The sequence below is a fragment of the Rhodococcus sp. 5A-K4 genome (genome assembly GCF_046097995.1).
GTDB lineage: Bacteria > Actinomycetota > Actinomycetes > Mycobacteriales > Mycobacteriaceae > Rhodococcus_F > Rhodococcus_F erythropolis.
The window spans coordinates 57,672-115,342 of the sequence record NZ_JBJURM010000010.1; the positions used below are offsets into that span (position 1 = coordinate 57,672).

Sequence of the window (57,671 nt, forward strand, 5' to 3'; positions counted from 1 at the left end):
CGAATCACACGCAACGCCGATTTCGAGGTCGAAGAGGATCGGGACGAGGATCTGCTGCAGGCACTCGAACGTGAATTGGCGCGTCGTCGTTTCGGTTCGCCCGTTCGCCTCGAAGTTGCCGACGACATGACCGAGCACATGCTCGAACTGCTTCTGCGTGAACTCGACGTCGATCCGGCCGACGTGATCGAGGTTTCCGGGCTCCTCGACTTGTCCTGCCTCTGGCAGGTTTACGCCGTCGACCGCCCAGCACTCAAGGACGCGCCGTTCGTCCCGGCGACGCATCCGGCGTTCGGCGAGCGTGAGACACCGAAGAGTGTGTTCTCGACCCTGCGCGAGGGCGACGTGCTCGTCCACCACCCTTACGACTCGTTTTCCACCAGCGTTCAACGCTTCATCGAACAGGCCGCGGCCGACCCGCAGGTGCTCGCGATCAAGCAGACCCTGTACCGAACTTCGGGCGACTCCCCCATCGTCAACGCACTGATCGACGCCGCCGAGGCCGGCAAGCAAGTTGTTGCCCTCGTCGAGATCAAGGCGCGCTTCGACGAGCAGGCCAACATCAAGTGGGCACGCAAACTCGAGCAGGCCGGCGTTCACGTCGTCTACGGTCTCGTCGGTCTCAAGACTCACTGCAAGACGTGCCTCGTCGTCAGGCGCGAAGGTTCGACAATTCGTCGCTACTGCCACATCGGCACCGGCAACTACAACCCGAAGACCGCGCGCATGTACGAGGACGTCGGATTGCTCACGGCAGCACCGGAGATCGGTGCCGACCTCACCGACCTCTTCAACTCGTTGACCGGATACTCCCGCAAGACGAGCTACCGCAACCTTCTCGTCGCGCCGTACGGGGTTCGCCGCGGGATCATCGAGCGGATCGACAACGAGATCGCTCACAAGCTTGCAGGCCGCGATGCCGGTATCCGCTTGAAAGCCAACGCATTGGTCGACGAGCAGGTCATCGACGCGTTGTACCGCGCGTCCAAGGCCGGTATCCCCGTCGAGATCGTGGTCCGCGGAATCTGCGCGCTCAAGCCGGGTGTTCCGGGCCTCAGCGAAAACATCGAAGTACGTTCCATTCTCGGGCGGTTCCTCGAACACTCGCGAATGTTCCATTTCCGCTCGGCCGACGAATTCTGGATCGGCAGCGCAGACATGATGCACCGCAACCTCGATCGCCGCGTCGAGGTCATGGTGCAGGTCAAGGATCCGAAACTGTCGAAGCAACTGGGTGACATCTTCGATTCCGCGCTCGATCCGCGAACTCGCTGCTGGGTACTGCATCCGGACGGCAGTTGGGTCGCTGCACCCGAACGCGGTGAGGACGTACGTGAGCATCAACAGTCGTTGATGCGCAGCCGCACCGCCAGCGGGTCTTGACGGGCTCGGATCACACCATGAGCGACAAGCCGGTCAAAGCCAACATCTTTGCCGCAGGCGCGGTTCTGTGGCGGAAGGCTCCCCAGGATCCTTCCGCCATCGAGATCGCCGTCGTACATCGACCGAAGTACGACGACTGGTCATTCCCCAAAGGAAAGCTCGATCCAGGCGAGACCTTCTTGACCGCAGCAGTTCGCGAGGTCCGCGAAGAGACCTCGATCACCGGACGTTTCGGAAGGCACCTCGGTGGCGTGACGTACCCGATCCCGGGACATCGCAAACTCAAACGAGTCGAATACTGGTCGGCCGAAGCAGTAGACGGAGATTTCGGGCCGAATAACGAAGTAGATGTTCTCTATTGGCTTCCGGTCGCCGAGGTCGCCGATCATCTTTCCTACCCGATGGATCGAATGATTCTTCGCCGCTTCGTTTCCATTCGGCCTGACACGAAAACGGTATTACTCGTCCGCCACGCAAAGGCTGGAAGCCGTAAGCGGTACAAGGGCGACGACAATTTGCGTCCACTCGACGCCAAGGGCAAAGAACAATCCGCCGCCTTGGTCGAACAGCTGAAAATCTTCGGAGCCGATACGGTTTTCGCGGCTGACCGTACGCGCTGCATCGACACCGTAATGCCGTTGGCGGAGGCATTGGGTGTCGAGATTTCGACGGAACCTCTTCTGACCGAAGAAGGTTACGAGGCCGATCCCGACGCCGCTCGGGCACGTGCGCTGCAGATAGCCGCACTGGAGGGCACTCCAGTGATCTGCAGCCAAGGAGGCGTCATCCCCGATTTGATGCGCTGGTGGGCTGATACGGCCGGTGTAACACTGCCCTCTGCACGCAACCGTAAGGCGAGCACTTGGGTGCTCTCGTTCCTCGACGGCCGTCTCGTCGCCGCCGATCACCTCGACAGCCCGCTCCCCAAAGTCGCCAACTCCTGAGGGATTTGGACCAACCGGCCCCAGCTCGATTCGGTAGTTTTGCAAAGCACTGAAACACAGGAGAATTCACACTTCTCCCAGACAGCAAAAAGAGGTGCAGCCGCGGATCAGATCCGCGGCTGCACCTCTTTGTCTTACGGCATCGGGTTTTTCACCCGAACGCGACTACTTTCCGCGCTTGGCCGGAGCCTTCTTGGCCGGAGCCTTCTTGGCTGCGGTCTTGGCCGGAGCCTTCTTGGCCGGAGCCTTCTTGGCCGGAGCCTTGGCTGCGGTCTTGGCCGGAGCCTTCTTGGCGGGAGCCTTGGTGGCAACCGTCTTCTTGGCTGCGGTCTTGGCCGGAGCCTTCTTGGCGGGAGCCTTGGTGGCAACCGTCTTCTTGGCTGCGGTCTTGGCCGGAGCCTTCTTGGCCGGAGCCTTCGCGGCAACCGTCTTCTTGGCTGCGGTCTTGGCCGGAGCCTTCTTTGCCGGAGCCTTCTTGGCTGCGGTCTTCTTGGCAGCAGCCTTCTTGGCTGCAGCCTTGGTGGCCGGTGCTGCTACGCCACGCTTGACTGCCGGGCCGGTGGCCGGAAGCTTCTGTCCACCAGCGATAACAGCCTTGAACTGCGCACCCGGACGGAAAGCCGGAACCGACGTCGGCTTGACCTTGACGGTCTCGCCCGTACGCGGGTTGCGTGCAACACGTGCTGCACGACGACGCTGCTCGAAGACTCCGAAGCCGGTGATGGTCACGCTCTCGCCACGGTGGACGGCGCGGACGATGGTGTCCACGACGTGCTCCACTGCGTCGGTCGCTGTGCGCCTGTCCGAACCCAGCTTTTCAGTCAGAACATCGATGAGCTCTGCCTTGTTCATTGAAATTCCTCCGCTAATTGTGGTCCACCGTCGGACCGACTGAGAACCACGGTAAACCTGATAACGGCAAGAGTCTATGTGCCACGCCAATTCTCATTCAACGTGACTGCGAAATGGTGACCTATTTCTCTTCCCGCGCGGAGTTGCGGATTTCGGTTCAGCCCTGCGAAATTCGGGCTGGAAGGGTAGTCGGTTTCCATGAAGGCCTTGACTTTTCGAACTCGGAAATCGCTTCTACCTGCCGCAATGTCAGTCCGATGTCGTCGAGCCCCTCCAGCAGACGCCACCGTGTGTAGTCGTCAATATTGAACGGCACCACCGTAGTTCCGGCGCTCACGGTCCGATTCTCGAGATCTACTGTCAATTCCAGTCCGGGCTGCTCTTCGAGCAACTTCCAGAGCAATTCGACGTCGCTCTGCTCGACCTGTGCCGCTACGAGACCGGCTTTTCCGGCGTTCCCGCGGAAGATGTCGGCGAACCGGGAAGCGATGACGACCCGAAATCCGAAGTCGGAGAGAGCCCACACGGCATGCTCACGCGAAGAGCCCGTGCCGAAATCGGGACCGGCTACGAGGACACTTCCCTTGTCGTACGGAGCCAGATTGAGAATGAAGTTGGGGTCGGTGCGCCAGCCTGCAAACAGCCCGTCCTCGAATCCCGTGCGCGTCACCCGTTTCAGGTACACGGCAGGGATGATCTGATCGGTATCGACATTCGAGCGTCGCAGCGGGACGCCGATACCCTTGTGCGTGGTAAAGGATTCCATCGAAATTCTCCTCGAGATGGTAAGTGGGTCAGACCAGATCGGCCGGTGCCGAGAGCGTTCCGCGGACCGCAGTGGCAGCCGCGACGAGCGGGGAAACCAGATGGGTCCGACCGCCTTTACCCTGTCGGCCTTCGAAATTCCGGTTGGACGTCGATGCCGAACGCTCGCCGGGAGCAAGCTGGTCAGGGTTCATTCCCAAGCACATCGAGCAACCGGCCTGGCGCCATTCGGCCCCTGCCGCCGTGAAGATTTCACCGAGACCTTCACTTTCGGCTTGAGCACGCACCCGCATCGAGCCGGGAACGATGAGCATCCGAACGCCCTCTGCCACATGGCGACCCTCGAGCACCTCGGCCACCGCGCGCAGATCTTCGATGCGTCCGTTGGTGCACGAACCGACGAAGACGGTGTCGACAGCAACATCCCGAAGCGCCATGCCGGCGTCGAGACCCATGTAGGTGAGCGCCTTCTCGGCAGCCTGACGCTCGCTCTCGTCGACGATCAGTTCCGGATCGGGAACACGGTCACCGAGCGGTGCACCCTGTCCCGGATTGGTTCCCCACGTGACAAAAGGCGTCAATGCGCTTGCGTCGATGTGGACCTCGTTGTCGAATTCGGCGCCCTCGTCGGTCTTGAGCAACTCCCACGCGGCGACGGCTTCGTCCCACTCTGCGCCCGACGGTGCATGCGGACGGCCCTTTATGAACTCGTAAGTGGTCTCGTCCGGTGCGATCATGCCCGCACGGGCTCCGGCCTCGATCGACATGTTGCAGATGGTCATACGAGCTTCCATCGACAGTTTGCGAATGGCCTCGCCGCGGTACTCCAGGACGTAGCCCTGGCCGCCGCCGGTGCCGATCTTGGCGATGACTGCCAGGATCAAGTCCTTGCTCGTGACGCCAGGAGGCAGCTCGCCGTCGACCGTGATCGCCATGGTCTTGAAGGGGCGCAACGACAATGTCTGCGTCGCCATCACGTGCTCGACCTCGCTGGTGCCGATTCCCATTGCGAGCGCACCGAATGCGCCGTGCGTCGACGTATGACTGTCGCCGCACACCACGGTGGTTCCCGGCTGAGTCAGGCCGAGCTGCGGTCCGACCACATGCACGATGCCCTGATCGAGATCGCCCATGCGGTGCAAGCGAACTCCGAATTCTTCGCAATTTCGGCGCAAGGTGTCGACCTGAGTCTTGGACACGGGATCGGCGATCGGCTTGTCGATGTCGATCGTCGGAACGTTGTGGTCCTCGGTGGCGATCGTCAGGTCGGGACGGCGCAACGGGCGTCCGGCCAAACGAAGTCCGTCGAAGGCCTGCGGGCTCGTCACTTCGTGAACGAGGTGGAGATCGATGTAGATGAGGTCGGGATCCTGCCCCTCCCCTTTCACGACAACGTGGTCGTCCCACACCTTCTCGGCGAGAGTGCGTGCTTTCTGTGCCATGTCTTCCACCTCTGTACGTAGCCTCGCGTCGGCGGACTACGGGCTGGCCCGCCGCGCGTGAAGTAGGTCCCCAGCCCTCGCAGCAGATGCAGACTGCCCCTGGGAAATGCACTAGCCCTTCAGCAAATGCGCTAGTCCACCAGGAAATGCGCTATCATCCCACTATGCGAGAAACTGGTATCGACCTATGAGACAGCATAGCGGCATCGGCGTCCTGGACAAAGCAATGGGCGTTCTTCATGCAGTAGCTGAGGAACCGTGCAGCCTCACCGAACTCTGTGCACGAACCGGTTTGCCGCGCGCGACCGCCCATAGACTCGCCGTCGGTCTCGAAGTCCATCGACTCCTCACACGCGACTCGGATGGTCAGTGGTGCCCAGGACCCGGACTCGCCGAACTCGCTGCCACCGCTAATGATCCACTCATTGCTGCGGCCGGACTCATCCTCCCCCGCCTTCGCGAAATCACCGGCGAAAGCGTCCAGCTGTACCGCCGGGAAGGCACCCAACGCATCTGCGTCGCGTCGATGGAACCGCCCACGGGCCTTCGCGACACAGTTCTCGTCGGGGCCAGGCTGCCGATGAATGCCGGTTCCGGCGCCAAGGTCCTTCTCGCATGGGCAGATCCACAAACCCAACGGACCGTTCTCGCCGATGCGTCGTTCGGCGAACGAGTGCTCCTCGAGGTTCGCCGGCGCGGCTGGGCACAGAGTGCAGCCGAACGTGAGCCGGGTGTCGCCAGCGTCGCGGCTCCCGTCCGAGACTCGGCAGGCGCTGTCATTGCCGCGATTTCGGTCTCCGGCCCCATCGATCGGATGGGTAGACGACCGGGAGCCCGCTGGGCGGCGGACCTTCTCGCAGCTGCCGAAGCGCTCCACAAGCGTCTGTAATTCGTGACACAGTAAGGCCTTCAGATCCTCGAGCACGTAGGAGTACGACGCGACCATGGCAGGAAAACAGCGTAGTCAGATCACGATGACCGAGACCGAAATTTCGAGCTTCGTCGAAAAGAGCCGTACGGCAACGATGGCGACGTTGAGCGCCGACGGAATGCCTCACCTGATCGCGATGTGGTTCGCGATAGTCGACGGCGAAATCTGGTTCGAAACCAAAGCCAAGTCGCAGAAGGCGGTCAATCTTCGCCGGGACACCCGTATGTCCGTCCTGATCGAAGACGGTCTGACGTACGACACGCTGCGAGGAGTCTCGATGGAGGGCACCGGAGTGATCGTCGAGGATCCGGAAGCTCTCTTTGCCGTGGGAATCAGTGTCTGGGAGCGATACACGGGCCCGTACACAGAGGATCTCCGCCCGGCCGTCGACGCGATGCTCCACAAGCGCGTCGCGGTACGGTTCGTTCCCGATCGAACTCGTTCGTGGGATCACCGCAAGCTCGGGATGCCTGCGATGCCTCTTTCCGGTTCTACTGCACCATCGCCGTAGACCCCGAGATTCGTGAAGCGAAATTCACGAGCTTTCGAATTCGGGCCGGCGTAGTTTCACCAACAGGCCCAACAACAAGGAGTGAGCATATGAGCGATCTCGACAGCAACACCCCGTCGGAACCCGAATCCCAATCGGAGGAAACCAAACGAAAGTTCCGTGAAGCCCTCGAACGGAAGAATCATCAGAACGCCAAATCGACCGACCATCGCGACGGACAGTCCAAGGTCCACAACACGCATGGCCCGGCCGATCACAAGCGAGAGTTCCGCCGTAAGAGCGGATAGCCGATCGCGGACAACAGAGTGAGATGACGATCACCCCCAGTCGAATTCGACTGGGGGTGATCGTTTTTCGCATCGCCGGAAACATTTCCCATACATACGAAAAGACCCTCCGATCAATGATCGGAGGGTCTTTCCTTTGTAGCCCCGACGGGATTCGAACCCGCGCTACCGCCTTGAGAGGGCGGCGTCCTAGGCCGCTAGACGACGGGGCCAGGACACGCTTTTAAACGTGGTATTCAGTCTTGCTCTTGGATGCTCAGCAAGCTTAGCTTGTCTGAGTCCGGCCACAAAATCGACCGGATTTCCGCTGGGGTACCAGGACTCGAACCTAGAATGGCGGTACCAGAAACCGCTGTGTTGCCAATTACACCATACCCCAAGGTCTTGCTCACCAGCCTTGCCCGATCCGCTTCGCTGTTGTGCTCGGCGGCTCGTCTCCGGCCGAAAAGAAGATTACCAGTACCCCTGCCCCAAATACCAAATCGTATGGTCACGGGAGGTTTTTGCTTCATTTTCGGCCGGAAGACCGTCCGATCTAGGCGGTTACCGCTGCCCTACCGGCGCGCAACCGAGCAATCGAGACCTCACGACCGAGCAATTCCATCGACTCGTACAGCGGAGGGCTGATGTGAGAGCCGGTGATCGCGACCCGAACCGGAGCGAAGGCCTTACGCGGTTTGAGCTCCAGATCCTCGATGAGGGCCTTCTTGAGCGCTTCCTCGATACTGGCCGCAGTCCACTCCGAGGTGGCCTCGAGCGCCGCAAGAGACGCGTCCAGAACCGGACCAGCGTCTTCCTTCAGGTTCTTTGCCGCCGCGGCCGGATCGAGAGCAAACGACGCCTCGTCGACGAACATGAACTTCAGCAGATCCCACGCGTCGGACAGGACGACGATGCGCGTCTGCACGAGGTCCGCCGCAACAGTGAACGTGGCTTCATCGACGTCGGCGCTGATGTGGCCGTGCTCCACCAGGAACGACTTCAGGCGGGCCGCGAAGTCGGCCGGCTGGAGCAAGCGAATGTGCTCGGCATTGATCGCGTCGGCCTTTTTCTGGTCGAAGCGGGCAGGGTTGGAGTTGACCTTCGAAACGTCGAAGGCCGCAACCATCTCGTCGAGTGAGAAGACATCGTGATCGTCGGCAATGCTCCACCCGAGCAGAGCCAAGTAGTTCAGCAGTCCCTCGGGAATGAAGCCCCGATCGCGGTGAATGAAGAGGTTGGACTCGGGATCGCGCTTGGAAAGCTTCTTGTTGCCCTGACCCATCACGAACGGCAGGTGCCCGAACGACGGTGTGAAATCGGCGACACCGATGCGGATCAAAGCCTCGTACAACGCGAGCTGACGCGGGGTCGAGGAAAGCAGGTCCTCACCGCGCAGTACGTGAGTGATCTTCATCAACGCGTCGTCGACGGGGTTGACCAGCGTGTACAGCGGAATACCGTTCCCGCGAGTCAACGCGAAGTCCGGAACGGTGCCTGCCTTGAACGTGGTCTCGCCGCGAACCAGGTCGTTCCACGTCAGGTCGTGATCGGGCATCCGGAGGCGGACGACCGGCTTGCGACCCTCGGCGACGTAGGCAGCGCGCTGCTCGTCGCTGAGGTCGCGATCGAAGTTGTCGTATCCGAGCTTCGGGTCGCGTCCGGCCGCCTTGTGTCGCGCTTCGACCTCTTCATTGGTCGAGTAGGACTCGTAGGCCTCGCCCGCGGCCAGCAACTTGGCAACGACGTCGAGATGCAGGTCGCGACGCTCGGACTGGCGATACGGTGCGTGCGGCCCACCGACCTCCGGGCCCTCGTCCCAATTGAGCCCCAACCAGCGGAGGGCGTCGAGGATGGCCTGGTAGGACTCTTCACTGTCGCGCTGCGCATCGGTGTCTTCGATACGGAACACGAACGTGCCGCCGTGGTGTCGTGCGAATGCCCAGTTGAACAAGGCGGTGCGCACCAAACCTACGTGCGGGGTTCCGGTGGGTGACGGACAGAAACGGACGCGTACTTCGCTGTTGGTCATGGCTCACTTGGCTCGGCGATGATGGATGGTCGTACTACAGGTTAGTCCCGCAGCGCTTCCTCCATCCCGCCGATCACTTACCCGGCAAGACGTTGATACGTGTCATGTCACCGTCGTAGTAGGCGAGTAGTCGCTTGTCCATGACCTTTCGCCACAGCGGCGGCACCCACGCGCACACGATCATGACCGCGTAACCCGCTGGAAGTTGCGGCGCTTCGGCCGCACTGCGCAGGCTCTGGTACCGCAGACGCGGATTCGCGTGATGGTCACTGTGACGCTGAAGTTGATAGAGGAACAGATTGCTGACGACGTGGTCGCTGTTCCAGCTGTCCTCGGGCGAGCAGCGAACGTACGAGCCGTCAGGCCGCTTCGCACGTAGCAAGCCGTAGTGCTCGAGATAGTTGGCGGTCTCGAGGAACGTGAATCCGGCAATCGCCTGAACGGCCAGCCACGGCGCGATTTCCCACCCGAACACCGCGATCAGGCTGCCGAACAGGACAACACTCATCGCCCACGCGTTCAGGATGTTGTTCCGATAGCTCCACGTCCGTCTGCCTTGACGCTGCAGGCGAGCGCTTTCGATCCGCCATCCCGAGCGCAAGCCGCCGATGACACTGCGCGGCAAGAAGAACCAGAAGTTTTCCTTGTATCGCGAACTGGCCGGATCCTCCGGCGTCGCGACACGGACGTGGTGACCATGGTTGTGCTCGACGTAGAAATGGCCGTAGAAGGACTGCGCCAGCGCTACTTTCGCGAGCCACTTCTCGAGCTTCTCGCTCTTGTGCCCTAATTCATGCGCCGCGTTGATCCCCACACCGGCAACCACGCCGGCAGTCATCGCGAGCGCGAACTTCTCCCCCGCCGCCATCGGCGCATTCACCCAGCACCAGGCGACGAACACGAGACCGACGTATTGGAGGGGCAGGAACAGATACGTGCACCAGCGGTAGAAACGATCCTCTTGCAATTCAGGGATCGCTTCGTCCGGTGGGCTGTTACCGTCCTCGCCCGCCAGTAGATCGATCAGGGGAATGACGATCACGATGAGCCAGGCCCCGATGGCCCAGAAGAGCCCGAGACTGAATTTGTCGACCAGGAACCACGCAGCGAACGGACTGAGGGGCACCAGCAAACCCAGTGGCCACAGGTAGCGCTTCTTGTCTCGCCACACCGGCCGCTGCCCGTTCCGCGCATGCTCTGCCGCTGTCCGGGATGCTTCCGCGAAGGTCGTCATGTATCACCACGTTTCTGCGCAATCCACTCGATTGCCCCATCGGCTTCTATCCAGTTATCGGCCACCCTACTGCTCAGCGTTACATTTCAGGGAATTTGGTCTGTTACGAGCCGCGGCAGCAAACCGCGGGGCGAACCCTCCCAACCTCACCAAATCAGACATAACGCCAGGAGGATCATGGGTGAAGCTTCGCCTGGCTCATGAAACCCGCAGGTCAGTCCCAGGGCCCGATTATCTCGAACCGGAAGGCAATCCCAATCGGGCATCCGGCGTTAGTTACCATCTTGCAACTTTTCTTTGACAGACACCTCTCGACTCACACCACGACAGAGGCCCCATCCGGTGGGGATGGGGCCTCCGTAGTCACATGACGGACGAACCGGGTCAGATCAGTTCTTGGCGGTCACCGGGTTCGTGAGCGTGCCGATCCCCGAGACCGTGACCGACACGGAATCGCCGTCGACGATCGGGCCGACTCCGGCGGGGGTTCCGGTGAGGATGACGTCGCCGGGAAGGAGGGTCATCACCGCCGAGATCCACTCGATGATCTTCGGAATGTCGTGAAGCAGGAAGGCCGTGCTGCTGTCCTGCTTGACCTGACCGTTCACCTCGGTCTTGATGTCGACGTCGGACGCATCGAGGCTGGTTTCGATCCACGGACCGAGCGGGCAGAAGGTGTCGTGGCCCTTCGCGCGCGTCCATTGCCCGTCGTGACGCTGATGATCTCGCGCCGATACGTCGTTGGCGATCGTGTAGCCCAGGACCACGCTCAACGCCTTCGCCGCGGGTACGTCTTTGCAAGGCTGACCGATGACCACCGCGAGTTCACCCTCGAAATGCACCTCGTTGGACGTCGGAGGCAAGACGATCGGGGCGCCCGGGCCGACGATGGACGTATTGGGCTTGAGGAAGATCACCGGATCAGCCGGCGCCTCGCCGCCCATCTCCGCGATGTGATCTGCATAATTCTTGCCGATACAGATCACCTTGCTGGCGAGAATCGGAGCCAGCAGACGAACATCGGCGAGCGGCCAACTTCGGCCGGTAAAGGTGGGGTTCCCGAACGGGTGCTCCGCAATTTCCTTGGCGACGAGGGCATCCTCTTCACCTTCGATACTGACGAACGCAACACCATCGGGACTGGCAATTCGACCAAGACGCATACTGGCCAGTCTATCGGGGTGCCGGAAACGACTGACGCGCGCAAGCCGAAAGGCTTACGCGCGTCAGTCTCGTGAAAGAAATCCTTACAGCGCTGCAGTGATCCGGTCGCCGATCTCCGTCGTGGAGATGGGGCCTTCACCGCGGGTAGCCAGGTCGGCAGCGACCACAGCCTCGACGCGAGCGGCGTCGTCCTCGCGTCCGAGATGGCGAAGAAGCAGTGCGGCCGAGAGGATCGCGGCGGTGGGATCTGCGATTCCCTTGCCGGCGATGTCCGGAGCACTGCCGTGCACGGGCTCGAACATCGACGGGTTGGTACCGGACGCGTCGATATTTCCGCTTGCGGCCAAACCGATTCCACCGGTCACGGCACCGGCCAGGTCGGTGATGATGTCACCGAAGAGGTTGTCCGTCACTATGACGTCGAACCGCGACGGGTCGGTCACCATGTAGATGGTGGCAGCGTCGATGTGGCAGTACGCGGTCTCGACGTCCGGGTACTCGGCCCCGACTGTCTCGATCGCACGCGTCCAGATTGCGCCCGCGTTGGAGAGCACGTTGGTCTTGTGAATCAAGGTGAGGTGCTTGGAACGTGTCTGCGCCAACGCAAATGCATAACGAACAACACGCTCGGCGCCGAACCAGGTGTTGATCGACACCTCGGTCGCGATCTCGTGATCGGTGCCGACGCGGATTGCTCCACCGTTACCGGTGTACGGGCCCTCGGTGCCTTCACGAACCACGACGAAGTCGATCTCCGGCTGGGCCGCCAACGGCGACAGCGCACCCGGGTACAGCTGTGCGGGGCGAAGATTCACGTGATGATCGAGCTGGAAACGCATGTTCAGCAGCAGACCACGCTCGAGGATGCCGGGTGCGACGATCCGCGGATCACCGATGGCGCCCAACAGGATTGCGTCGTGCTGACGGATCTGGTCCAGCTCTTCCGCCGGGAGCAACTCGCCGGTGGCGTTGTAGCGACGGGCACCGAGATCGTATTCGGTGGTTTCCAGATCCGGAACCAACTTACCCAGCACCTTGAGTGCTTCGGCTGTGACCTCGACACCGATTCCGTCGCCCGGAATGACCGCAAGCTTCATGGAGTCCTCATCTCAGTAGAACTGTGCGCCTTTATTAACCGCGGGCGGTTAATAAAGGCGCACAGCAAAAACAATCAGGAAAGGTCGACCTGGGCGACGCGAGCGTCGAGCTGCGAGACGATTGCCTCGACCTCGGCGTCTCCGACGACGCGATCGACGCGCAAGATGACCGTTGCGCCTTCGCCTTCGGCATCCTGGCTCAGTGCTGCGGCGAGGATGTCCACGCCCGCGTTACCGAGCACGGTGCCGAGGACACCGAGAACGCCCGGGCGATCGCTGTAGTGAACGACGATGTTGTGACCCTCGGCGCGCAGGTCGAAGCTGCGTCCGTTGATGTTGACGATCTTCTCGACCTGCTGCAGACCGGTGAGTGCGCCCGTGACCGACGTGACCGTGCCGTCCGCGGCAACTGCGCGAACCTCGACCGCGCTGCGGTGAGCAAGAGCCTCGGAGTGCTTCTCGACCGATACGGTCACGCCGCGCTGCTCGGCCAGTGCCGGAGCGTTGACGAACGTGACGGCCTCGTCGCTGCTGGCGGAGAACACGCCGCGCAGTGCGGCCAGGCCGAGGATGTCGACGGTTTCGGCAGACAGCTCGCCGGTGGCGACAACCTGCACGGTCTGCACAGCTTCGGGCGACAACGTCGCAGCGAGGAGACCGAGCTTGCGGACCAGCTCGAGCCACGGAGCAACTTCTTCTCCGACGGGGCCGCCGGAGACGTTGACAGCCTCGGGAACGAATTCGCCCGCCAGAGCGAGGAGAACACTCTTCGCCACGTCGATGCCTGCGCGGTCCTGAGCCTCGGACGTCGATGCTCCGAGGTGCGGGGTGACAACGACGTTGTCGAGCTCGAAGAGCTTGGAATCGGTGCACGGCTCGGTGCTGAACACGTCGAGACCGGCGCCGCGGACCTTGCCGGAGACCAGTGCGTCGTAGAGCGCGTCTTCGTCGATCAGACCACCGCGGGCGGCGTTGACGATGATGACGCCGTCCTTGGCCTTGGCGAGACGCTCGGCGTTGATCAGGCCGGCCGTTTCCTTGGTCTTGGGCAGGTGCACGGAGATGAAGTCGGCGCGCTCGACGAGCTCGTCGATGGTGACCAGTTCGATGCCGAGCTGCGCGGCGCGAGCTGCGGGCAAGTAGGGGTCGTACGCGATGATGGTGGTTTCGAACGCGGCGAGACGCTGCGCGAACAGCTGGCCGATGCGGCCGAGTCCGACAACGCCGACGGTCTTGCCGAGGATCTCGACGCCGTTGAACTTGCTTCGCTTCCAGGTGTTCTCACGCAGGGTCTTGTCTGCTGCGGGAATCTGGCGAGCGGTCGACATGAGCAGAGCAACTGCGTGCTCGGCTGCCGAGTGGATGTTGGAGGTCGGTGCATTGACGACCATCACGCCGCGCTCGGTGGCTGCGGGGATCTCGACGTTGTCCAGGCCGACACCGGCGCGGCCGATGATCTTCAGCTTGGTGCCTGCGGCCAGAACCTCGGCGTCGACGGTGGTGGCGGAACGGACGAGAATCGCGTCGGCCTCGGGTACCGCGGCGAGCAGCGCCGGGCGGTCGGGTCCGTCGACCCAACGCACCTCCACACCGTCACCGAGCGCCTCGACTGTGGACGGCGCGAGCTTGTCGGCGATCAGAACAACGGGACGGCCAGGCTGGCTCACGTGCAAACTCCCTGATTAGGTGGGCGTGAAGGTGGTTTAACCACCGATAGTTTAGTGCGCGCTCACTTCGAATCCACAACGCGGTAGGCGATACCACATAGTGGACACTTTCGAGGGCGAATTCTCGACAGGATGTGGGCTATGGCTTTTGCTCGGTCCATCCTCGTATCGACAACGGTTTCGCGGACGAGCGAACAACCGAAACTGCGATTCCCCGGCCAGCCGTACGTCGAATCGCAAACGGCTACAGCGGAATCGGGACCAGAGTGGGTGTCATCTCACTGTGCGCTTTCCATGAACTATCAGTTGCGGCCGTCAGTGACTCGTCCTCGAGTTTGCCGTCGAACAACGCCGAGGCGAGTACGTGGGCAGCCAACCGGGGTGGTATCGCATTCCCAATCTGCTGAGCAATGTCTCGACCGGACCACGGGTAATCAGGCGGGAATGTCTGCAACCGACCTGCCTCCGAATGGCTGAACCGGCGCGTTTCGACGCCTTGCGGTGATGTGACTCGATTCCGTGAGACTTTCCCGGTAACCGTGAACGCTGGTTGCTCGGAGGTGCGCCGCCCACGAGCAGTCGAAACGCCCCCACTGCCGTAATTGGATATCACTACGAACTGCCCACGCTCGCCGAGTGCATCGCCCATCGTCTGCCACTCCAATAAACCTGGCGTTCCTTCGCTGCGCTCAGCACCTCGTTTGTATCGGCGATGCGTCGCTTCAGGAAGCTTCGGCTTGCCGATCTTGCGCGCCACGAGAACCGCTCGTCGCCTGGTCTGTGGAACTCCGAACTCCTCCGTATGCAGCACCTCACATTTGGACGAATACCCGAATCCCTCAAGCGCCTCACCCATCGCCTCCCAAACAGGCAATACCGCTGGCACCTGTTCGAGCACAATCACCTCATAGGGTCGACCAAGTTCATTCGCCTTCAAAGCCCACCGCAGGGGCTCCAGAACCAAGCCTGTCCTCTCATCATCTAATTCACCAACGTCGTCCGAAACATCCTCGTCGGACGCCATGCGCTTGATGAAGCCGACTACCCGATCGAGAGCCTTCCGACCAGCTCCCGAACCCGCAACCGTGAAGGTCTGGCATGGCGGCCCACCCGCAAGATACCGAGCTCCGGGAAATAACTCCGGCCCAAAATCGCGAACATCACCGGGCTGAGTCAGTAAGCCAGCGTTTGCTCGTGTCTCGCAAGCGTTCGGATCCCACTCGATCCCGACGACCGGTACGCCCAGCCATCGCGCTGCGACATCCAACCCGCCAGGGCCTGCGAATAGATCCACCATCTGTGCTGTCTGGAACGGCGGCGGGGCTGCACTCGGTGACATGTGAGCAGATACTAGTGGCCCCAAGCGACACAATTTGAATCGCTAACTTGGCTGCTTGACCGCTTACGTGGCTGCCTCGGGCCGCCAACCCACCTGGCACGCCCGAAGCCGCCCCCATCCGGCCTCACTCAGCCCGGTACAACGTCGATGATCGGTCGACGACTTGACGAGTCGAGCGTGGTGAACCGTAGTGGTTCGGCACCTCGACGGGCTGTCAACGGTGGAACGAAGGAGAAAGCCATAACAACCTTGCCGGGATCTAGGTTATTAACTGAACCACGCTCCGGCCTATTCAACTGTTCCAGGATTGGGTAGATCACCACCACGCCAGTTCGAGACGTGTCACCTTCTGCCCACTTCACCTTGTTGTGCGCAATCTTTACCGGACCTGGACGATGCTTCGGGTCGCTGATGGCCCCAAACAAGGGGTCTCGTCGTCGGTCTCGTGAGAAATACGAATATGAATGTTTGGTACCCCAGTCCGCAACCTGCGCTGACCCGTTGCCTGATTTCACAGCATTATGTTGGGGAGCCAGGACGAGCCAATCATCTACAAGCCCACTATCCGTAATTCCACGTAGGTATGCGAGATGCGGCAAGAACTGGGAGGGTGCCCACCACCGCAAACTGTGGAAAACCTCAAGAATCTGCTCACTGCCAATCCGGCCCGCCAAGGCCGAAAACCCTAGAGCGACCGTTTCTTCACCGGACGGGACATTCGACGTCTCGATCTTGATCGGCGAGGACAAAGACGACAACGATTCCAGAATGGGTGTCCACAAAGCCGTGTTGACACGGAGGTCCGTCACTTTCTTGGGATATGCAGTCAACTCCCGCCACTCCCCCGGACTCGCCATTTCAACCAACTGCGCGTTGTACATCTTGTTTACACTGGTCGGCTTTAACGAAGGAAGATGCTGCGAGACCAGCGGCGGCACCTGCGCAGGTGTTATCAGCGCTCGGCCGTCCTCCATCTGCGAGTACCGCGCTAACTCCGAGCGGAAACTCTCTTCGTCGAGGCAGATAGCTTCGAAAGACTCATAAAGATCAACGCTCTTCTTGCCTACTGTTTCCTCACGACCGAGGTAAAGTCGAACGAGATCTTGGTAGCCTTCACGGAACCCGAACCAACGTCCCATCTGCATCAATGCGGACACCGAGGTGGCATTACGACGAAAATACGTCACCGTCAAACCCTCGACAGTGAACCCACGTGACAGCTTCTGTCCACCGATGAGAATTTTCCAGATCGAGCGCTTGTCAAAGTCCGCATCGCCAGTATCAAGATACTTATCACCGTTAACAACAATGATTGGCTTAAGGTCACCACCAATACGGAAGGCGGCCGGACCGACATACTTCAGTAACTCGTCATACGACTTCGGAATTGCGTGCGCCCCTGATCGAGCGACGGATACCGGAGCCATGTCGGTGTCGAAAAGTTCACGAAGCCTAGCATGTCCGTCAGCACTCGTGTAGCCGGAATTCCACCACAACTTAGACACCCGACCCAATAACTCCCGATGATCGTCCGTAAGCCTGGATTCATGAATGAGCATTGTGTGATGCGGGAAATGTCCATCACCTAAACCACCCTCTGCCTCACGATACAGCTTAACTGCGGCGGACAATACAAACATATCCATCGCTTTTTGCAGGCAGTCGTCATCTTCGTCATCGAGCGTGACAATGTCCCGAACATGAGCCTTCTCATTCGAGTTGAAGATTGTGCGATCTCGGGCAGGAATTGCCGAGTCTAAATCGTGAAAGTCCCGTGCGCCCATATAACCGATCGGCCGAGGCAACGAAAGAATGAAGTCCTTCGGAAAAATATCCTCTGCATCGCTTGGATCAATGAAAACATTGGCGAATGGAGTTGCGGTGTAGCCAACATACTGCGCGCGTGGTAACATTTTTAGCAACTCGCCGATTTTAACATTTATGGCGGTGCGCTCAGCGTTAGGTTTCGCCAAGTTTGAAGTATTAACCGACGCTTCGTCAGATTCGTCGTCTATAATCAGCACGGGAATTTCAGACAAAGGTGTAGTTAGCCGTCTGAGGTCCTTGACGAGCTTCGTCAGAACATCTTTATTCTTCTTGACAACCATCAACCGAACCGAAGAGGAGTGAAGGTTCTTGGGATCATACAGCGGTAGCGAGCGGTCCTTCTTCTCAACCTCCAATGCTTCGATGCCCTGCAGCAGTGCCTCGTAGTCCTTTTCCCGCGTCGTCATTCGAATGATATCGAACGCCCCGAGCACCGAAGGCCTCTCACCAAACTTTAGGAACTTATCCTGGCTCCAGGCTGGATCATCGGCGTAGTCGGATTCATATTCATTAGTTCCGCGCAAGATATTTTCCCGACCGACTAGTTCCATGTCGAGGCGGCGTTGAGTCTGCCGGCGCAACACGTTCAGTGTGCCACCTAGAACAATTACCAACCTATAGCCCGCATCCACCGCTTTCGATATAACACCGGTAAAGTTAGCCGTCTTGCCGGACTGAACATAGCCAACGACCAAACCCTTGGACTGGTAGGTGTCAACATTGGTTGGATTCGCCAGCCGCTCCACCACTTGATTCGAAGCCTCATCGAGGCTAGCGACCGCCTCGTTGGACCAGCCTTTGTCAAGCAGGAGCTTCCGGTACGCTGTCCAGTACCACCCGTCACTGTGTGTGGTATCCGGCAGGTACCAGGGCTCGAACTCCTCGCTAACAACCACAGGTCGGTCAATTGTTGCGATCGGAATTAACTGGCTGAGCAAGGTCCGGGTGTCCTCACTCAATCCCAGATAGTCATAGATTTCCTTGCGCCGAGAATCAGTGCGAGACTCGGACTTCGACCAGATTGGATTGTTAATAAAATCCCATCGAGTTAGCTGTCGGCGCCATTTCTCGATAATCGGATCAACTGACTGCGCTGACTTCAGTGTTATACAAAAATCCTCTTCAGATACAAGATTCTCGGCAGTCGGGGAGAGTTCCTCCGCTTGGTACGCCAAGGCGCGCAAAAGTTTCTTCGGCCGACTGGCATCCATGTCAGCCAGCGCCGCGGTGTGAAGATCAATTCGAATCTGATCGATATCGTTCATTTACAAGTCCTCGTCAGTCAGGGTAGGTGGAGGTCTTTAAGATCGACAGGTGGATCGGTCTGTTGCTCAATACCAGTCACGTCAATGTCGTAGCGCATTGCGAGAATTCGGTCCCGAAATTTATCAGGCACTCCCGCAAAATCGACGCAAGGAACATCTTTCGAATCAAGAACCAATGGTTCGTCCCTTAAGATCCAGCGCTCGTCCGCTGATGAACCGTCCGTCCAACCACTTTCACTTAGAGCACGCGCAAATTTAGCCTGTACCTCGACGCCCTCGGACGCCAGTGCTGTTTGAACAGCTGTGATCGACTGTGCAAGCGACCGACCCACCGCTCCGCCGCGCGTCATTCGTATCGAGATCAGCGATAGCGGACGCCCTGGAGACGAATCGAGCTGCCCAATTCCGTGGATGGTGTGAACACGTCGCTCCGACGTTGTGGTTTTGACCTCGAGATCGAAGTCAGGCAACACAAAGTCATGCTCCTCGCTCTTCGGACCGGTCCACGATTCAACGGCCAAACGCCACCCGAAACGCTCGCCAACTGCCATCAAAACCGCGATTTCTCCATGCAGTCCAATCCGGCGCTTCGCAGTTGCCGCCTGGCCGGGATCCAAGAGGGCACTCCATGACCGAATCGTCTCGTTGAACGCTCGGTCCAGTGAATACCCTTCGATGACAATGCGATTCGAGATCGATAATGCCAGGTCATGAAAGTCGCGCGTCAGTTCCGATTGAGTCGTACGGATCCGTGCCATACGAAGGCCACGATGCAAGATGCGATCGACGTGAATCGCCGGAAGCCGTGTGCTTGGCGCTTGCTGCGAACGCTCAAGCTCCACGCAAAGGGCGACTTCCTGCCCATCGTCGCCTATTTCATATGTCACGATCGGATGCGACGCTACTTGCGACAGCCGATAGCTCGCAGCCAGTCGTTCAGCGAGGTAATGCTCCACTGTCGACCACTCCAAAACGCCGGGAGTAGCTTTGTCAGTCATTCTCGGTCATCCGGTCCAACTCCGCCCGCGCCGCTGAAACCAGCACTGCCTGCCACAATTGCAGGTTGTCCTTCTCTCGCGGTCCGCTGTATTCCTTCTCGAACAACTGATGGAGCATGAGATACATGAGTGACTTCACAAGCGGAGCATCATTCAGCGTGCCACGACGACCACCCAAGAGTGCGGCCCGATAGAACTGGTTGAGCAAGATCGCCCGATTTTCTCGGTCAATCTCGAAGAAGACGCTGTTCTCAAGGGACTGCCATCGAACTGAGATCGGTTCTTCACCGACAAGCAACGGCAACTCATCCTCTATCGTCTCTCGGACACTCGCGTCGATCCCCTTGCCTGGCCCGATTACGGCCTTTCGGGTCTGCCCCGAACGTTTCCGTGCCTCACGGTATACCGTCTCTGCATCGGCGACGTACTGAGTGAACACCGTGCCGTCGGCACTGGTGGCGGTCTCGAGAGCTGCAACAACTTCCGGAGACATCTCGACACCCTCCTTCTTCACACTTAGCCGGAAAGCGTCGCCTGACCCCGGAGGCAAGTCAATCACGACTCGCGCGAGGGCAAGATGCTGATCGGGTTGACGGAAATTATTCCAACCGCCACCCTGCACGAGCCGGTTGTGCCGATAGAAATAGAATCCCTGCCGTTCCATCACCGACCCCACAGCTTTGTACTCGTCGCGCGTTGATTTCGGTACCCATATGTGAGCTTCGAACTCAATTTCGCCGCTGGAGGGAACCTGCGCGGTGAACGAACGCGGATAATCCGGATTACCAGAAACCGGATATCCGAATGGGTCAAGCGCAACCACGCCGAAGTTCATGTACTCGGTACCCGTCACCACGTCCTCAACAGCGATGGTGATGTTAAATCCATCCTTTGCCAGAAAACGATGGAAATAGAGACCCAGATGAAGGGCGAGTTTGTTGATCGTACGGTGAAGATATCGATCCGTCTGACCACCGCCGCCCGAGCTTGGGAAGTTCTTGACCCCATCCCACCGGATCACTGTTCCGTTCCACACGATCGGGCATCCGTTGTATCGGTCGATCAAACTCTGCGCGTAGTCCAGTTCGACAATGTCACACTCGAAGCCGGCAACTGCGCGCGACATCATCCATCGTCGTCCAACTGGCCGCGTAGTGCGAGTCTTGCTTACGACTGTCACGGACGACGCATGACTCAGCGACGCTGATTTTAATCCCGTCCCAAACATGCCGAGAGCTTGGTCTTGATAATCACGACGCCCACCAACGGTCATTGCGACATCCAATTGCTCTTCGGTCATGCCGTCACCGTCGTCGATAACCAACAAGCTGACTAATCGATCACCTTCGCGGACGAAGTGTATGACGACGTCCTTCGCGCCCGCGTCGATCGAATTATCGACCAAGTCGGCGATCGCAACATCGAAGCCGTAACCCTGGCTACTCAACGCCTCCATATACCGCGCGTCTGGAGGGAGAACCTTGCTTCCCGTTGTCGGAACTTCGAATTTCCAGTCGCTCGCCATATCCATCCTGATTCAAGAAGAATTCACTATCTTGGGAGGACAATATAGGAGAACTAGCCAAAGAATTTGGCGACATGACGATGGGGTCGGAGGGATTTTCACACAGACTACCGATCCCACCAAACGACGCTGGCCCGGTACCGCAATGCGGTACCGGGCCAGTGGAGACGTGGAGCGTGAAACTGCGAATTACGCGGTTTCGGTGATCGGGCGATCGACCCAGCTCATCAGGTCGCGCAGCTTCTTGCCGGTGACCTCGATGGGGTGCTCGGCGTTGGCCTTGCGCAGGCCTTCGAGCTCGGTGTTGCCGTTCTCGACGTTGGCAACCAGGCGACGGGTGAACTCGCCGGACTGGATGTCGGCCAGGATCGCCTTCATGCGCTCCTTGGTGTCGGCGTCGATGACGCGCGGACCGGAGAGGTATCCACCGAACTCAGCGGTGTCGGACACCGAGTAGTTCATGCGGGCGATGCCACCCTCGTACATGAGGTCGACGATGAGCTTGAGCTCGTGCAGAACCTCGAAGTACGCCATCTCGGGTGCGTAGCCGGCCTCGACCATGACCTCGAAACCGGTCTTGACCAGTTCCTCGGTGCCGCCGCACAGCACAGCCTGCTCGCCGAAGAGGTCCGTCTCGGTCTCTTCCTTGAACGTGGTCTTGATGACGCCTGCGCGGGTTCCGCCGATGCCCTTGGCGTAGGACAGAGCGAGAGCCTGGCCTTCACCCTTGGGATCCTGGTCGATGGCGATGAGCGCGGGAACGCCCTTGCCGTCGACGAACTGACGACGCACCAGGTGGCCCGGCCCCTTGGGGGCAACCATGCCGACGGTGACGAACTCCGGAGCCTTGATCAGGTCGAAGTGAATGTTCAGGCCGTGACCGAAGAACAGCGCGTCGCCGTCCTTGAGGTTCGGCTCGATGTCGTTGGTGAAAATGCTGGCCTGAGCGGTGTCAGGTGCGAGCACCATGATGACGTCGGCCCACTCGGAAACCTCGGCCGGCGTACCGACTGTCAGGCCCTGCTCCTGCGCCTTTTCGCGGGACTTGGAGCCCTCCTTGAGGCCGATGCGCACATCGACGCCCGAGTCACGCAGGCTCAGCGAATGGGCGTGGCCCTGGCTTCCGTAGCCGATCACAGCAACCTTGCGGCCCTGAATGATCGACAGATCGGCATCGTCGTCGTAGAACATCTCGACTGCCACAGTTCTCAACCTCTCCTTGGATTTTTACGTGTCTAAAAGTACTAGCGGGTGGCCGTGATCGACTTCGGCCCTCGACCGACTGCCACGACCCCGGACTGAACGATCTCCCGGATACCGTACGGATCAAGCATCCGCAGCAGTGCATCCAGCTTGGACCGAGTACCGGTCGCCTCGATGGTGACGGACTCCGGGGAGACGTCGATCACCTTGGCGCGGAACAGGTTCACCGTTTCGATGACCTGCGTGCGCACGCTTGCATCTGCGCGCACCTTGATGAGCACGAGCTCGCGAGCGACGGATGCTTCACCGTCCTGCTCGACGATCTTGATGACGTTGATCAGCTTGTTGAGCTGCTTCGTCACCTGCTCGAGAGGGAACTCGTCGACCGTGACGACGATGGTCATACGTGAGATCTCGGGGATCTCGGTTCCGCCCACCGCAAGGGATTCGATGTTGAATCCGCGGCGGGAGAAAAGTGCGGAGACGCGGGCCAGCACGCCTGGCTTGTCCTCGACGAGAACACTGAGGGTGTGACTGGTGCTCACTTCTGATCCTCCCCTGTGCCCGCGGCGGGTCCGGCTTGCTCGCGTGACATGGCTTCGTGGATGACGGCGGGCTCGGCAACTGCCTCGTCGTCGTCGAACAGCGGCCGGATGCCCCGGGCCGCCATGATTTCGTCGTTGCTCGTTCCGGCAGCGACCATCGGCCACACCTGTGCGTCCGCGGTGACGATGAAGTCGATCACGACAGGCTTGTCGTTGATGGACTGCGCCTCACGGATCGCAGCTTCGACATCTTCTTCGCGCTCGACACGAATTCCGTGGCAGCCCAATGCTTCTGCGAGCTTGACGAAGTCCGGGATGCGGATGGCGCCGTGCGTTCCGAGGTTGGTGTTGGAGTAGCGCTCTTCGTAGAAGAGTGTCTGCCACTGACGCACCATGCCGAGGTTGCCGTTGTTGATGAGGGCAACCTTGATCGGGATACCTTCGAGTGCGCAGGTTGCGAGTTCCTGATTGGTCATCTGGAAGCAGCCGTCGCCGTCGATCGCCCACACCTCGGTGTCGGGCATGCCCATCTTGGCACCCATGGCTGCGGGAACCGCGTACCCCATGGTGCCGAGCCCGCCCGAGTTGAGCCACGTGCGCGGCTTCTCGTAACCGACGAACTGCGCGGCCCACATCTGGTGCTGGCCGACGCCGGCACAGTAGATGGCATCCGGTCCGGCGAGCTTGCCGACGGTCTGGATGACGTACTCCGGGCTCAGCTGACCGTCGGTGGGACGGTCGTAGCTCAGCGGGTAGGTACGACGGATGTCGTTCAGGTACGCCCACCATTCCGAGAGTTCGAACGTGGTGCCCGTGGCCATGTCGGCACGGATAGCCTCGATGAGTTCGGTGATGACCTCTTTGCAGTCGCCCACGATCGGGACGTCGGCGTAGCGGTTCTTGCCGATCTCGGCCGGATCGATGTCGGCGTGGATGACCTTCGCATCGGGCGCGAAGGAATTCAGCTGGCCGGTAACGCGGTCGTCGAAACGCGCGCCGAGGGTGATCAGCAGATCGCTGCGCTGCAGAGCGGCGACTGCGGCAACGGTGCCGTGCATTCCCGGCATACCGCAGTTGAGGTCGTGACTGTCCGGGAACGCGCCGCGGGCCATCAGCGTGGTGACGACGGGGATACCGGTCAGCTCTGCCAATTCGAGCAGCTCCGGCGAGGAGTCCGACTTGATGACGCCGCCACCGACGTACAGAACCGGCGACTTGGCGTCGGCGATCAGACGTGCAGCTTCACGAACCTGCTTGCCGTGCGGCTTGGTGACCGGGCGGTAGCCCGGCAGACGCATCTCCGGCGGCCACGAGAACGTGGTCTGCGACTGAAGGATGTCCTTGGGGATATCGACCAGGACGGCGCCGGGGCGCCCGCTGGCCGCGAGGTAGAAGGCCTCGGCCATGATGCGCGGGATGTCGATCGCGTCGGTGATCAGGAAGTTGTGCTTGGTGACCGGCATCGTGATGCCGGAGATGTCGGCTTCCTGGAAGCCGTCGGTACCGATCAGCGAGCGCGCCACCTGTCCGGTGATCGCGACGATCGGAACGGAGTCCATCTGCGCGTCGGCCAGTGGCGTGACCAGGTTGGTCGCACCGGGACCCGAGGTAGCCATGCAGACGCCGACCTTGCCGGTCGCCTGGGCGTAACCGGTGGCAGCGTGGCCTGCACCCTGCTCGTGGCGTACGAGCACGTGGCGGACCTTGACCGAATCGAAGAGTGGATCGTAAACCGGGAGCACGGCACCGCCGGGAATGCCGAATACCGTGTCGACCTCGAGCTCTTCGAGGGCTCGAACCACAGACTGCGCGCCGGTTACCCGCTCAGGCGGGAGCTGGCGACGGTTGGCCGTCTGGGTTGCGGCAGCCGCGGTTGTCGGGCTCGGTGTCCCTGACTTGCGCGGCGTGGGTTGAGGCCGTGCTGTTGGTGCGCTCACTGGGAAATCCTCTGATTCTGGCTCCGGGCAACAAAAAACCCCCGTCAGCATCTGCTGAGCGAGGGTGGCGCGTCGTTATCTGGTGAGTTGAAAAATCGACTCAGGCGACGACGCGCCGGCCGATTACGAGCAACTCATTCTGTTTCACGCACTCGACAGTAGAGGCGCTAGTCGCGAACGGCAAACTTGGTGAGTCGACCGTCCCAGAATCTGAGATACATCGGCTGCAATGCGAAGATGTAGAGGTGTCAACTTCGCAGCAGCCCGTGCCACCGGCTCAATCATCCCACACGCCGAAACCACTTCGGCACGTCATCCGCATTTCGCAGCTCGCTTACATGGCGTGCGCGTTCCTCCTGTTCGCGGTCAGCTTCCCGATCTTCGGGTGGCCCGTCGCCTTCAGCTGGTTGCTGATCCTTCCGATCATCGCCGTCTATCTCGTCGCGCGACTGCGCACCACCGTCAGCACTGACGGCCTCGAGGTCCGCTCGACGTTCTCCAAGCGCACCCTCGCCTGGGACGACGTCAAGGGTTTCCGCTTCCCGAAGCGCAGCTGGGCGCGCGCGGAACTCACCGACGGAACCGAGGTGACCCTGCCTGCGGTCAGCTTCGTCAGGCTTCCCGAGATCGCGATCGCCAGCGGCGGCCGCATCACAGATCCCTATGCATCGGCGGCAGAAGCCTTCGCCGCCAAGGAAGCCGAAGAGGAAGAAGCAGCTGCAGAAGCAGAAGCAGAATCCGAGGTCGCCGAGAACTCACAGGACCAGCCCGAAGAGAAGCGCCCGTAGCACGCGAGTAGCGTTGAAAGGCCCTCGCTTCTATTTGAGTGGACCAGCAACGATCACATAAGGAACACGCCCATGCCCCCGTTGAGGTCACGCACCACCACCATCGGACGTAATGCTGCCGGAGCCCGATCCCTGTGGCGCGCCACAGGAATGACGGATTCCGACTTCGGAAAGCCGATCGTCGCCGTAGCGAACTCGTACACCCAGTTCGTACCCGGCCACGTGCATCTCAAGAACGTGGGCGAGATCGTTGCCGAGGCCATCAGTGCGGCCGGCGGCGTCGCTCGTGAGTTCCACACCATCGCAGTCGACGACGGCATCGCAATGGGCCACGGCGGCATGCTCTACTCGCTCCCGAGCCGCGAGATCATCGCCGATTCGGTCGAGTACATGGCAAACGCCCACACGGCCGACGCACTGGTGTGTATCTCCAACTGCGACAAGATCACTCCCGGCATGCTCAACGCCGCGATGCGTCTGAACATCCCGACCGTGTTCGTCTCCGGCGGTCCGATGGAAGCAGGCAAGGCAGTGGTCGTCGGCGGCGTGGCCCAAGCCCCCACCGATCTCATCACCGCGATCTCGGCCTCTGCCAACGATGCCGTGTCCGACGAAGGCCTCGACGAGGTCGAGCGCAGCGCGTGCCCGACATGCGGCTCGTGCTCGGGCATGTTCACCGCCAACTCCATGAACTGCCTGACCGAAGCCCTCGGCCTCGCATTGCCGGGCAATGGCTCCACGCTGGCAACTCACAAGGCTCGTCACGCACTCTTCTCTCGTGCGGGCACCACCGTGGTCGAGGCTGCCCTCAAGTACTACCGCGACGGCGACGAGTCGGTGCTGCCGCGAAACATCGCGACCCCGGCAGCGTTCCGCAACGCAATGGCTCTCGACGTCGCCATGGGCGGTTCCACCAACACCGTCCTGCACACGCTGGCTGCGGCGCAGGAAGGCGAGGTCGACTTCGACCTCGACACCATCGACGCGATCAGCCGCAAGGTGCCGTGCCTGTCCAAGGTCTCCCCCAACTCGGACTACCACATGGAGGACGTCCACCGCGCCGGCGGAATCCCCGCGCTGCTCGGTGAGCTTCGCCGCGGCGGACTCCTCGAAACCGACGTGTCCACCGTGCACACCAAGAGCTTCGACCAGTGGCTCGACGACTGGGACATCCGCTCCGGCAAGGCAACCGACGAGGCAATCGAGCTTTTCCACGCGGCTCCCGGCGGCGTGCGCACCATCGAACCGTTCTCCACGGACAACCGTTGGTCTGCTCTCGACACCGATGCGGCCGGCGGCTGCATCCGCGACGTCGAGAACGCCTACACCGTCGAAGGCGGCTTGGTTGTCCTGCGCGGCAACATCGCACTCGACGGCGCAATCCTCAAGACGGCCGGCATCGACGAGGAACTGTTCTCCTTCCAGGGCCCGGCGCTCGTCGTCGAATCTCAGGAAGAAGCCGTCTCGGTCATCTTGCAGAAGAAGATCAAGGCCGGCGACGTTCTCGTCGTGCGTTACGAAGGCCCCAAGGGTGGCCCCGGCATGCAGGAAATGCTGCACCCCACCGCCTTCCTCAAGGGCGCAGGCCTCGGCAAGGAATGCGCACTGATCACCGACGGTCGTTTCTCGGGCGGAACCTCCGGACTGTCCATCGGTCACATCTCCCCCGAGGCTGCCGCAGGCGGAGTCATCGGACTCGTCCAGAACGGCGATCAGGTCCGCATCGACGTCGCCTCGCGCACGCTCGAGATCCTGGTCGACGACGACGTCCTCGCCGAGCGACGCGCGAAGATGGAGGCCTCCGAGCGCCCGTGGCAGCCGGTCGATCGTCAGCGCACCGTGACGACAGCCCTGCGCGCCTACGCCGCTCTGGCAACGTCCGCCGACAAGGGCGCGGTTCGCTACGTTCCGTAAGTTCTGCCACGAACGGACAAAAGATCCCCGGCCGCTTTTCGGCCGGGGATCTTTTCTGTCAGCGTGCGAGATGAATCGGGATCAGATCCACGCCAGTTCCTCCGGAAAATCTTCATCCGGTGTTGTACGAGCATGCACCACAACCCAATCCGATCATCCCGTCGGTTTGGTACGCATCGTCGGCAGCACCTTCGACAACCACGCCGACACGTAGGACATGCGCATGGCGACCTGAGCCGGCGCAGCGTCCAGGGACTTCTTTCACACGAGAACGGATGAAAGGTCAGCGCCCATACGGAATTCCGCGATGTCGCACATCCGGTCGAGTCCGGAAGCGTCGAGAGACGTCGGAGTACCACCACCGAACGCCACTGCGTCGTAGTTCAGTGGCCTGTAAGCCGTCTTGCGCGGATACACATATACATCATTCTGGTACGGACGTACCGCAACTGTGAGACTCATTGACCACAAGACCGACCGACAGGTACCGAATAGTCGGCCGACACGCGGAGCACGAACGGAACGATATGAGCTATCAGACATTTCAGACTGAATCGCGCGTCCGGCTCGTGAGCGAATTCACTTGGACGTAGGGTTCCAGACACCAGCTGATCAATTCAGATACATGAGGGGGGATGACTTTCAGTCAGGTGATCATTTCGGTCAGTTCGAGCGAGCTGACTTGCACACGGCGCTCACCAGTGGTTCCCTCATCAGGTCGCTGAGACGCACATCACAACGACGACAGTCAGCCACCGCCCGCCACCCACAAGGTCGACGGGAAACAACCAAGGAGCAATACATGCCCGGAGTCGGCATATGGCGCACCAAATCCGTCGAGCAATCGATCGCGGACACCGACGAGCCTGAGACAAAGCTCAAGAAGGAACTGACCGCGAAGGATCTCACGGTATTCGGAGTCGCCGTCGTCATCGGCGCAGGCATCTTCACGCTGACTGCTCGAACCGCAGGCAATGTCGCAGGACCCTCGATTTCACTGGCATTCGTTCTCGCTGCGATCGCCTGTGGCCTTGCCGCGCTGTGTTACGCGGAGTTCGCCTCCACCGTTCCAGTCGCAGGCAGCGCATACACGTTCTCCTACGCGACGTTCGGTGAGTTCGCAGCCTGGATCATCGGCTGGGACCTCATCCTCGAGTTTGCTCTCGCCTCCGCCGTCGTCGGCAAGGGTTGGTCGCTGTACCTCGGCAACGTCATCGGGGCGAGCGGCAGCACCACCGCCCACATCGGGTCGATCAGCTTCGACTGGGGCGCCCTGCTCATCATCGGCGCGATCACCCTGATTCTCGCGATCGGCACCAAGGTTTCCTCGCGAGTCTCCGCGATCATTACCGCGATCAAGATCGCAGTAGTCCTGCTCGTCATCGTCGTGGGCGCGTTCTACATCAAGAAGGAGAACTACTCTCCCTTCATCCCGCCGTCCGAAGGATCCGAGAGCTCTGCAAGCGGAATCCATCAGACCTTGTTCTCCTGGCTGACCGGTGCAGGCGGAAGTAGCTACGGCGCCTACGGATTGCTCGCCGCAGCCAGCCTCGTGTTCTTTGCCTTCATCGGCTTCGATGTCGTCGCCACCACGGCCGAGGAAACCAAGAACCCGCAGAAGTCGTTGCCACGCGGAATCTTCGGCTCGCTCGCCATCGTCACCGTTCTCTACGTTGCCGTCACACTCGTCCTGACCGGCATGGTCAAGTACACCGAACTCAAGGACGGCAGTCCGCTGGTCGGCGATTCCAGCGCCACCCTCGCAACCGCATTCGAGGCCAACGGAATCGGTTGGGCACAAACCGCCATCAACTTCGGTGGCCTGGCCGGCCTCACGACAGTCGTCATGGTCATGATGCTCGGCCAGACCCGCGTCCTCTTCGCAATGTCCCGTGACGGCCTCATGCCGCGCAGCCTGGCCAAGACCAACGCCAAGGGCATCCCGATGCGCATCACGTTGATCGTCGGTGGCATCGTCGCCGTCCTGGCAGCCTTCTTCCCGATGGGCACGCTCGAAGAGATGGTCAACATCGGAACGCTGTTCGCATTCGTCCTGGTTTGTGTCGGTGTCATCGTCCTACGCCGCACCCGCCCCGACCTGCCGCGCGGATTCCGCGTCCCACTGGTGCCCTTCGTGCCGATCGTCGCCGTGCTCGCCTGCGGTTGGCTGATGCTCAACCTCTCGGTCGAGACCTGGATCCGGTTCCTCGTCTGGATGGCCATCGGTGTGCTCGTGTACTTCGCCTACGGTCACCGCAAGTCGGTCCTCGGTCGCAAGCTCAAGGACGGAACAGCCATCCCGTCCGCGAACGCCGACCCGGTACTCGTCAAGGACTGATCCTTCACAGACGAACCGCCGCTCTCCGATTCGGAGAGCGGCGGTTCGTTTGTTCGACGGCGCGAGTTTCAGATGAGCGGATTGGCACCGTTCAGGAAGATCCAAGTGCAGACGCCCGCAGCGATGCCGAGGATCAAGACCACGAGCGATCCGACGAACGGGCGGGTTGCCCAGCCACGACGACCGTCGAGCGAAATACGGCCGGGACCCGTCAAAATGATGACGCCCGCACAGATTCCGAGCAGCATCTCGTACTCGGTACCGGCCGGGGCGAAGTACTCCAGTCCAGGTGCGCTCGCCTGACGCAGCGCCCACGCATTGATCATCACGGCCAGAACCGATGCTGCCGCAACGGGAGTCAGCAACCCCAGGATCAGGAGGGCGCCACCTGCGACCTCACCGACGGCGCCGAGGATCGCCATCCACTTCGCCTGCTGGAACCCGGCATCCGCCAGCATCGTCTCGAAACCGCCCAGACCCGGCCCGTTCCAGATACCGGTCAACTTCTGCAGACCGTGCACCAGTGCTGTTCCGCCGACGGCCAAACGCAGTGCAAGCAAACCGAGGTCGAGAGTGCCTCGGCCCCGCGGAGTCTCGGTGGTCCCTGCCACGGCTTCGGCGGTGGGGACGGCGGTGATCGGAGCGTCGTACGCCGTTTCTCGCTCGAGAGCCACTGTCGGCTGATCCGCGCCCGGCGCTCGGTATGTCGGTATCTGTTCGGTCAGCGAGTTGGCGTTCGTGGAACCGAAATCGAGATCGTCGTCGGTCCGCGGCAACGGATTCTTGGCGCTCACCGTCGGAAATTGTTCGGTGGGCGAGTCATACGGACTGGACACGTTGCCCGTCGGCTTGTCCGCATCCGACAACTCGCTGGGATCTTTTCGCTCGTCAGTCACGTAGGTGAGCCTATGGCCGATTCACGAACTCGACGGGGAACCTTGGTCCGGCGTGGCGGCATCTGCCGTGGGTTACGTAACGTCTTGGGCATGACTACGGGTAGGCATGCAGCGCTGGGCGCACTGGCTCTGGTGCTCGGGACATCGTTGCTCGCAGGTTGCGCGAACTTCGACGAATCGACTGCCTCGCCGTTCACACCCGAACCGACCAACCAGGCAAGCGCCGAAGTGCAGCCGGAGAACCCGCCGCCGTCGACCACGCCGCCGGCGCCGCGGACCGGCCCCCTCGGGCCGTGTCAGGACGCCGACACCGCCGTGATCGCAACCTGTCTCGACACCACCGGCGGCCTCGTCACACTCCCGGACGGGAACTCCGGGCTGGTGGCCGAACGGCGAACCGGCCGAATCATACAGGTAGCCCCCAACACGACACCGGTCGAGGTTGCCAAGATCGATGTCGACGGCAGCGGCGACGGCGGACTGCTCGACATCGCCCTCTCCCCCACATTTGTCGAAGACAACCTGATCTATGCCTACGTCACCACCGGAACCGACAACCGGGTGGTCCGCATTGCTCCCGGTGACACCGCCAAGGAGGTCCTCGGCGGAATCCCGCGCGGTGCAAGCGGCAACGGCGGATCACTCGAGTTCGCGGCCCCGGACCAGCTCATGGTCCTGACCGGCGATACCGGCAACCCTGCGGTTGCTCAGGATCCTGGCTCGTTGGCGGGGAAGCTGTTGCGAGTCCGATCGCTGACGCCCAACGCTGCGCCGCCTCGCCCAGAAGTTGTTCTGTCCGGAATCGGAAACGGCGGCGGCGTATGTGTCGATCCAGGCATCGCGACGTGGGTCACCGACCGAACCACTCTCGAAGATCGCCTCCAACGCGTCGGCGCCGACGGCACGGTGACATCCCCCGCGTGGACGTGGCCCGACCGACCCGGAGTCGGCGGGTGCATCGCAGCGCAGGGAGTGGTAGCTGTCGCGCTGGGGGCCGGCAAAGCGATCTCGGCGCTGGCCGCCGATCCGGGAACAGGAGCAGTCACGACCGCACCGTCGGCAGTGGCGAAAGACACGTACGGCCAACTGGGCGGTTTGGCGCTCGGATCCGACGGTTTGATGTGGGCGAGCACGATCAACAAGACCGCGGGCGAGCCGGGGCCGAACGACGACAAGGTGGTCAAGATCCCGATGCCGAGTGGCAGCGGCGGGATCGACTGACCTGAGATCGCCGAGCAGCATGTCTGTTCGGTCACGGATCGCGTGACCGAACATGCACAGATGCGTACTCTTTTGTTAGCGGGGCTAATCACTCCGCATGTGCCAGGAGCGGTTGGCCAACCACGACAAAGGAGTCGGAATGAAGGCAATCCAGTACACGAGAATCGGCGCGGAACCCGAACTCACGGAAATTCCCAAACCCGAGCCCGGTCCAGGTGAAGTGCTCCTGGAAGTCACCGCTGCCGGCGTCTGCCACTCGGACGACTTCATCATGAGCCTGCCCGAAGAGCAGTACACCTACGGCCTTCCGCTCACGCTCGGCCACGAAGGCGCAGGCAAGGTCGCCGCCGTCGGCGAGGGTGTCGAAGGTCTCGACATCGGAACCAATGTCGTCGTCTACGGGCCTTGGGGTTGCGGCAACTGTTGGCACTGCTCACAAGGACTCGAGAACTATTGCTCTCGCGCCCAAGAACTCGGCATCAATCCTCCCGGTCTCGGTGCACCCGGCGCGTTGGCCGAGTTCATGATCGTCGATTCTCCTCGCCACCTTGTCCCGATCGGTGACCTCGACCCGGTCAAGACGGTGCCGCTGACCGACGCCGGTCTGACGCCGTACCACGCGATCAAGCGTTCTCTGCCGAAACTTCGCGGAGGCTCGTACGCGGTTGTCATTGGCACTGGCGGGCTCGGCCACGTCGCCATTCAGCTCCTCCGTCACCTCTCGGCGGCAACGGTCATCGCTTTGGACGTGAGCGCGGACAAGCTCGAACTGGCAACCAAGGTAGGCGCTCACGAAGTGGTTCTGTCCGACAAGGACGCGGCCGAGAACGTCCGCAAGATCACTGGAAGTCAAGGCGCCGCACTGGTTCTCGACTTCGTCGGCTACCAGCCCACCATCGACACCGCGATGGCTGTCGCCGGCGTCGGATCAGACGTCACGATCGTCGGGATCGGGGACGGCCAGGCCCACGCCAAAGTCGGGTTCTTCCAAAGTCCTTACGAGGCTTCGGTGACAGTTCCGTATTGGGGTGCCCGCAACGAGTTGATCGAATTGATCGACCTCGCCCACGCCGGCATCTTCGACATCGCGGTGGAGACCTTCAGTCTCGACAACGGTGCCGAAGCGTATCGACGACTGGCTGCCGGAACGCTCAGCGGCCGTGCGGTTGTGATCCCTGGTCTGTAGACCGACAGCGGCAAAACGACAGCGGTAAATACTGATGCCCGGCCGAATTCGATTCGGCCGGGCATCAGTGTCAGAAATTCAGTGTGCGCTAGCTGCACGCCTCGATGACAAGTTCCTTCACACGAGCCGCGTCTGCCTGTCCTCGGGTGGCCTTCATGACGTCGCCGACGATCTTTCCGGCGGCCTGGACCTTGCCGCTGCGGATCTTGTCCGCGATGTCGGGGTTGGCTGCGAGTGCCTCGTCGACGGCTGCCTTGAGCTTGGTTTCGTCACGTTCGACGACCAACTCCGGGTGGGCCGCGACAACCTGCTCCGGGTCACCCTCGCCGTCGAGGACGTGATCGACGACCTGGCGAGCGACCTTGTTGTTGAGCTTGCCGCTGTCGATGAGAGCTACGACCTGCGCAACCTGCGCCGGGGTGATCGGCAGAGCGCCGAGTTCGACGCCGCGGGTGTTGGCCTGCTGCGACAGGTAGGACAGCCACCAGGAGCGCGCTGCCTCGGGCGAAGCACCGGCTTCGGTGGTCGCAATCACCAGATCGATGGCGCCGGCGTTGACGAGGTCACGCATGACCTCGTCGGAGATTCCCCAGTCCTTCTGGATCCGCGCGCGGCGAATCCAGGGAAGCTCCGGCAAGGTGCCGCGCAGTTCTTCGACCCACTCGGCGCTCGGAGCAACAGGCTCGAGATCCGGTTCCGGGAAGTAGCGGTAGTCCTCGGCCGTTTCCTTGCGGCGTCCGGCGGCGGTGGTGCCGTCGGCTTCCTGGAAGTGGCGGGTCTCCTGGATGACCTCGCCGCCGGCGTCGAGAACTGCTGCCTGACGGCGCATTTCGTAGCGAACTGCGACCTCGACGCTCTTGAGGGAGTTGACGTTCTTGGTCTCGGTACGCGTTCCGAGTTCCTTGGCGCCGATCGGCATCAGCGAGATGTTGGCGTCGCAGCGCATCGATCCCTGATCCATCCGCACGTCCGAGACGTCGAGTGATTTGAGCAGATCACGAAGCGCCGTCACGTAGGCGCGGGCAACCTCGGGAGCGCGCTCACCGGCACCGTGGATGGTCTTGGTGACGATCTCCACCAGCGGCACACCCGCACGGTTGTAGTCGAGCAGTGAGTGGCTCGCACCGTGGATACGGCCCGTAGCGCCACCGACGTGGAGGGACTTACCGGTGTCCTCCTCCATGTGTGCGCGCTCGATGTCGACACGCCACGTCGTCCCGTCGTCGAGGATCACGTCGAGGTATCCCTCGGTTGCGATCGGCTCGTCGTACTGGGAAATCTGGTAGTTCTTCGGCTGATCCGGGTAGAAGTAGTTCTTGCGTGCGAATCGGCCCCAAGGCGTGATGGAGCAGTTGAGAGCAAGGCCGATCCGGATCGCGGACTCGACAGCGGCTGCGTTCACCACCGGCAACGAACCGGGCATGCCCAGACAGACCGGGCACACCTGGGTATTGGGTTCGGCACCGAACTCGGTGGGGCACGGGCAGAACATCTTGGTCGCGGTGCCGAGTTCTACGTGCACCTCCATACCCATCACAGGCTCGTACTTGGTCAGTACTTCGTCGTAATCGAGGATGTCGGGCGCATCGACAGCAGTCATGGTGATCAGTTTATGCGTCTGCGGCTCAGCCGAAGAATGCGGCTGCCTCCTCGTAGCGCTCCTTGGGCACCGTCTTGAGTTTGCGGGTCGCCTCGGCGAGCGGAACGAGGTCGATGGACGTTCCGTGCAACGCGACCATCTGACCGAAATCTCCGCGGTGAGCTGCGTCGGTGGCATGAACGCCGAAGCGAGTGGCGAGGATGCGGTCGTGCGGCGTCGGGGTGCCACCGCGCTGGATGTGTCCGAGGACGGTGGTGCGAACTTCCTTGCCGATCCGGCGCTCGATCTCGTTTCCGAGCTGCTGCGCGACACCGGTGAAGATCTTGTGGCCGAACTCGTCGATGCCACCTTCGCGCAGAGTCATCGACGCGGGATCGGGCATCGCACCTTCAGCCACGACGCAGATGAAGTGGGAGTCGCCACGCTGGAAGCGCTTCTTGACCATCGCGCACACCTCGTCGACGTCGAACGGCTGTTCCGGAACCAGAGTCAGGTGTGCCCCCGACGCCAGTCCGGCCTGCAGCGCGATCCAGCCCGCATGCCGGCCCATGACCTCGACGAGCATGACGCGCTGGTGCGATTCGGCCGTGGTGTGGAGCCTGTCGATGGCGTCGGTGGCGACAGCCAAGGCGGTGTCGAAACCGAAAGTCACGTCGGTGCAATCGATGTCGTTGTCGATCGTCTTGGGCACACCGATCACGGGTACGCCGCTCTCGGAAAGCCAACTGGCCGCGGTGAGTGTGCCTTCGCCGCCGATCGGGATCAGGACGTCGATCCCGTTGTCGTCGAGGGTCTGCTTGATCTGATCGAGGCCCGCACGGAGTTTGTCGGGGTTCACGCGAGCGGTGCCGAGGATCGTGCCGCCGCGGGTGAGGATGCGGTTGATGCGGTCATCGGAGTCGAGCGGGACCTTGCGGTCCTCGAGCAATCCTCGCCAGCCGTCCCGGAATCCGACCACGGTACTGCCGTAACGACCGGCCGACGTACGTACGACGGCGCGGATGACCGCGTTCAAGCCCGGGCAGTCGCCGCCGCCCGTGAGGATTCCGATTCGCATAGTGCAGCACCTCTCGTGACCGGATTGTGGATCTTGGTGTCCATCTTCCCCCAGTCACCGTATTGCCGCAGGATAGCGGCGTTGCCGAGCCGCAACGCCGCGCCGCACGGGACCCCTAACCCGGCGTGACGAGCCCGCTTTCGTACGCCAACACGACTGCCTGGGCGCGATCGCGCAGATCGAGCTTGGACAGCACCTTCCCGACATGGGTCTTGACGGTCTGCTCTGCGACGAACAGCCGCTCGGCAATCTCGACGTTGGACAATCCGCGGGCAATCAGTTCGAGGACCTCGCGCTCACGCGGGGTCAGCGCATCGAGCGCTGCGGGCCGTGCGCGCGGTGCGGCCCGCCGGCTGGTCACATCGGCAATCAGGCGACGCGTCACCGTCGGCGCCAGCAAGGCCTGCCCTTCGGCGACGACGCGCACCGCCCGAATCAGTTCCTCAGCCGGTGCGTCCTTGAGCATGAACCCGCTCGCTCCGACGCTCAGGGCCTCGTAGACGTAATCGTCGATGTCGAAAGTGGTAAGCATGAGGACTCGCACCGGCGGCTCCCATCCGGCGGACAGAATCTGGCGGGCAGCGTCGAGTCCGTTCATCTCGGGCATACGAACATCCATCAACACCACGTCCGGACGCAATCGCGCGACCTCGGCGACGGCGATCTTGCCGTCCGGCGCATCGCCGATCACGCTGATGTCGGGCTGGGCGGAGAGTAGGGCTCCGAACCCTTGTCGAACCATCGCCTGGTCGTCTGCGATGAATACTGTGATGGGCACTCGGACAGCCTAGGCGGGCATCGACGGCAACTCGGCCCGGACCTCGAACCCTCCGTCCTCGCGCCGGTTTGCCAACAGCATGCCGCCCACCGCCGAAGCCCGCTCACGCATTCCGCGTATTCCGTTGCCACCAGTGGTTTCCGACGCCGAGTGCTGATTGCCACCCAATGGCGAAGGCCCGTTGTTCACGAGCGCGCTCACCGATTGCGGGCCGAACGCCACGGCGACGTCGATGGGTCCGCCTGGTGAATGCCTGGCCGCATTGGTAATCGACTCCTGAATGATCCGGTAGAGCGCAAGGCCCGTGGATTCCGAGACCGACGCTCGATCTCCGTCGACTCGCCACGACACCGGAAGTCCGGCACGGGTACTGCCGAGCAGCAGGTCGTCTAACTGATCGACGCCCGGTTGCGGGGCCGTCACCACGGAGTCACCGTCGCTGCGCAGCACTCCGAGGAGACCACGAATCTCGTTGAGCGCTGCTCGCCCTGTCTCACTTATCGATTCGAATTCGGTCCGGATCTCGGGAGTGACCGCATCGAGTCGGTACGGCGCACTCTGCGCTTGCACGACCACCATCGACATGTGGTGGGCCACGATGTCGTGCAAGTCGCGGGCGATCCGCGCCTTCTCCTCGAGGATCGTTCGCCGAGTGCGCTCGAGTTCACTGACTTCTTCCTGCTTGGCCAATTGACGACGAGAGAGAACCAACCAGCGGATCAGCAGGCAGAAGACCACCAGCGCGCTCAATCCGACAGCCCAACCGGCTCCGTCGCTTCCCGGAGCGTTGCCGAGGAAAAGCAGCACCGTGGCGATCCAGGCGACGCCGACAACCTGAATGGGCGCCCGCAGACTCACCGCGGCGAGCAACGACATCAGCACGATGATGTGGACGACCTGCCACGGGTAGTCGTAACCAGTTGTGTTGTCGAACACCAACGGGATGATCAGTGCCGACACCGCCGACACCGCCCACCCCAATGGAGCGTTGATCCGGATCAGGACAAACGGAAAGGCGGCCAACGCGGCGACGAACGGCATGATCGGTGGCGAAACATGATGCGTCAGTTGCAGTGTCGGCCAGGCAATCGAATAGAGGATCAGAGTGATCACTACGATGACGATGTTCCAGAACTGACCGCGGGCCACGAAACTGGTTGCCCGGCGCACCTTCTCCGAATGTACGACCGCCCCGTCGAGGCCGGACAGCATCGACCCGGCAGTGGTGTATGTCGGCGCGGGCACACCCGGTGCGCCTCTGTTCTTCCTTCGGACCTTGATCACCCGTCAAGCCTATGAAGGCGAACCCCGAAAGTCCTCATACTGCAGAGTGAGATCCCCCTACCTCCGAGGTATCACAGGGGAGGGAATTCTCACCCGATCGCACGTCGGAGAACCCCTCTCCAGAGCGATGACCGCCAGGATTGTCCGTTCATAGCGTGAACGGCATGCGGATCACACGAGTGAAAGACCTCTCTCGAAGCGCCGGCACCTGGGCTGCCCTGGCGCTGGCGGCAACGGCAGCGATCACCGTCACTGCCGGAGCGAGCGGAGCCGAGCCGCCGCGCACCGAGAATTCGAACGCATCCAGGGCGATCGCCACTGTGACTACCGCGGATGCCTCTGATGCTGCGACCACCATCCCGTCGGATTTCGCCGCATTTGCCGGATACACGCCTACCGTCGTCGACGGATACCTCGCCAACCCCCACGGCGACTGCTCGTCACCGATTCCGCTTCCCGACGAATTCGACTCGGCCTGCAAAGCACACGATCTCGGGTACGACCTACTCCGCTACGCGCATTCGCACGGAACGGAACTGGGGCCGTGGGCCCGCCAGGTCCTCGACGGTCAGCTCGACGAGCGAATGCATGCGGCCTGTGAAGACCGCACGTCCTTTCTCTCACGTGGGTATTGCTTCGCGATGGCCGATGTCGCCGTCACAGCGGTGAACGGAAACTCTTGGCGCCAAAGCTATCTGACTCCGGTCGCGGAATCGGGGTTCGGTTACGGCACGGCCGGAGTTCTGGCAGTTTCCGCCCTCGGCTTCACCCTGATGCGATCGCGGCGCCTCGATCCGTCGAACGAGTTCTCCTTCTCCCCGAAAGCGATTGCAGCATGAGCGTTCTGAATGCGTCACGGACCCCCGTTCTCGCCCGAGTCGGGGCGCTCGCACTCCCCCGGGTGTCCGCGAGCGTCGCCGTGGCAGCGATGTCCGCCGTCTCACTTGCCCCTGGACTGCTGCCGAGATCAGCCGTACTCCAAGGGGTGTTCAGCGGTCTGCTCGTCGCGATCGGACTACTGGCGATGTGGGCGTTCTCCGCGGTAGCCCGTCGGCTCGTCCCCGACCGGGTCAAGGCCCGATTCGACGAACGTCATTGGCGCATCACCGCGTTCGGGTTGTCGACTGCCGGCACCGCAGTTGCGATGTTCGCCGCCGCCGGTTGGCAGAACTCGCTGCGAGCAGCGATGGGCGCACCGCCTGCCGGGCTGATCCACTGGGTGGAGGCGGGGTGCATTGCCTCGCTGACCGCCCTTGCACTCTGGGGCCTCGGGGTCGGACTTTCGAAGGCGCTGCGGTGGATGGGTTTCGCGCGGAGCGTGGGCGCACTGGTCATGGGAGTCCTCGGCGTGCAGTTGGTCGTCGGTCCCGCCGTCTGGAACGGTCTCGCCGATTCGTTCGACAAGTCCAACGCGTACATCGACACCGCTCTGACACAGCCACTTTCGACCTCCGCGACAGGCAGCTCCGAATCGCTCATCTCGTGGACCTCGATGGGCGCGGAGGGACGCAAGTTCGTTGCTGCAGGCGAAGACTCGGTGCGCGTCTACGCCGGTGTGGATTCCGCACCCGATGCCGCATCGCGTGCCGCTCTCGCCGTGAGTGAGCTCGATCGCGTCGGCGGCTTCGCCCGCAACAGCGTCGTGGTGGCCGTTCCGACCGGCTCGGGCTGGATCGACACCCACGCAGTCGACGGTATCGAGCAACGGTTCGGCGGAGACGTCGCGATAGTCGGACAGCAATACTCCGACGCACCCAGTTGGGCGACATTCCTGTTCAGCCGCGACGACGCCGAAGAATCAGCCACCGCCCTGTTCACGGCTGTCGGTAGCCACATTGCCGCGATGCCTGCCGAAGAGCGACCGGACCTGTTCCTCTACGGACAGAGCCTCGGCGCCGTCGGCGGCAGCGCCGCACTGACCGAGGCTCTGTCCGAGAGCAGTGCCACCGTCCCGTGCGACGTGTTGTGGGCCGGTCCCCCGGCCGGCGCGACACGAACGGACGGCGCAACCGTCCTCGCGAACACGTCCGACCCGGTGGTGTGGTGGTCCCCCGCCCTCGCGACGCAGAAGCCGGATCTGAGCCGTGCCGTGCAGGACGGCCCGATCCCGCAGTGGATCCCGGGCGTCACGTTCTTGCAGACCACCGTCGACATGCTCGGTTCGCTCGGTGTACCCGCCGGTCACGGCCACCGCTACGGAACCGATCAGGGGACAGCTTTGGGGACTTGCTCCTGAAACTGCTGTGCGCCTTTATTAACCGCGGGGGGTTAATAAAGGCGCACAGCAAACAGGTCAGACTGCAGTTGCAATCGGGCCGCGAGCAGCTTCGTAGGCGGCACCGACACGGTAGAGGCGCTCGTCAGCCATGGCGGGCGCCATGATCTGCAGGCCCACCGGCAGGTTGTCGTCCGCGGACAGACCCGATGGCACCGACATGGCGCAGTGTCCGGCCAGGTTGGTCGGCAGCGTGCACAGGTCGGAGAGGTACATGGCCAACGGATCGCCGACCTTCTCCCCCAACTTCCACGGCGTGAACGGGCTGGTCGGCGAGACCAGTACGTCTACCTTCTCGTAGGCCTTGTCGAAATCGCGTGCGATGAGGGTACGAACCTTGAGCGCCGAACCGTAGTAGGCGTCGTAGTAGCCCGAGGACAGTGCGTAGGTACCGATCATGATGCGGCGCTTGACCTCCGGGCCGAAACCGGCGGCGCGGGTTGCCGCCATGACCTGGTCGGCACTCATGTTGCCTTCGTCGACGCGCAGTCCGTAGCGCATGGCGTCGAAGCGGGCCAGGTTGGACGAGACCTCACTGGGCAGCACCAGGTAGTACGACGCGAGCGCGTGCTCGAAGCTCGGGCACGAAACCTCGACAACTTCGGCGCCCAAAGCCTTGAGTTGCTCGACAGCAGCGTCGAAGGAAGCGATGACGCCGGGCTGGTAGCTGTCGGAGTGAAGTTCCTTGACCACACCGACCTTGACGCCGCGCAGGTCCCCGGCTGCACCCTCACGTGCCGCAGCGACCACCGGACGCACGGGGGCGTCGATGGACGTGGAGTCACGCGGATCGTGCCCGGCGATGACCTCGTGCAGCAGAGCGGTGTCGAGCACGGTGCGACCACAGGGGCCACCCTGATCGAGCGAGGAGGCGCACGCGACGAGCCCGAAGCGCGAGACAGTTCCGTACGTCGGCTTGGTTCCGACCGTCGCGGTGACCGCAGCGGGCTGACGGATCGACCCTCCGGTGTCGGTGCCGATGGCCAACGGGGCCTGACGCGACGCGAGCGCTGCAGCGCTACCACCACCGGATCCGCCGGGGATGCGGGTGACATCCCACGGGTTACGCGTCGGACCGAATGCGGAGTTCTCCGTGGAGGAGCCCATCGCAAATTCGTCGAGGTTCGTCTTGCCGAGGATCGGGATGCCCGCAGCGCGAAGCTTGCTCGTCAGGGTCGCGTCGTACGGCGCAACCCAGCCTTCGAGAATCTTCGACGCACAGGTGGTCGGCATGTCCGTCGTTGTGAAGATGTCCTTCAACGCAATCGGAACTCCGGCGAGTGCCGAAGCGGGTTCGTTTCCGCCTGCGAGCGAGTTGTCCACTGCTGCGGCGGCTTCGAGAGCCTGTTCACCGGCAACGTGCAGGAAGGCGTGGTACTCGGTGTCGACGGCAGCGATGCGGTCGAGATGCGCCTGCGTGACCTCTACCGAGGACACCTCACGCGAGTGGATCTTGCCGGCCAGCTCAGCGGCGTCCAGCGTGGTCAGATCGGTCATTCGCCCTCTCCAAGGATCTGCGGAACCGCAAAGCGATCCTGTTCGACTGCGGGTGCTCCGGACAATGCCTGCTCGGGGGTCAACCCGGGCACGATCACGTCGGGGCGCGTCACGTTGGTGACGGCATTGGGGTTCGCCATGGGCGGGACGTCGTCGGCCGCAACCTCGGTGACCACCTTGACGTGGTTGAGAATCGAATCCAACTGACCGGCGAACTCGTCGAGTTCGGCATCGGACAGGGCGAGTCTGGACAGCCGCGCGAGGTGCGCGACCTCGTCACGGGAGATGGCAGGCACCGCGGGGCCCCTTTCGGAAGAGGACGTGAACATTGCCGGTCCAGCCTAGTTCCTCGCCGCGACAGACCTGTAAGCACGCCTGCTGTGTCCCTGTAATCACGCCTGCTGTGTCGACCGGTACGCACGCCTACTGTGTCCACCGCCACGTCGAATCCACCTCGTGTTTCGCTCGTGTGACAAGCATGTGCACCCGGTGTGACCCCGCCGCGGCGCCCACCAACGCGTGCTGAGCAAGTGCAAAGATGGGTGTGGCCCGGGTCGACGTGATCCGGGCGAGAACCGATCAGCGAAAGGCACGCGCGTGTCGTACCTGCTTCGCGTCCAACTGCCCGACCGACCCGGCAGCCTCGGCGCGCTCGCCGTAGCTCTCGGATCCGTGGGCGCAGACATCCTCTCCCTCGACGTCGTGGAGCGAGGCGACGGTTTTGCCATCGACGACCTCGTGGTCGACGTCGAACCGGGCGCACTGCCCGACACCTTGATCACCGCTGCCGAGCATCTGCCCGACGTGCTGGTCGATTCGATCCGCCCCTACGCCGGGATTCTCGACACCCATCGTGAGCTCGAACTCATCGATTCCGTTGCGACAGCCCGAAACGATCGACTACAGGTCCTCGTCGACGGCGCGCCGCGTGTACTGCGAGTCGGCTGGTGCGTCGTCGCGGACATCGGCAAGCACGGTGCGTACCGCGTCGTCGGTAGCGCCGGCGCGCCGGAAACCCATGCCACCGACATTCCGTGGATGCCACTGGACAAGCCCACCGCCCTCGACGGCGAGGCCGACTGGGTTCCGGACGTCTGGCGAGAGATGAACACCAGCCTCGCTGCCGCACCGCTCGGCTCCGGCAATCGTGTCCTCATGCTCGGTCGTCCCGGAGGACCCGAATTTCGCCCTTCGGAGATAGCCCGCCTCGGCTATCTCGCCGGAATCGTCGCGACAGTGCTGGGCTGACCAGGCCGGGTAATCAGGCCAGACCGCGAACCATGACCGTCAGCTCCATACCGCGAATCGGCTCCCACGCGCGCTCGGGATCGGGGACGAACCCGTTGCGGTCGTAGATGCGACGAGCATCGACCATCTCGGGCTGCGTCGAGATGACCACCGAGTGATCGCCTCGGTCGTAGGCTTCGGCGATCACTGCGCGAACCAATGCGGTTCCGGCGCCCGATCCCCGAGCCTGCGGCGAGACCGCGAGCATGCGGAACTCGAGTTCGCCGTTCTGCGCAACATCCGCGAAGGGCGTGCCGGGTTCGGCGATCGTCAAAGAACCCACGACCTCTTCGCCGAGAACGGCAACCAGCACCCGCCCCTGCTCCACCCGAGTTGCGGTGTCTCGCAGGCGCTCCGCGTACGGCGATCCGCCGGCGACAAATCCGCCACCCACGTACGACTGCACAGTCAGTTCCCCGACGGTCTCGAACTCAGCCGGTAGAACTTCACGAATCTCGATCATGGCGTCACTATCGCACCCAGCACACCAATCTCAGAAATCGGACAAAGTCACTCTGATTCGTCCAAATCGGTGGGAGCGATCGCATCCGGGCCATCTTCGAGCAACCGCCGGAAGCCGTCTTCGTCGAGCACCGGCACACCCAATTCGACTGCCTTGTCATGCTTGGAACCGGGCGCTTCACCGACGACGACAAACGCAGTCTTCTTCGAGACCGACCCAGCCGCCTTACCGCCGCGCACCAGAATCGCTTCCTTCGCCTGATCTCGCGAGTACGTCTCGAGCGAACCGGTGACGACGATCGAGAGACCCTCGAGATTGCGCGGAATCGAGTCGTCTCGCTCGTCCTCCATGCGCACCCCGGCCGAAGCCCACTTGTCGACGATCTGCTGATGCCAGTCGACGGAGAACCACTCCACGACAGCGGCGGCGATTGTGGATCCGACACCGTCGACTGCAGCCAACTCGTCGACCGACGCTTCCCGAATACGTTGCAGCGAACCGAATTCGCCAGCCAACGCCCTCGCGGCAGTGGGGCCGACGTGCCGAATCGACAGTGCCACAAGCACTCTCCACAGCGGCTTGTCCTTGGCCGAATCCAGGTTGGCCAGCAAGCGTTTTCCGTTGGCAGACAGCGCTCCCGCATTGGTGCGGAAGATCGGAACCTCGATCAGTTTCTCGGCGTCGAGTGAGAAGAGGTCGCCCTCGTCACCGATGACCTTCGCCTCCAGCAGCCCGGTCGCGGCCTCGTAACCGAGCACCTCGATGTCGAATGCTCCGCGCCCCGAGACGTGGAACACACGCTCGCGCAACTGCGCCGGGCAGTGTTGCTGATTAGGGCATCGCACGTCGACGTCGCCCTCTTTCGCGGGTGCCAACAACGTGCCGCACTCGGGGCAGTGCGTCGGCATCACGAACTCGCGCTCGGTACCGTCACGAACGTCTGCCACGGGACCGAGAACCTCGGGGATGACATCTCCAGCCTTGCGCAACACCACGGTGTCGCCGATCAGCACACCCTTGCGCTTGACCTCCGAGCCGTTGTGGAGGGTGGCCAAGGACACAGTGGAACCCGCGACCGTGACGGGTTCCATGTACGCGAACGGCGTCACGCGACCCGTGCGGCCGACACTGACCCGGATGTCGAGGAGCTTGGTCGTGACCTCTTCCGGCGGGTACTTGTACGCGATCGCCCACCGTGGTGCGCGGGACGTGGTGCCCAGACGTCGATGCAACGACATCTCGTCGACCTTGACCACCAACCCGTCGATCTCGTGCTCGACGTCGTGGCGATGTTCTCCCCAGTACTTCATCTTTTCGACCACGGCGTCGGCGCCAACCACCCGCGAGGTGTGCGTGGACACCGGCAGCCCCCAGGCGGCGAGGGCCACGTAGGCGTCGTACTGCGAAGCCGGCTCGAAACCTTCCATTCGCCCGAACCCGTGGCAGATCATGCCGAGGCGACGACGCGCGGTGACGGCAGGATTCTTCTGACGCAGGGAGCCCGCCGCAGAGTTGCGCGGATTGGCGAACGGCGCCTTACCCTCCTCCACGAGGGAGGCATTGAGTGCCGCGAAGTCCTCGAGGCGGAAGAACACCTCTCCTCGCACCTCGAGCAAGGTTGGAATCGGGAATTCGTCCGTAGCGGTGAGCCGCTCCGGGATGTCGTTGATCGTCAGGGCATTGAGAGTGACCAACTCGCCCGTACGACCGTCGCCGCGGGTTGCCGCACGCACGAGTTTGCCGTTCTCGTAGACGAGATTGAGCGCGACACCGTCGATTTTCACTTCGCAGAGATAGTGCAGTTCCGGCCCGGTTTCCTGCTCTACCTTGGCGATCCATCCGCGGAGTTCGGACTCGTCGAAGACATTGTCGAGGCTGAGCATCCGCTCGAGGTGATCGACGGACGTGAAGTCCGTCGCGAATCCGCCGCCGACGAGTTGCGTCGGAGAGTCGGGAGTTCGCAGATCCGGGTACCGCTCTTCGAGAGCATTGAGCTGCCCGAGCAATGTGTCGAATGCACCGTCCGAAATGACGGGCGCATCACGAACGTAGTAGCGGAACTGATGCTGGCGTACCTCTTCGGCCAGCTCCGTCCACTGCTCGCGCGCCTCGTTGGGCGCTGGCTGCATTGCATCCGCGGTTTCAGTCACAGCTAGAAGATTATCGGTTCACACCGACACACCACACGACTCACGTCAGAACGCGACACATCAGAACGCCGACGGATCGTCCACCAATGCCTTGCCGACGTCTGTGCACAGGCGAAGGGCGGCTCGACTCCACTCGAGGCTCGCACCCGCAAGACCACAGCTTGGGGTTACCGCGACCTGGTTCTGCAGGAGTTCACGCGAGAAGCCGAGACGATCGATCAGGGTGACGGCCGGCATCGCGCACTCTTTCCACGTCACCGGCTTTTCCGGCGGGGCGGAAGGAACCAGACCGAGCGCCAATTCCTTGCCGGCGTCGAACAACTGGCCGATGCCGTCCAGATCACGTGAGCCGATGAGCGACATGTCGAAGCTCACGCCGAACGCCTGGCTTCGCCTCAGCAGATCCCACGGCATGTCGGCGCCGCAACTGTGGACGATTGTGGGCAGTCCGCAACCGCTGATCGTCGAGTCGAGAACGGCGAGCGCCTCGGGTTCCGGCAGAGCCGGAACGCTCTCCATCTTGGTGCGCCCGGGTAGTGAACCGGCCAGCACTGCCGCGAGCTGCGGCTCGTCCAATTGGATCACCACTCGGGCACCGGTACGACGAGTGACCTCGGCGGCGTGGCGCGCGAGCCCCTCACCAAGTGATTCGGCGATGTCCCGGAGTGCCCCACGGTCGACGAGAACTCGCGAACCGTTTGCAACCTCGATCTCGGCGCCGAGTGTCAGCGGGCCGGCAGCTTGGAGCTTGATCACGTGGTCTCCGCCGACCAGACGGGCCGATTCCCAGGCTTCCTCGAGTGCGTCGAGATCCTGATTCAGGAAGTCCTCGGCTCGCTTCGCGACGTTTCCCCGCCGAGGCACGACGCGATAGGCGCGGGTTGAGGCATCGAGGTTGATGTCGACCAGAATGGCGCCTGCTCGGCCGACCATGTCAGCGCCGAGACCGCGGCTCGGCAACTCCACCAGGTGTGGGAAACCGCCCAGTTCGCCAAGGATGGTTGCGGCGCTTTCGCGGGCGTCCGTGCCCGGCCAGGATCCGATTCCGGTGACGAGGCCACCGATGGAAACCTGCTGTGTCACAGTGTGTTCGGCTCGGATTCGGTGCCGGAGATGGTGCCACTGCCGAGAACCTGGTCGCCCAGTTCGCTGTCGGGGCGATACAGCACGACGGCCTGGCCCTTCGCGACGCCGGTCAGTGGTTCGCGCAACGAAATGGAGATGCTGCCGCCCGAAGTACCGTCGTCGACGGCCTCCGCAACGGCCTGCGCCAGTCCGCCGTGCGCACGAACCTGCACCATGCACTCGACGGGGCCCTCCGGCGCCTGGCCCGAGGTCCAGATCGCGCGCTGGGCCGAGATGGCCCAGACGTCGAGATTCTTGGCCGAACCGACTCGCACCGTTCCGGTTTCGGGCTCGATCGCGGTCACGTACCGCGGACGGCCGTCACCTGCGGGACCTTCGACGCCGAGGCCCTTGCGCTGTCCGATCGTGAAGCCGTGTACGCCGTCGTGTGCAGCGAGGACCTCACCCGAATCGGCGTCGACGACGCTTCCGGGACGAACGCCGATGCGTGCACCCAGGAATGCTCGGGTATCGCCGGTCGGGATGAAGCAGATGTCATGGCTGTCAGGCTTGTTCGCTACAGCCAGACCGCGCTCGGCGGCTTCCTCGCGGATCTGTTCTTTCGGTGTGTCACCGATCGGGAACATCGCTCGCGAAAGCTGATCGGCCGTCAGCACACCGAGGACATACGACTGGTCCTTGTCCGCGTCGACCGCCCGGCGTAGGACGCCGTCTTCGAGGCGCGCGTAGTGACCGGTCGCCACGGCATCGAAGCCGAGAGCGACCGCACGGTCGGCCAGTGCGGTGAACTTGATCTTCTCGTTGCACCGCAGGCACGGATTGGGGGTCTCACCCGCTGCGTACGACGCCACGAAGTCGTCGATCACGTCTTCCTTGAAGCGATCGGCGAAATCCCAGACGTAGAAGGGTATTCCGAGGACGTCGGCAGCGCGCCTGGCGTCGCCGGCATCTTCCTTCGAGCAGCATCCACGCGAACCCGTCCGCAATGCACCCGGCGCCGTGGACAGCGCAAGATGAACGCCGACGACGTCATGTCCGGCGGCAACAGCGCGGGCGGCGGCGACAGCGGAGTCGACACCTCCGCTCATGGCTGCGAGTACTCGCATCAGCGATCCCCTCCACGCGAACCGGCACCGGCAAGACCGGCGGCCCGAGCGCGCTCTACTACTTGTGGAAGCGCAGCGATCAGCGCGTCCACATCGGTGACACTCGACGTATGTCCGAGCGAAAATCTCAGTGAGCCACGCGCGACGGGCGATTCGACGCCCATCGCGATCAAGACATGGCTGGCTCTGGCCACACCGGCGGTGCAGGCCGAACCGGTGGAACATTCGATACCGGCGGCGTCGAGCAGCATCAGCAACGAATCGCCCTCGCAGCCGGGGAAGGTGAAGTGCGCGTTACCGGGAAGCCGATCGGATCCGGTCGGGCCGTTGAGCACCGACTCGGGAAGAATCTCCAGGACTCCGTCGATCAAACGGTCACGCAACTGCGCCAATTCCCTTGTGCTGGAATCGAAGTTCTCGACGTTTGCGCGCAGCGCCGCAGCCATCCCGACAACGCCCGCAGTATCCGGAGTGCCCGAACGCAGATCACGTTCGTGTCCGCCGCCGTGAAGGAGCGGCACACACGGAACCTGGCGTCCGAGCAGCAGTGCGCCGACGCCGTGCGGACCACCGAACTTGTGCGCCGCGATGCTCAGCGCGGACAACTTGCTCGCCGCGAAATCGACCGGCAATTGCGCAACGGCCTGAACCGCGTCGCTGTGCATCGGAATCTCGAACTCAGCCGAAATCTCCGCCAACTCCACGATCGGCATGATGGAGCCGACCTCGTTGTTGGCCCACATCACCGTCACGAGTGCTACCTCGTCAGCGTGGACGGAAAGCTCGTCGCGCAAGGTCTGCGGGTCGACGACACCGTTCTCGTCGACCGGCAACCACGTCACGCGCGCGCCCTCGTGCTGCTCGAGCCACTCGACGGCGTCGAGCACCGCATGATGCTCGACGGAGCTGGCCAGGATGCGAGTGCGTCGCGGATCGGCGTCACGGCGAGCCCAGTAGATGCCCTTGACCGCGAGATTGTCGCTCTCGGTTCCGCCGGAGGTGAAGATGACCTCCGAAGGCCGCGCACCCAGGCTGGCAGCGATCGATTCCCGCGACTCCTCGACGCGGCGCCGGGCCGCACGGCCGGAACCGTGAAGCGAGGACGCGTTGCCCACGGTTTTGAAGGTATCGGTCATCGCCTCGATAGCGGCTGCCGACATCGGAGTCGTGGCGGCATGATCGAGGTACACCGGAAATCCGGCGTGGGCACTGGGTGCAGGCAGAGTCATGGCTTGACAAGGATAGCCCAGCACGAGAGTTCGCCCAGCCTCGCTCAGCAGGCTAAGCGGTCATTGCCGGGGAGGTATCGATCTGTCCCACGGCTTGTGTCACGAGTTCCGGTGCGGGGTCGAAGATGTCGTGAGCTGCCAAATCGATGGTTTCGACGCCACGTACGGCTCTCTCGCATCGCTGCGCGAGGTCGACTCGACACTCCCCTGCCTCCTCGAGCGGAGCCAGCCTGACCTTCACCTCGACGTTCTTCTGACGCAGGATCCGACGGATGGACTGACCGATAGTTTCGGTGCCGACAAAGCACGGTCCGGTGCACAGGGAACCGTCGGCGTTCTCGTAGCGGATCGCCATCGGCTGAACCGGGCATTCGGCGTCGACGGCAGCTTGGAACATTGCCGGGCGAAAACCTCCGTACGCCCGCCCGCACCAGGTCGTTCCCTCGGGAAACACCATTACGCGGACACCACGCTGAAGTCGTTCGCGAACGACGTCGACGGTTCCGGGAAGTTCACGCAGTCGGGCGCGATCGATGGGCACTACGCGCATCCGGCGCGCGAGACCACCGAGCACTGCCCAGTCGAGCAGGTCGGCACGGGCGACGAAGTTGGCCGGGGCAACGGCACTCGCGACGAGGACGTCGGTCCACGACACGTGACCGGCGACAACCATCACGCCCGCCGGTTCGGCGCGCCCCAACCGCTGATCGTCGACCGTGAGCTTCATTCCCAGACAACGCAGCAACGCGCGCGAGTATCCGCGTTGCATCTCCGTACGCCAGGTGCGCGGGAGCAGCCAGCCGGCCGAGAGCACCGGCGCAGTCACCAGTGCGGCGCCGACCATGATCCCGCGGGCCATCACGGTGATACTCGACACACCGGGTGCGTCCGTAGGTAGGCACCCGTCGCCGCAGGGGCTCGTCGGCACCCAGTACGGCACCGTCGCGGTCATCAGCCGATCCCCGATTCGTGTGCGGCGGCCGCCGATCGCAGCCGTTCCAGATAGCGCTTGTTGGCGGAGTGAAGGCCTTGCAGCGCAACAAAATCGGCCACACCGAACTCGGGATCGTGAGCAGGTTCCCCGCAGATCATCGCGCCCATCCGCAAGTAGCCACGGAGCAACGGCGGCATCGTCACGCGTTCCGGTGCGGCAATCTCGTCGAGCGTCAGACCGCCGAGGACCACCGGGTTTCGTGGCGTCACCCGCCGCGACCCCGGACTGGCGTGTTTGTTCATCACGAAGTCACGGACGCCGCGGACATCGGCGCCGGCAATTGAATCGGGGTTCGGGAGGATGGGCACGGAGACGCAGCCCATCACCCATTCGTATCCGGTCAGTTCGAGGTAGTGCAGAATGCCCGACCACATCAGGCTCAGGACGGATCCGGTGCGGTGCGCGGGATCGACGCAAGCGCGACCCATTTCGACGATCCTGTTCGCCACCGGATCGAGCGCGGAGATGTCGAATTCGGTTGCGGTGTAATACCCACCCGCCGCCGCCGCGGAATCCGGCGGCAGCATTCGGTAGCAGCCGACGTACTCCTCGGTGATGTTGTCACGAACGAGTAGATGATCACAGAATTCGTCGAAGCCGTCGGCGTCGAGTTCGAAGACCCCGGCCGAGGCCGGGAGGGAGAAGCCTGGCTCGGAGGCGAACACTCGGTATCGAAGGCGCTGCGCTGCGACACGATGCTCGCGGTCGGAGGAGACGATCAGGGAATATCTCGGCTGGGCGACCTCACGGCCGAGATTGTCACTCGCGGAGCGAAGGACTGACGTAATTGTCATGCGCAAGGTTTATCGAGCGCGAACGGCGTCTCGGTATCGACGAAGTGACATGCCGATGCAGGCCGGGTGAATAAAGCACTGTGCGCCTTTATCAACCGCGGGGGGTTGATAAAGGCGCACAGCAGTTTGTGCTTTTTAGCCCTTGTGGGACTTCACAGCTTCGGTGAGCTGCGGTGCGACGTTGAACAGGTCGCCCACGATGCCGAAGTCGGCGATCTCGAAGATGGGTGCCTCTTCGTCCTTGTTGACCGCGACGATGGTCTTGGACGTCTGCATGCCGGCGCGGTGCTGGATGGCACCGGAAATGCCGAGCGCGATGTACAGCTGCGGGGAGACCGTCTTACCGGTCTGACCGACCTGGAACTGTCCGGGGTAGTAACCCGAGTCCACAGCGGCACGCGAAGCACCGACTGCAGCACCGAGGGAATCGGCCAGCTCTTCGACGACGGAGAACTTGTCCGCGCTGCCGACGCCACGTCCACCGGAGACGACAACCGATGCCTCGGTGAGCTCGGGGCGGTCGCCGCCGACGATGGGCTCACGCGAGGTGACCTTGACGGCACTCTCGTCCTGAGCCGGAACCTCGACGGTGATCTGCTCGCCTGCGCCGGCCTGCGGAGCAGCCTCGACTGCACCCGGACGAACCGAGTAGACGGGAACGTCGCCGTTGGCCTTGGCTTCGACGGTGAACGCGCCACCGAAGATGGAGTGGACGCCGGTGCCGTCAGCCTTGATCTCGATGACGTCGGTCAGCAGTCCGGAGCCCAGACGTGCGGCCAGACGACCGGCAACCTCTTTGCCCTCGGTGCCGGCTGCGGTGATGACTGCTGCCGGGCTGGTGGACTCGACCAGAGCGGCGAGAACGTCGACCTTGGGGGTGACGAGGTAGCCGTCGATGTCGTCGGACTCGGCGACGTAGATCTTCTCGGCTCCGGCTGCTGCCAGAGCGTCGGCGAGCTTTGCTGCGGTGCCCGCGGGGCCGGCGACAACTGCCGACGGCTCACCGAGTGCGCGTGCAGCGGTGATGAGTTCGGTGCTGACCTTCTTCAGCGCACCCTCTGCGTGCTCTACGAGCACAAGTACTTCTGCCATGACTTAACTCTCCCTGAGTTCTTCTGCTGGATGTCTAGAAGGGCGCGATCAGATGACCTTGTTGCTGACGAGGTAAGCGGCAATCTTGGTGCCACCGTCTCCCTCGTCGGCGATGCGCTCACCAGCGGTACGGGGGGGCTTCGGGGTGGAGGACGTCACGGTGGTGCCGGCGTTGGCAACTCCGACGGTCTCCGGGTCGACTCCGAGGTCGGCCAGCGTGTAGACGAGAACTTCCTTCTTCTTCGCGGCCATGATGCCCTTGAAGGACGGGAAGCGCGGCTCGTTGATCTTCTCGGTGACCGAGACGATCGCGGGCAGCGAAGCCTCGAGGCCGAAGACGCCCTCGTCGGTCTCGCGCTCACCGGTGATCTTGCCGTCGGCGACGACGACCTTGCGCAGCTGCGTGAGCTGCGGGATGCCCAGGTACTCGGCGATGATGGCCGGAACAGCGCCGACGCGGCCGTCGGTGGCCTCGTTGCCGGCGATGATCAGGTCGGCAGGCTCGTCGTTCTCGAAGGTGATCTGTCCGAGAGCAGCAGCGAGCGTCCATGCGGTCTGGATCGCGTCGGAGCCGTGCAGTGCCGGGTCGTTGATGTGGACAGCCTTGTCGGCGCCCATCGACAGAGCCTTGCGGATAGCGTCGGTGGCGCGGTCGGGACCTGCGGACAGCACCGTTACCTCACCGCCCTGAGCTTCCTTGATGAGGAGTGCTTCTTCGACGGAGCGCTCGTTGATCTCGTCGAGGACTGCGTCGGCGGCTTCACGGTCAAGCGTGTAGTCGCCGTCGGTCAGCTTGCGCTCGGACCATGTGTCGGGGACCTGCTTGATCAAAACAACGATATTCGTCATGGGTCTTCGTCGACCTCCTGTGTGTAATTCACCTGATAAATCGTCTGTGGTGCTCGCGCAGTCCGAGCGTCCGAAAAGAGAGTCCGACAGGTCTCCCCACGGGCGAATTTCTCGGTTCACGTCGGCTGTGCGTTAGATTACCCCACGTTAAGTTACCGGTGGGTAACTTAACGTGGAACCTCGTCCACCATAACGGCACGAACAGGAATTGACAGCAGTGATCTGGACCACGGCGAACACGTTCTACTCGGATGGCACTAATCTCGCACGGGTGAGTGAAACGAGTGTCAGCAACCACGAGGACGCACCCCTGCCCTTGACGGGCGAACGAACCGTGCCAGGAATCCCCGAGGAGAACTACTGGTTCCGACGCCACGAAGTGGTGTACCGCGCACTTCTGGAGCGCTGCACGGACCGCCGAGTCCTCGAGGCCGGATCCGGAGAAGGCTACGGCGCCAACATGATTGCGGACGTCGCAACGAAGGTTACCGGCCTCGACTACGACGTCTCCGCGGTCGAACACGTTCGTGCGCGCTACCCCCGCGTCGAGATGCTTCACGGCAACCTCGCCGAGCTTCCACTGGCCGACAACTCGGTTGACGTCGTCGTCAATTTCCAGGTTATCGAGCACCTGTGGGATCAGGGTCAGTTCCTGCGCGAGTGCTTCCGAGTTCTCGCTCCCGGCGGTGAACTTCTGATCAGTACCCCCAACCGGATCACGTTCTCCCCCGGCCGCGACACGCCGCTCAACCCTTTCCACACTCGTGAGCTCAACGCCGCCGAAATGACCGAATTGCTCGAAGACGCCGGATTCCGCGTTCAGTTGATGACCGGCGTCCACCACGGTTCACGCCTGAAGGAACTCGACGCCAAGCACGGCGGATCGTTCATCAACGCGCAGATCGACCGCGCGTTGGCCGGTGAGCCCTGGCCCGACGATCTCACCCGCGACGTCGAGGGCATCACCGTCGACGACTTCAGCATCAGCGAACCCGACATCGACGACAGCCTCGACCTCGTCGCTATCGCCGTGAAAGAAACTGCCGTGAAGGAATCCGGCGAGTGAGTAACGCAACACCCGTCACCGAACCGGGGATGTTCGCCCTGGTTCTGCACTCCCATCTGCCGTGGCTCGCCAACCACGGCAGATGGCCCGTCGGCGAGGAATGGATCTACCAGTCCTGGGCTGCGTCGTACATTCCGCTCGCCGCCGCGCTACGACGCCTGGCCGACGAGGGCCGATCGCACCTGCTGACGCTGGGAATCACGCCGGTGCTCGCGGCCCAGTTGGACGATCCCCACTGCCTCGCCGGTATGCATCACTGGCTCGGCAACTGGCAGATCCGTGCGCACGAGTCCGCCGGCATGCCGGACGCAGCGCACCGCGAACTCGGAGCGCGCGAACACCGAGCGTCCGCAGCGGCTCTCGAAGATTTCGAGACTCATTGGCAGCACGGCGCCTCACCCGTGTTCCGCGACCTCATCGACCGCGAGGCCTTCGAGCTTCTCGGCGGGCCGCTGGCCCACCCGTTCCAACCGCTGCTCGATCCTCGCTTGCGTGCGTTCTCCCTCCGCGAAGGTCTCGCCGACGCGCATGCCCGGTGGAACCACACTCCGACCGGGATCTGGGGGCCCGAGTGCGGGTACACCCCGGGCATGGAGCGCGGGTACGCCGAAGCGGGCGTCAGCCACTTCATGGTCGACGGTCCCGCCTTGCGCGGCGACACGTCCCTCGGTCGCCCGGTTCGAGAATCCGACGTGGTTGCCTTCGGCCGCGACCTGCAGGTCAGCTACCGCGTCTGGTCCCCGAAATCCGGATATCCGGGTCACGCTGCTTACCGCGACTTCCACACCTACGACCACGAGACGGGCCTCAAGCCGTCGCGGGTCACCGGACGGACCGTCGACTCCGCCGACAAGTTGCCGTACGACCCCGAACTCGCCGCCGCCGCCGTCGACAAGCATGTCGCCGACTTCGTCGAAACCGTTCGGGCGCGTCTGCGCAGTGAATCCACCCGCATCGGCCGCGACGCCCTCGTGGTCGCAGCATTCGACACCGAACTGTTCGGGCACTGGTGGCACGAAGGCCCGCAGTGGCTCGAGAAGCTCCTGCGCGCGCTTCCGGAAGCCGGAATTGGCGTCGGCACCCTCGCCGACGCCAAGGCATCGGGATACGTGGGCGAACCCGTTCAGCTCGAGGATTCGTCCTGGGGATCGGGCAAGGACTGGCGCGTATGGGCCGGCGATCAGGTGTCCGACCTCGTGCAACTGAACTCCGAGGTGGTCGATACCGCCCTCACCACCGTGGACAAGTCTCGCGGCCGCGACAACGCACCCGGCCGACCGGAACTGCGAAACCGGGTCAACGATCAGGTCCTTCGCGAGACACTGATGACAGTTTCGAGCGATTGGGCATTCATGGTGAGCAAGGATTCGGCCGCGGGGTACGCCCGCGAACGCGCACACAAGCACGCCCACGCGACCCGGGAAATCTCCGCAGCGATCGTTTCCGGCCGCGATGCCGTGGCCGAGCGGCTGGCCGAAGGCTGGAATCGCGCCGACGGATTGTTCCCGGGGCTGGATGCTCGCCGCCTGCCTGACACAGAACTGGTGAACGGGAGCGCGTCGTGAAGATTCTCATCGTCTCGTGGGAGTACCCACCGGTCGTCGTCGGCGGCCTCGGCCGACACGTCCATCATCTCGCCACCGAGCTTGCGGCTGCAGGCCACGAAGTCGTGGTTCTCTCGCGCCGCCCCTCCGGCACCGACGCGTCGACGCACCCGACGGTCACGCACATCTCCGAAGGCGTACTGGTCGTCGCAGTGGCCGAGGACCCGGCACACTTCGTCTTCGGCGAGGACATGCTCGCGTGGACCCTCGCGATGGGTCACGCGATGGTCCGTGCCGGGATGGCGCTGCACAAGCCAGGAGTGGGCGAGGGCTGGCAACCGGACGTCGTGCACGCACACGACTGGCTGGTCGCACATCCGGCGATCGCCTTGGCCGAATTCTATGACGTCCCACTGGTTTCCACCCTTCACGCCACCGAGGCGGGTCGCCACAGCGGTTGGATCTCCGGACGCATCAACCGCCAGGTCCACTCGGTCGAGTGGTGGCTGGCAAACGAATCCGACTCTCTCATAACCTGTTCGGCGTCCATGCAGGAAGAAGTGACCGAACTCTACGGTCCGACGCTGCCGCCGATCACTGTCATCCGCAACGGAATCGACGTGACCACGTGGAGCTTTCGCGAACGTGGACCGCGGTCAGGGCCGCCGAAACTCCTCTTCGTCGGCCGCCTGGAATACGAGAAGGGTGTGCAGGACGCTATCGCGGCACTCCCCCGAATCCGTCGTAGCCACCCCGGCACGACCCTCGCGATCGCGGGCGAAGGCACCCAGTTCACCTGGCTCTACCAACAGGCGCGCACACATCGCGTCGCGCGGGCAGTGGACTTTCTCGGCAACCTCGATCACACGGAACTGCTCAGCTGGCTGCACGGAGCGGACGCCATCGTCCTGCCGTCGCGCTACGAGCCGTTCGGGATCATCGCCCTCGAAGCGGCGGCAGCCGGCACTCCGCTGATCACGTCCACCGCAGGCGGACTGGGCGAAGCGGTAGTCGACGGGGTGACCGGGATGTCGTTCCAACCGGGTGACATCGCCGGGCTCACCTCGGCGGTCCGCGAGGTTCTCGACGATCCCGCCGGGGCGCAGGAACGGGCAGTGGCCGCCCGGGCACGCCTGACGTCGGACTTCGACTGGCATCAGGTCGCCGAGGAGACTGCTCACGTCTACGCGGGCGCAAAGCGTCGGGTGCGGCAGCCGTTGGCGCGGCCGCAGATTCCCGAGCGGCCGCTCCCTGGTCGATGAAGCGCTGACCTCAGCGGGTCGGGAGGGGCGCGGTGAAGCGAGAACTCGCATCCCCGAGCAGATGGCCTGGCGGCAACATCCGGCCACACAACACCAGCAACAAGTCCTGCGCCGCTCCGTGAACCTCGGCGCCGGCGCCGTACGTCCAGTCTCGGTCGTCGGCGCGCAACCGAGCGCCGTCGAGGTCAGTTCCGAAATACTTCACGGTTTTGGGCGAGAGTCCGCTGAGCACACGAGTGAGCCGGTCTTCGGGCACCACGTAGTCGTCTCCGAGTGCCACGCGAATGTCCTGACCGTGGATCACGTCGTGTGAGAGTGCGCCCTCGAAGCCACCGCCCGGCGGCTTCCACGGGTGTGCGACGTTGTCGCGAAGCGAGGCAAGCAGTTGTTGCTCACCGACTTCCGACGCGTCGGCGAGCGCTCGCCGATTCGACATCTTGTTGAAGTTTCCGCGTGACTTGACCATTTCCACGACGAATCGCGGCGCCGAGTATCGGTAGGGCATGGTGATGTGCGCGATCACTTCGCGGACCCGCCACCCGTCGCACAGGGTCGGCGCGTTCCACTGCTCCGCGCTCAGGCCTTCGAGAAATCCCACCAGTTCGCGGCGCTGCGCCACGACCCATTCGGGTGTCTGTTCGCTCATGTCGGCACTCCTTTCACCGGCGCAGACTTTCGGCGCCGATACCGATACAGACCGGTGGCGGCGCCGAAAGTAATCGCTGGTTCTGCCAAAAAGTGAGCTACGACGCCGACGACGCGTCGGCAGCGTCCGCAGCAGCCTTCTTGCGTGCGATGTCCTCGAGTGCCGCGATGTACTTTGCACGATCGGCTGCGCCGGCTTCCCAATCGGACTTGCGGTTCTTGACCGCCTTCGCGGGCGAGCCGACCGCGATGCTGTAGTCCGGGATGTCTCCCTTGACGACGGCGTGCGCACCGAGGACACAACCGCGTCCGACGCGGGTATTTCGCAGCACGGTGACCTTCG

50 protein-coding genes, 2 tRNA genes and 1 pseudogene (2 of these 53 cut by a window edge) are annotated in these 57,671 nt (G+C 62.7%); 16 read left to right on the forward strand and 37 right to left on the reverse strand.

The window, feature by feature from the left end; genetic code table 11:
• Positions 1-1,383, forward strand: partial view of an RNA degradosome polyphosphate kinase gene (locus tag ACKAMS_RS15165; protein WP_003942685.1) — the 3' portion only. 861 nt of this gene lie to the left of the window's left edge; the window shows 1,383 of its 2,244 coding nt (coding positions 862-2,244); the start codon falls outside the window, past its left edge; it ends in the stop codon at positions 1,381-1,383.
• Positions 1,384-1,400: 17 nt separating this feature from the next.
• Entirely contained in the window at positions 1,401-2,327 is a 927-nt protein-coding gene (locus tag ACKAMS_RS15170; RefSeq protein WP_264614392.1) for a bifunctional NUDIX hydrolase/histidine phosphatase family protein, read from the forward strand.
• Positions 2,328-2,492: 165 nt separating this feature from the next.
• Here ACKAMS_RS15170 and ACKAMS_RS15175 read toward each other — a convergent pair whose 3' ends face one another.
• The 3 genes from ACKAMS_RS15175 to leuC all read right to left on the reverse strand — a co-directional run bounded on the left by ACKAMS_RS15175 (position 2,493) and on the right by leuC (position 5,395).
• Complete coding sequence (locus tag ACKAMS_RS15175) at positions 2,493-3,179, reverse strand: HU family DNA-binding protein (protein ID WP_020907264.1); 687 nt, start codon at positions 3,177-3,179, stop codon at positions 2,493-2,495.
• 157 nt (positions 3,180-3,336) lie between these two features.
• A complete protein-coding gene (gene leuD / locus ACKAMS_RS15180) occupies positions 3,337-3,945 on the reverse strand; it encodes a 3-isopropylmalate dehydratase small subunit (protein ID WP_019747937.1) in 609 nt (202 codons plus the stop codon).
• Between the two features lie 28 nt (positions 3,946-3,973).
• Positions 3,974-5,395, reverse strand: a complete 1,422-nt coding sequence (gene leuC / locus ACKAMS_RS15185; protein WP_019747936.1) for a 3-isopropylmalate dehydratase large subunit — start codon at positions 5,393-5,395, stop codon at positions 3,974-3,976.
• Between the two features lie 178 nt (positions 5,396-5,573).
• Between leuC and ACKAMS_RS15190 the strand changes: the two genes are divergently transcribed.
• From ACKAMS_RS15190 to ACKAMS_RS15200, 3 genes are all read left to right on the forward strand, one after another.
• Positions 5,574-6,275: an IclR family transcriptional regulator gene (locus ACKAMS_RS15190; protein ID WP_007729342.1), complete on the forward strand. Its 702-nt coding sequence runs from the start codon at positions 5,574-5,576 to the stop codon at positions 6,273-6,275.
• A gap of 55 nt (positions 6,276-6,330) precedes the next feature.
• Positions 6,331-6,828, forward strand: coding sequence for a pyridoxamine 5'-phosphate oxidase family protein (locus tag ACKAMS_RS15195; protein WP_019747935.1), 498 nt, complete (start codon positions 6,331-6,333; stop codon positions 6,826-6,828).
• 89 nt (positions 6,829-6,917) lie between these two features.
• Entirely contained in the window at positions 6,918-7,115 is a 198-nt protein-coding gene (locus ACKAMS_RS15200) for a DUF5302 domain-containing protein (RefSeq protein WP_007729345.1), read from the forward strand.
• Positions 7,116-7,254: 139 nt separating this feature from the next.
• On the opposite strand, the gene ACKAMS_RS15205 is transcribed toward ACKAMS_RS15200, so the two are convergent.
• The 15 genes and pseudogenes from ACKAMS_RS15205 to ACKAMS_RS15275 all read right to left on the reverse strand — a co-directional run bounded on the left by ACKAMS_RS15205 (position 7,255) and on the right by ACKAMS_RS15275 (position 24,927).
• Positions 7,255-7,327 (reverse strand) — tRNA-Glu (locus ACKAMS_RS15205).
• Positions 7,328-7,422: 95 nt separating this feature from the next.
• A tRNA-Gln gene (locus tag ACKAMS_RS15210) sits at positions 7,423-7,494 on the reverse strand.
• A 156-nt stretch (positions 7,495-7,650) separates the two neighbouring features.
• On the reverse strand, positions 7,651-9,126 hold the full coding sequence (gltX, locus tag ACKAMS_RS15215) for a glutamate--tRNA ligase (protein ID WP_070386927.1): 1,476 nt from the start codon (positions 9,124-9,126) through the stop codon (positions 7,651-7,653).
• A gap of 73 nt (positions 9,127-9,199) precedes the next feature.
• Positions 9,200-10,360, reverse strand: coding sequence for an alkane 1-monooxygenase (locus ACKAMS_RS15220; protein WP_029255108.1), 1,161 nt, complete (start codon positions 10,358-10,360; stop codon positions 9,200-9,202).
• Positions 10,361-10,749: 389 nt separating this feature from the next.
• Positions 10,750-11,523 carry a fumarylacetoacetate hydrolase family protein gene (locus ACKAMS_RS15225; protein WP_020969311.1) on the reverse strand — a complete coding sequence of 258 codons (774 nt, stop codon included), beginning with the start codon at positions 11,521-11,523 and terminating at the stop codon, positions 10,750-10,752.
• A gap of 84 nt (positions 11,524-11,607) precedes the next feature.
• On the reverse strand, positions 11,608-12,621 hold the full coding sequence (locus tag ACKAMS_RS15230; protein WP_019747931.1) for a 3-isopropylmalate dehydrogenase: 1,014 nt from the start codon (positions 12,619-12,621) through the stop codon (positions 11,608-11,610).
• A gap of 74 nt (positions 12,622-12,695) precedes the next feature.
• A complete protein-coding gene (gene serA / locus ACKAMS_RS15235) occupies positions 12,696-14,288 on the reverse strand; it encodes a phosphoglycerate dehydrogenase (protein ID WP_003944758.1) in 1,593 nt (530 codons plus the stop codon).
• 244 nt (positions 14,289-14,532) lie between these two features.
• Complete coding sequence (locus ACKAMS_RS15240; RefSeq protein WP_240951996.1) at positions 14,533-15,144, reverse strand: DNA cytosine methyltransferase; 612 nt, start codon at positions 15,142-15,144, stop codon at positions 14,533-14,535.
• A 219-nt stretch (positions 15,145-15,363) separates the two neighbouring features.
• Positions 15,364-15,627: pseudogene (locus ACKAMS_RS15245) on the reverse strand (DNA cytosine methyltransferase); the annotation flags it as partial.
• 128 nt (positions 15,628-15,755) lie between these two features.
• Entirely contained in the window at positions 15,756-18,719 is a 2,964-nt protein-coding gene (locus ACKAMS_RS15250; protein WP_408989205.1) for a Z1 domain-containing protein, read from the reverse strand.
• Positions 18,720-18,736: 17 nt separating this feature from the next.
• Positions 18,737-19,717, reverse strand: coding sequence for a PD-(D/E)XK motif protein (locus ACKAMS_RS15255; protein WP_408989206.1), 981 nt, complete (start codon positions 19,715-19,717; stop codon positions 18,737-18,739).
• On the reverse strand, positions 19,710-21,242 hold the full coding sequence (locus tag ACKAMS_RS15260; protein ID WP_166809687.1) for an ATP-binding protein: 1,533 nt from the start codon (positions 21,240-21,242) through the stop codon (positions 19,710-19,712). Before ACKAMS_RS15260 ends, ACKAMS_RS15255 begins: the two co-directional genes overlap by 8 nt.
• Before the next feature lie 189 nt (positions 21,243-21,431).
• On the reverse strand, positions 21,432-22,433 hold the full coding sequence (ilvC, locus tag ACKAMS_RS15265) for a ketol-acid reductoisomerase (protein WP_172436500.1): 1,002 nt from the start codon (positions 22,431-22,433) through the stop codon (positions 21,432-21,434).
• A 53-nt stretch (positions 22,434-22,486) separates the two neighbouring features.
• Entirely contained in the window at positions 22,487-22,990 is a 504-nt protein-coding gene (gene ilvN, locus ACKAMS_RS15270; protein ID WP_003944718.1) for an acetolactate synthase small subunit, read from the reverse strand.
• Positions 22,987-24,927 carry an acetolactate synthase large subunit gene (locus ACKAMS_RS15275; RefSeq protein ID WP_019747929.1) on the reverse strand — a complete coding sequence of 647 codons (1,941 nt, stop codon included), beginning with the start codon at positions 24,925-24,927 and terminating at the stop codon, positions 22,987-22,989. Before ACKAMS_RS15275 ends, ilvN begins: the two co-directional genes overlap by 4 nt.
• Positions 24,928-25,193: 266 nt before the next feature.
• On the opposite strand from ACKAMS_RS15275, the gene ACKAMS_RS15280 reads away from it, so the two are divergent.
• Positions 25,194-25,715, forward strand: coding sequence for a PH domain-containing protein (locus ACKAMS_RS15280; protein WP_397510037.1), 522 nt, complete (start codon positions 25,194-25,196; stop codon positions 25,713-25,715).
• A gap of 72 nt (positions 25,716-25,787) precedes the next feature.
• Positions 25,788-27,629, forward strand: coding sequence for a dihydroxy-acid dehydratase (gene ilvD, locus ACKAMS_RS15285; protein ID WP_019747927.1), 1,842 nt, complete (start codon positions 25,788-25,790; stop codon positions 27,627-27,629).
• Positions 27,630-27,890: 261 nt separating this feature from the next.
• Here the strand turns inward: ilvD and ACKAMS_RS15290 are convergent, their stop codons facing one another.
• Entirely contained in the window at positions 27,891-28,091 is a 201-nt protein-coding gene (locus ACKAMS_RS15290; protein WP_408989207.1) for a hypothetical protein, read from the reverse strand.
• Positions 28,092-28,431: 340 nt separating this feature from the next.
• Between ACKAMS_RS15290 and ACKAMS_RS15295 the strand changes: the two genes are divergently transcribed.
• Positions 28,432-29,967: an amino acid permease gene (locus tag ACKAMS_RS15295; RefSeq protein WP_019747924.1), complete on the forward strand. Its 1,536-nt coding sequence runs from the start codon at positions 28,432-28,434 to the stop codon at positions 29,965-29,967.
• Between the two features lie 68 nt (positions 29,968-30,035).
• Here the strand turns inward: ACKAMS_RS15295 and ACKAMS_RS15300 are convergent, their stop codons facing one another.
• Positions 30,036-30,863: a DoxX family protein gene (locus ACKAMS_RS15300; RefSeq protein WP_019747923.1), complete on the reverse strand. Its 828-nt coding sequence runs from the start codon at positions 30,861-30,863 to the stop codon at positions 30,036-30,038.
• Between the two features lie 90 nt (positions 30,864-30,953).
• Between ACKAMS_RS15300 and ACKAMS_RS15305 the strand changes: the two genes are divergently transcribed.
• Positions 30,954-32,084, forward strand: a complete 1,131-nt coding sequence (locus tag ACKAMS_RS15305) for a PQQ-dependent sugar dehydrogenase (RefSeq protein ID WP_408989208.1) — start codon at positions 30,954-30,956, stop codon at positions 32,082-32,084.
• A gap of 139 nt (positions 32,085-32,223) precedes the next feature.
• Complete coding sequence (locus tag ACKAMS_RS15310) at positions 32,224-33,270, forward strand: NAD(P)-dependent alcohol dehydrogenase (protein WP_408989209.1); 1,047 nt, start codon at positions 32,224-32,226, stop codon at positions 33,268-33,270.
• Positions 33,271-33,358: 88 nt separating this feature from the next.
• Here the strand turns inward: ACKAMS_RS15310 and gatB are convergent, their stop codons facing one another.
• From gatB to ACKAMS_RS15330, 4 genes are all read right to left on the reverse strand, one after another.
• A complete protein-coding gene (gene gatB, locus ACKAMS_RS15315) occupies positions 33,359-34,870 on the reverse strand; it encodes an Asp-tRNA(Asn)/Glu-tRNA(Gln) amidotransferase subunit GatB (RefSeq protein ID WP_019747920.1) in 1,512 nt (503 codons plus the stop codon).
• 25 nt (positions 34,871-34,895) lie between these two features.
• Complete coding sequence (locus ACKAMS_RS15320) at positions 34,896-35,927, reverse strand: ATP-dependent 6-phosphofructokinase (RefSeq protein ID WP_019747919.1); 1,032 nt, start codon at positions 35,925-35,927, stop codon at positions 34,896-34,898.
• Positions 35,928-36,042: 115 nt separating this feature from the next.
• Positions 36,043-36,705, reverse strand: a complete 663-nt coding sequence (locus ACKAMS_RS15325; protein WP_007729374.1) for a response regulator transcription factor — start codon at positions 36,703-36,705, stop codon at positions 36,043-36,045.
• A gap of 9 nt (positions 36,706-36,714) precedes the next feature.
• Positions 36,715-37,989, reverse strand: coding sequence for a histidine kinase (locus ACKAMS_RS15330; protein ID WP_322742213.1), 1,275 nt, complete (start codon positions 37,987-37,989; stop codon positions 36,715-36,717).
• A 164-nt stretch (positions 37,990-38,153) separates the two neighbouring features.
• On the opposite strand from ACKAMS_RS15330, the gene ACKAMS_RS15335 reads away from it, so the two are divergent.
• Both ACKAMS_RS15335 and ACKAMS_RS15340 read left to right on the forward strand, forming a co-directional pair.
• A complete protein-coding gene (locus ACKAMS_RS15335) occupies positions 38,154-38,828 on the forward strand; it encodes a hypothetical protein (RefSeq protein WP_029255103.1) in 675 nt (224 codons plus the stop codon).
• Positions 38,825-40,225 carry an alpha/beta-hydrolase family protein gene (locus ACKAMS_RS15340; protein ID WP_408989210.1) on the forward strand — a complete coding sequence of 467 codons (1,401 nt, stop codon included), beginning with the start codon at positions 38,825-38,827 and terminating at the stop codon, positions 40,223-40,225. Before ACKAMS_RS15335 ends, ACKAMS_RS15340 begins: the two co-directional genes overlap by 4 nt.
• Positions 40,226-40,282: 57 nt before the next feature.
• Here the strand turns inward: ACKAMS_RS15340 and gatA are convergent, their stop codons facing one another.
• Both gatA and gatC read right to left on the reverse strand, forming a co-directional pair.
• Positions 40,283-41,761, reverse strand: coding sequence for an Asp-tRNA(Asn)/Glu-tRNA(Gln) amidotransferase subunit GatA (gatA, locus tag ACKAMS_RS15345; RefSeq protein WP_020907250.1), 1,479 nt, complete (start codon positions 41,759-41,761; stop codon positions 40,283-40,285).
• Complete coding sequence (gene gatC, locus ACKAMS_RS15350; RefSeq protein WP_003944747.1) at positions 41,758-42,057, reverse strand: Asp-tRNA(Asn)/Glu-tRNA(Gln) amidotransferase subunit GatC; 300 nt, start codon at positions 42,055-42,057, stop codon at positions 41,758-41,760. Before gatC ends, gatA begins: the two co-directional genes overlap by 4 nt.
• A gap of 301 nt (positions 42,058-42,358) precedes the next feature.
• Here gatC and ACKAMS_RS15355 point away from each other — a divergent pair, with 301 nt between their 5' ends.
• Positions 42,359-43,009 (forward strand): hypothetical protein, encoded by a 651-nt coding sequence (locus tag ACKAMS_RS15355; protein WP_020969299.1) that lies wholly within the window; start codon positions 42,359-42,361, stop codon positions 43,007-43,009.
• A gap of 13 nt (positions 43,010-43,022) precedes the next feature.
• Here ACKAMS_RS15355 and ACKAMS_RS15360 read toward each other — a convergent pair whose 3' ends face one another.
• The 9 genes from ACKAMS_RS15360 to ACKAMS_RS15400 form a co-directional block, all read right to left on the reverse strand.
• A complete protein-coding gene (locus ACKAMS_RS15360; protein WP_080910881.1) occupies positions 43,023-43,511 on the reverse strand; it encodes a GNAT family N-acetyltransferase in 489 nt (162 codons plus the stop codon).
• A gap of 47 nt (positions 43,512-43,558) precedes the next feature.
• Positions 43,559-45,640 (reverse strand): NAD-dependent DNA ligase LigA, encoded by a 2,082-nt coding sequence (ligA, locus tag ACKAMS_RS15365; RefSeq protein WP_250885064.1) that lies wholly within the window; start codon positions 45,638-45,640, stop codon positions 43,559-43,561.
• A gap of 81 nt (positions 45,641-45,721) precedes the next feature.
• On the reverse strand, positions 45,722-46,744 hold the full coding sequence (locus ACKAMS_RS15370) for a methionine synthase (protein WP_046378378.1): 1,023 nt from the start codon (positions 46,742-46,744) through the stop codon (positions 45,722-45,724).
• Positions 46,741-47,853 (reverse strand): tRNA 2-thiouridine(34) synthase MnmA, encoded by a 1,113-nt coding sequence (gene mnmA / locus ACKAMS_RS15375; protein ID WP_317559314.1) that lies wholly within the window; start codon positions 47,851-47,853, stop codon positions 46,741-46,743. The genes ACKAMS_RS15370 and mnmA overlap by 4 nt, the downstream gene beginning before the upstream one ends.
• Positions 47,853-49,082, reverse strand: coding sequence for a cysteine desulfurase family protein (locus ACKAMS_RS15380; protein WP_020907247.1), 1,230 nt, complete (start codon positions 49,080-49,082; stop codon positions 47,853-47,855). The genes mnmA and ACKAMS_RS15380 overlap by 1 nt, the downstream gene beginning before the upstream one ends.
• Positions 49,083-49,134: 52 nt before the next feature.
• The gene (locus ACKAMS_RS15385; RefSeq protein WP_047890161.1) at positions 49,135-50,034 is read right to left on the reverse strand and encodes a 1-acyl-sn-glycerol-3-phosphate acyltransferase; all 900 of its coding nucleotides are present in this window, start codon (positions 50,032-50,034) and stop codon (positions 49,135-49,137) included.
• Positions 50,034-50,870 (reverse strand): GNAT family N-acetyltransferase, encoded by an 837-nt coding sequence (locus ACKAMS_RS15390; RefSeq protein WP_020907245.1) that lies wholly within the window; start codon positions 50,868-50,870, stop codon positions 50,034-50,036. The genes ACKAMS_RS15385 and ACKAMS_RS15390 overlap by 1 nt, the downstream gene beginning before the upstream one ends.
• 135 nt (positions 50,871-51,005) lie before the next feature.
• A complete protein-coding gene (locus tag ACKAMS_RS15395) occupies positions 51,006-51,962 on the reverse strand; it encodes an electron transfer flavoprotein subunit alpha/FixB family protein (protein WP_003944698.1) in 957 nt (318 codons plus the stop codon).
• 48 nt (positions 51,963-52,010) lie between these two features.
• Positions 52,011-52,811, reverse strand: coding sequence for an electron transfer flavoprotein subunit beta/FixA family protein (locus ACKAMS_RS15400; protein ID WP_019747906.1), 801 nt, complete (start codon positions 52,809-52,811; stop codon positions 52,011-52,013).
• Between the two features lie 271 nt (positions 52,812-53,082).
• Between ACKAMS_RS15400 and ACKAMS_RS15405 the strand changes: the two genes are divergently transcribed.
• The 3 genes from ACKAMS_RS15405 to ACKAMS_RS15415 are packed head-to-tail and all read left to right on the forward strand — an operon-like array spanning position 53,083 to position 56,683.
• Entirely contained in the window at positions 53,083-53,877 is a 795-nt protein-coding gene (locus tag ACKAMS_RS15405) for a class I SAM-dependent methyltransferase (protein ID WP_408989211.1), read from the forward strand.
• A gap of 29 nt (positions 53,878-53,906) precedes the next feature.
• Positions 53,907-55,442 (forward strand): 1,4-alpha-glucan branching protein domain-containing protein, encoded by a 1,536-nt coding sequence (locus ACKAMS_RS15410; protein ID WP_408989231.1) that lies wholly within the window; start codon positions 53,907-53,909, stop codon positions 55,440-55,442.
• Positions 55,439-56,683: a glycosyltransferase family 4 protein gene (locus ACKAMS_RS15415; protein WP_020969294.1), complete on the forward strand. Its 1,245-nt coding sequence runs from the start codon at positions 55,439-55,441 to the stop codon at positions 56,681-56,683. The genes ACKAMS_RS15410 and ACKAMS_RS15415 overlap by 4 nt, the downstream gene beginning before the upstream one ends.
• Positions 56,684-56,693: 10 nt before the next feature.
• Here ACKAMS_RS15415 and ACKAMS_RS15420 read toward each other — a convergent pair whose 3' ends face one another.
• Positions 56,694-57,329 carry a maleylpyruvate isomerase family mycothiol-dependent enzyme gene (locus ACKAMS_RS15420; protein WP_019747902.1) on the reverse strand — a complete coding sequence of 212 codons (636 nt, stop codon included), beginning with the start codon at positions 57,327-57,329 and terminating at the stop codon, positions 56,694-56,696.
• Between the two features lie 97 nt (positions 57,330-57,426).
• On the reverse strand, positions 57,427-57,671 hold the 3' portion of the coding sequence (locus tag ACKAMS_RS15425; RefSeq protein WP_020907241.1) for an acyltransferase. 520 nt of this gene lie beyond the right edge of the window; 245 of the gene's 765 nt are visible here — the last part of the coding sequence; its start codon lies beyond the right edge, outside the window; its stop codon occupies positions 57,427-57,429.

Coding starts and splice junctions, on each gene's coding strand:
- ACKAMS_RS15170 (WP_264614392.1), top strand. CDS start 1,401: ATGAGCGACAAGCCGGTCAAAGCCAACATCTTTGCCGCAGGCGCGGTT.
- ACKAMS_RS15175 (WP_020907264.1), bottom strand. CDS start 3,179: ATGAACAAGGCAGAGCTCATCGATGTTCTGACTGAAAAGCTGGGTTCG.
- leuD (WP_019747937.1), bottom strand. CDS start 3,945: ATGGAATCCTTTACCACGCACAAGGGTATCGGCGTCCCGCTGCGACGC.
- ACKAMS_RS15190 (WP_007729342.1), top strand. CDS start 5,574: ATGAGACAGCATAGCGGCATCGGCGTCCTGGACAAAGCAATGGGCGTT.
- ACKAMS_RS15195 (WP_019747935.1), top strand. CDS start 6,331: ATGGCAGGAAAACAGCGTAGTCAGATCACGATGACCGAGACCGAAATT.
- ACKAMS_RS15200 (WP_007729345.1), top strand. CDS start 6,918: ATGAGCGATCTCGACAGCAACACCCCGTCGGAACCCGAATCCCAATCG.
- gltX (WP_070386927.1), bottom strand. CDS start 9,126: ATGACCAACAGCGAAGTACGCGTCCGTTTCTGTCCGTCACCCACCGGA.
- ACKAMS_RS15220 (WP_029255108.1), bottom strand. CDS start 10,360: ATGACGACCTTCGCGGAAGCATCCCGGACAGCGGCAGAGCATGCGCGG.
- ACKAMS_RS15225 (WP_020969311.1), bottom strand. CDS start 11,523: ATGCGTCTTGGTCGAATTGCCAGTCCCGATGGTGTTGCGTTCGTCAGT.
- ACKAMS_RS15230 (WP_019747931.1), bottom strand. CDS start 12,621: ATGAAGCTTGCGGTCATTCCGGGCGACGGAATCGGTGTCGAGGTCACA.
- ACKAMS_RS15240 (WP_240951996.1), bottom strand. CDS start 15,144: ATGGGTGAGGCGCTTGAGGGATTCGGGTATTCGTCCAAATGTGAGGTG.
- ACKAMS_RS15250 (WP_408989205.1), bottom strand. CDS start 18,719: ATGAACGATATCGATCAGATTCGAATTGATCTTCACACCGCGGCGCTG.
- ACKAMS_RS15255 (WP_408989206.1), bottom strand. CDS start 19,717: ATGACTGACAAAGCTACTCCCGGCGTTTTGGAGTGGTCGACAGTGGAG.
- ACKAMS_RS15260 (WP_166809687.1), bottom strand. CDS start 21,242: ATGGCGAGCGACTGGAAATTCGAAGTTCCGACAACGGGAAGCAAGGTT.
- ilvC (WP_172436500.1), bottom strand. CDS start 22,433: ATGTTCTACGACGACGATGCCGATCTGTCGATCATTCAGGGCCGCAAG.
- ilvD (WP_019747927.1), top strand. CDS start 25,788: ATGCCCCCGTTGAGGTCACGCACCACCACCATCGGACGTAATGCTGCC.
- ACKAMS_RS15290 (WP_408989207.1), bottom strand. CDS start 28,091: ATGAGTCTCACAGTTGCGGTACGTCCGTACCAGAATGATGTATATGTG.
- ACKAMS_RS15295 (WP_019747924.1), top strand. CDS start 28,432: ATGCCCGGAGTCGGCATATGGCGCACCAAATCCGTCGAGCAATCGATC.
- ACKAMS_RS15305 (WP_408989208.1), top strand. CDS start 30,954: ATGACTACGGGTAGGCATGCAGCGCTGGGCGCACTGGCTCTGGTGCTC.
- ACKAMS_RS15310 (WP_408989209.1), top strand. CDS start 32,224: ATGAAGGCAATCCAGTACACGAGAATCGGCGCGGAACCCGAACTCACG.
- gatB (WP_019747920.1), bottom strand. CDS start 34,870: ATGACTGCTGTCGATGCGCCCGACATCCTCGATTACGACGAAGTACTG.
- ACKAMS_RS15320 (WP_019747919.1), bottom strand. CDS start 35,927: ATGCGAATCGGAATCCTCACGGGCGGCGGCGACTGCCCGGGCTTGAAC.
- ACKAMS_RS15335 (WP_029255103.1), top strand. CDS start 38,154: ATGCGGATCACACGAGTGAAAGACCTCTCTCGAAGCGCCGGCACCTGG.
- ACKAMS_RS15340 (WP_408989210.1), top strand. CDS start 38,825: ATGAGCGTTCTGAATGCGTCACGGACCCCCGTTCTCGCCCGAGTCGGG.
- gatA (WP_020907250.1), bottom strand. CDS start 41,761: ATGACCGATCTGACCACGCTGGACGCCGCTGAGCTGGCCGGCAAGATC.
- ACKAMS_RS15360 (WP_080910881.1), bottom strand. CDS start 43,511: ATGATCGAGATTCGTGAAGTTCTACCGGCTGAGTTCGAGACCGTCGGG.
- ligA (WP_250885064.1), bottom strand. CDS start 45,640: ATGCAGCCAGCGCCCAACGAGGCGCGCGAGCAGTGGACGGAGCTGGCC.
- mnmA (WP_317559314.1), bottom strand. CDS start 47,853: ATGCGAGTACTCGCAGCCATGAGCGGAGGTGTCGACTCCGCTGTCGCC.
- ACKAMS_RS15380 (WP_020907247.1), bottom strand. CDS start 49,082: ATGACTCTGCCTGCACCCAGTGCCCACGCCGGATTTCCGGTGTACCTC.
- ACKAMS_RS15385 (WP_047890161.1), bottom strand. CDS start 50,034: ATGACCGCGACGGTGCCGTACTGGGTGCCGACGAGCCCCTGCGGCGAC.
- ACKAMS_RS15390 (WP_020907245.1), bottom strand. CDS start 50,870: ATGACAATTACGTCAGTCCTTCGCTCCGCGAGTGACAATCTCGGCCGT.
- ACKAMS_RS15395 (WP_003944698.1), bottom strand. CDS start 51,962: ATGGCAGAAGTACTTGTGCTCGTAGAGCACGCAGAGGGTGCGCTGAAG.
- ACKAMS_RS15400 (WP_019747906.1), bottom strand. CDS start 52,811: ATGACGAATATCGTTGTTTTGATCAAGCAGGTCCCCGACACATGGTCC.
- ACKAMS_RS15410 (WP_408989231.1), top strand. CDS start 53,907: ATGTTCGCCCTGGTTCTGCACTCCCATCTGCCGTGGCTCGCCAACCAC.
- ACKAMS_RS15420 (WP_019747902.1), bottom strand. CDS start 57,329: ATGAGCGAACAGACACCCGAATGGGTCGTGGCGCAGCGCCGCGAACTG.